The 57,671-nt window shown below is 44.9% G+C and carries 55 protein-coding genes (2 of these 55 cut by a window edge); 24 read left to right on the top strand and 31 right to left on the bottom strand.

The annotated features are described in order from the left end of the window. The 7 genes in view from MSG34_RS16915 to MSG34_RS16885 are tightly spaced (at most 15 nt apart) and all read left to right on the top strand, a layout consistent with a single transcriptional unit that may run on beyond the window. Positions 1 to 254 carry the 3' portion of an alpha-D-ribose 1-methylphosphonate 5-phosphate C-P-lyase PhnJ gene (locus MSG34_RS16915; protein WP_050621791.1) on the top strand. 667 nt of this gene lie to the left of the window's left edge, so the window shows 254 of its 921 coding nt (coding positions 668-921); the start codon falls outside the window, past its left edge; its stop codon occupies positions 252 to 254. Continuing rightward, positions 251 to 1,078: a phosphonate C-P lyase system protein PhnK gene (gene phnK, locus MSG34_RS16910; protein WP_248338677.1), complete on the top strand. Its 828-nt coding sequence runs from the start codon at positions 251 to 253 to the stop codon at positions 1,076 to 1,078. Before MSG34_RS16915 ends, phnK begins: the two co-directional genes overlap by 4 nt. Positions 1,079 to 1,088: 10 nt before the next feature. Next, positions 1,089 to 1,814: a phosphonate C-P lyase system protein PhnL gene (gene phnL, locus MSG34_RS16905; RefSeq protein WP_248338675.1), complete on the top strand. Its 726-nt coding sequence runs from the start codon at positions 1,089 to 1,091 to the stop codon at positions 1,812 to 1,814. Between the two features lie 15 nt (positions 1,815 to 1,829). Beyond that, entirely contained in the window at positions 1,830 to 2,963 is a 1,134-nt protein-coding gene (gene phnM, locus MSG34_RS16900; RefSeq protein ID WP_061038548.1) for an alpha-D-ribose 1-methylphosphonate 5-triphosphate diphosphatase, read from the top strand. Positions 2,964 to 2,966: 3 nt separating this feature from the next. Further along, complete coding sequence (gene phnN / locus MSG34_RS16895) at positions 2,967 to 3,623, top strand: ribose 1,5-bisphosphokinase (RefSeq protein WP_248338673.1); 657 nt, start codon at positions 2,967 to 2,969, stop codon at positions 3,621 to 3,623. After that, positions 3,620 to 4,381 (top strand): phosphonate metabolism protein PhnP, encoded by a 762-nt coding sequence (phnP, locus tag MSG34_RS16890; RefSeq protein ID WP_248338671.1) that lies wholly within the window; start codon positions 3,620 to 3,622, stop codon positions 4,379 to 4,381. The genes phnN and phnP overlap by 4 nt, the downstream gene beginning before the upstream one ends. After that, a complete protein-coding gene (locus MSG34_RS16885) occupies positions 4,378 to 5,019 on the top strand; it encodes a DapH/DapD/GlmU-related protein (RefSeq protein WP_050649756.1) in 642 nt (213 codons plus the stop codon). Before phnP ends, MSG34_RS16885 begins: the two co-directional genes overlap by 4 nt. Positions 5,020 to 5,102: 83 nt before the next feature. Here the strand turns inward: MSG34_RS16885 and MSG34_RS16880 are convergent, their stop codons facing one another. Continuing rightward, entirely contained in the window at positions 5,103 to 6,437 is a 1,335-nt protein-coding gene (locus MSG34_RS16880) for an MATE family efflux transporter (RefSeq protein WP_061038534.1), read from the bottom strand. 322 nt (positions 6,438 to 6,759) lie between these two features. On the opposite strand from MSG34_RS16880, the gene MSG34_RS16875 reads away from it, so the two are divergent. Beyond that, positions 6,760 to 7,875 carry a hypothetical protein gene (locus MSG34_RS16875; protein WP_248338669.1) on the top strand — a complete coding sequence of 372 codons (1,116 nt, stop codon included), beginning with the start codon at positions 6,760 to 6,762 and terminating at the stop codon, positions 7,873 to 7,875. A 70-nt stretch (positions 7,876 to 7,945) separates the two neighbouring features. On the opposite strand, the gene MSG34_RS16870 is transcribed toward MSG34_RS16875, so the two are convergent. After that, on the bottom strand, positions 7,946 to 8,923 hold the full coding sequence (locus MSG34_RS16870) for an AraC family transcriptional regulator (RefSeq protein WP_248338668.1): 978 nt from the start codon (positions 8,921 to 8,923) through the stop codon (positions 7,946 to 7,948). Positions 8,924 to 9,015: 92 nt separating this feature from the next. Between MSG34_RS16870 and MSG34_RS16865 the strand changes: the two genes are divergently transcribed. Next, on the top strand, positions 9,016 to 10,371 hold the full coding sequence (locus MSG34_RS16865) for a serine hydrolase domain-containing protein (RefSeq protein WP_248338666.1): 1,356 nt from the start codon (positions 9,016 to 9,018) through the stop codon (positions 10,369 to 10,371). A 116-nt stretch (positions 10,372 to 10,487) separates the two neighbouring features. Here MSG34_RS16865 and ppsA read toward each other — a convergent pair whose 3' ends face one another. Continuing rightward, on the bottom strand, positions 10,488 to 12,860 hold the full coding sequence (gene ppsA, locus MSG34_RS16860; RefSeq protein WP_248338664.1) for a phosphoenolpyruvate synthase: 2,373 nt from the start codon (positions 12,858 to 12,860) through the stop codon (positions 10,488 to 10,490). Positions 12,861 to 13,038: 178 nt separating this feature from the next. On the opposite strand from ppsA, the gene MSG34_RS16855 reads away from it, so the two are divergent. After that, positions 13,039 to 13,872 (top strand): pyruvate, water dikinase regulatory protein, encoded by an 834-nt coding sequence (locus tag MSG34_RS16855; protein WP_017060559.1) that lies wholly within the window; start codon positions 13,039 to 13,041, stop codon positions 13,870 to 13,872. A gap of 160 nt (positions 13,873 to 14,032) precedes the next feature. On the opposite strand, the gene grxB is transcribed toward MSG34_RS16855, so the two are convergent. The 3 genes from grxB to MSG34_RS16840 all read right to left on the bottom strand — a co-directional run bounded on the left by grxB (position 14,033) and on the right by MSG34_RS16840 (position 16,316). Further along, on the bottom strand, positions 14,033 to 14,665 hold the full coding sequence (gene grxB / locus MSG34_RS16850; protein ID WP_248338662.1) for a glutaredoxin 2: 633 nt from the start codon (positions 14,663 to 14,665) through the stop codon (positions 14,033 to 14,035). A gap of 347 nt (positions 14,666 to 15,012) precedes the next feature. After that, positions 15,013 to 15,171, bottom strand: coding sequence for a hypothetical protein (locus tag MSG34_RS16845; RefSeq protein WP_004733064.1), 159 nt, complete (start codon positions 15,169 to 15,171; stop codon positions 15,013 to 15,015). Between the two features lie 164 nt (positions 15,172 to 15,335). Continuing rightward, on the bottom strand, positions 15,336 to 16,316 hold the full coding sequence (locus MSG34_RS16840) for a Gfo/Idh/MocA family oxidoreductase (protein WP_048609035.1): 981 nt from the start codon (positions 16,314 to 16,316) through the stop codon (positions 15,336 to 15,338). 219 nt (positions 16,317 to 16,535) lie between these two features. Here MSG34_RS16840 and MSG34_RS16835 point away from each other — a divergent pair, with 219 nt between their 5' ends. After that, entirely contained in the window at positions 16,536 to 17,018 is a 483-nt protein-coding gene (locus tag MSG34_RS16835; RefSeq protein WP_017064907.1) for a GNAT family N-acetyltransferase, read from the top strand. A 2-nt stretch (positions 17,019 to 17,020) separates the two neighbouring features. Continuing rightward, the gene (locus MSG34_RS16830; RefSeq protein ID WP_248338660.1) at positions 17,021 to 17,794 is read left to right on the top strand and encodes a L,D-transpeptidase family protein; all 774 of its coding nucleotides are present in this window, start codon (positions 17,021 to 17,023) and stop codon (positions 17,792 to 17,794) included. A gap of 105 nt (positions 17,795 to 17,899) precedes the next feature. Here the strand turns inward: MSG34_RS16830 and MSG34_RS16825 are convergent, their stop codons facing one another. From MSG34_RS16825 to MSG34_RS16795, 7 genes are all read right to left on the bottom strand, one after another. Then, complete coding sequence (locus MSG34_RS16825; RefSeq protein ID WP_248338658.1) at positions 17,900 to 18,637, bottom strand: sulfite exporter TauE/SafE family protein; 738 nt, start codon at positions 18,635 to 18,637, stop codon at positions 17,900 to 17,902. Positions 18,638 to 18,797: 160 nt separating this feature from the next. Next, positions 18,798 to 19,517: a glycerophosphodiester phosphodiesterase family protein gene (locus tag MSG34_RS16820; protein ID WP_248338656.1), complete on the bottom strand. Its 720-nt coding sequence runs from the start codon at positions 19,515 to 19,517 to the stop codon at positions 18,798 to 18,800. A gap of 56 nt (positions 19,518 to 19,573) precedes the next feature. Next, on the bottom strand, positions 19,574 to 20,872 hold the full coding sequence (gene ugpC / locus MSG34_RS16815) for a sn-glycerol-3-phosphate ABC transporter ATP-binding protein UgpC (protein ID WP_248338654.1): 1,299 nt from the start codon (positions 20,870 to 20,872) through the stop codon (positions 19,574 to 19,576). Beyond that, positions 20,862 to 21,704: a sn-glycerol-3-phosphate ABC transporter permease UgpE gene (gene ugpE / locus MSG34_RS16810; protein WP_248338652.1), complete on the bottom strand. Its 843-nt coding sequence runs from the start codon at positions 21,702 to 21,704 to the stop codon at positions 20,862 to 20,864. Before ugpE ends, ugpC begins: the two co-directional genes overlap by 11 nt. Positions 21,705 to 21,742: 38 nt before the next feature. Then, positions 21,743 to 22,624, bottom strand: coding sequence for an ABC transporter permease subunit (locus MSG34_RS16805; RefSeq protein ID WP_086967552.1), 882 nt, complete (start codon positions 22,622 to 22,624; stop codon positions 21,743 to 21,745). A gap of 242 nt (positions 22,625 to 22,866) precedes the next feature. Continuing rightward, positions 22,867 to 24,159, bottom strand: coding sequence for an extracellular solute-binding protein (locus tag MSG34_RS16800; RefSeq protein WP_048612845.1), 1,293 nt, complete (start codon positions 24,157 to 24,159; stop codon positions 22,867 to 22,869). Between the two features lie 305 nt (positions 24,160 to 24,464). Then, positions 24,465 to 25,067, bottom strand: a complete 603-nt coding sequence (locus tag MSG34_RS16795; RefSeq protein WP_050621773.1) for a 2OG-Fe(II) oxygenase — start codon at positions 25,065 to 25,067, stop codon at positions 24,465 to 24,467. 387 nt (positions 25,068 to 25,454) lie between these two features. Between MSG34_RS16795 and MSG34_RS16790 the strand changes: the two genes are divergently transcribed. After that, entirely contained in the window at positions 25,455 to 26,243 is a 789-nt protein-coding gene (locus tag MSG34_RS16790) for an MBL fold metallo-hydrolase (RefSeq protein ID WP_059019078.1), read from the top strand. Between the two features lie 130 nt (positions 26,244 to 26,373). Here the strand turns inward: MSG34_RS16790 and MSG34_RS16785 are convergent, their stop codons facing one another. Both MSG34_RS16785 and rimK read right to left on the bottom strand, forming a co-directional pair. Continuing rightward, positions 26,374 to 26,802, bottom strand: a complete 429-nt coding sequence (locus MSG34_RS16785) for a RimK/LysX family protein (RefSeq protein ID WP_248338650.1) — start codon at positions 26,800 to 26,802, stop codon at positions 26,374 to 26,376. A 32-nt stretch (positions 26,803 to 26,834) separates the two neighbouring features. Further along, positions 26,835 to 27,740: a 30S ribosomal protein S6--L-glutamate ligase gene (rimK, locus tag MSG34_RS16780; RefSeq protein WP_019824669.1), complete on the bottom strand. Its 906-nt coding sequence runs from the start codon at positions 27,738 to 27,740 to the stop codon at positions 26,835 to 26,837. A gap of 602 nt (positions 27,741 to 28,342) precedes the next feature. Here rimK and MSG34_RS16775 point away from each other — a divergent pair. Then, positions 28,343 to 30,127 (top strand): SgrR family transcriptional regulator, encoded by a 1,785-nt coding sequence (locus MSG34_RS16775; protein ID WP_248338648.1) that lies wholly within the window; start codon positions 28,343 to 28,345, stop codon positions 30,125 to 30,127. Positions 30,128 to 30,314: 187 nt separating this feature from the next. Further along, positions 30,315 to 31,376: an MBL fold metallo-hydrolase gene (locus tag MSG34_RS16770; RefSeq protein ID WP_248338645.1), complete on the top strand. Its 1,062-nt coding sequence runs from the start codon at positions 30,315 to 30,317 to the stop codon at positions 31,374 to 31,376. Between the two features lie 111 nt (positions 31,377 to 31,487). On the opposite strand, the gene MSG34_RS16765 is transcribed toward MSG34_RS16770, so the two are convergent. Next, positions 31,488 to 31,913 (bottom strand): MarR family winged helix-turn-helix transcriptional regulator, encoded by a 426-nt coding sequence (locus tag MSG34_RS16765; RefSeq protein ID WP_017060573.1) that lies wholly within the window; start codon positions 31,911 to 31,913, stop codon positions 31,488 to 31,490. 97 nt (positions 31,914 to 32,010) lie between these two features. Here MSG34_RS16765 and MSG34_RS16760 point away from each other — a divergent pair, with 97 nt between their 5' ends. The 4 genes from MSG34_RS16760 (at position 32,011) to MSG34_RS16745 (ending at position 35,360) form a co-directional block, all read left to right on the top strand. Then, complete coding sequence (locus tag MSG34_RS16760) at positions 32,011 to 32,502, top strand: DUF2798 domain-containing protein (protein ID WP_248338643.1); 492 nt, start codon at positions 32,011 to 32,013, stop codon at positions 32,500 to 32,502. A 33-nt stretch (positions 32,503 to 32,535) separates the two neighbouring features. After that, positions 32,536 to 32,841, top strand: a complete 306-nt coding sequence (locus tag MSG34_RS16755; protein ID WP_017069212.1) for a DUF3861 domain-containing protein — start codon at positions 32,536 to 32,538, stop codon at positions 32,839 to 32,841. A gap of 206 nt (positions 32,842 to 33,047) precedes the next feature. After that, positions 33,048 to 33,812, top strand: a complete 765-nt coding sequence (locus MSG34_RS16750) for a hydratase (protein WP_048612850.1) — start codon at positions 33,048 to 33,050, stop codon at positions 33,810 to 33,812. Between the two features lie 189 nt (positions 33,813 to 34,001). Beyond that, positions 34,002 to 35,360 carry a Na+/H+ antiporter NhaC family protein gene (locus MSG34_RS16745; protein WP_048612851.1) on the top strand — a complete coding sequence of 453 codons (1,359 nt, stop codon included), beginning with the start codon at positions 34,002 to 34,004 and terminating at the stop codon, positions 35,358 to 35,360. Positions 35,361 to 35,503: 143 nt separating this feature from the next. On the opposite strand, the gene MSG34_RS16740 is transcribed toward MSG34_RS16745, so the two are convergent. Further along, a complete protein-coding gene (locus tag MSG34_RS16740) occupies positions 35,504 to 36,064 on the bottom strand; it encodes a cysteine hydrolase family protein (RefSeq protein ID WP_048612852.1) in 561 nt (186 codons plus the stop codon). Positions 36,065 to 36,171: 107 nt separating this feature from the next. Between MSG34_RS16740 and MSG34_RS16735 the strand changes: the two genes are divergently transcribed. Then, on the top strand, positions 36,172 to 37,128 hold the full coding sequence (locus MSG34_RS16735) for a helix-turn-helix domain-containing protein (RefSeq protein ID WP_248338641.1): 957 nt from the start codon (positions 36,172 to 36,174) through the stop codon (positions 37,126 to 37,128). A gap of 64 nt (positions 37,129 to 37,192) precedes the next feature. Here MSG34_RS16735 and MSG34_RS16730 read toward each other — a convergent pair whose 3' ends face one another. From MSG34_RS16730 to MSG34_RS16720, 3 genes are all read right to left on the bottom strand, one after another. Continuing rightward, the gene (locus tag MSG34_RS16730; protein ID WP_248338702.1) at positions 37,193 to 38,353 is read right to left on the bottom strand and encodes a multidrug effflux MFS transporter; all 1,161 of its coding nucleotides are present in this window, start codon (positions 38,351 to 38,353) and stop codon (positions 37,193 to 37,195) included. Between the two features lie 310 nt (positions 38,354 to 38,663). Further along, the gene (locus tag MSG34_RS16725; RefSeq protein ID WP_248338639.1) at positions 38,664 to 39,044 is read right to left on the bottom strand and encodes a hypothetical protein; all 381 of its coding nucleotides are present in this window, start codon (positions 39,042 to 39,044) and stop codon (positions 38,664 to 38,666) included. 155 nt (positions 39,045 to 39,199) lie between these two features. After that, on the bottom strand, positions 39,200 to 40,912 hold the full coding sequence (locus MSG34_RS16720; protein WP_248338637.1) for an RluA family pseudouridine synthase: 1,713 nt from the start codon (positions 40,910 to 40,912) through the stop codon (positions 39,200 to 39,202). A 291-nt stretch (positions 40,913 to 41,203) separates the two neighbouring features. Between MSG34_RS16720 and MSG34_RS16715 the strand changes: the two genes are divergently transcribed. Then, complete coding sequence (locus tag MSG34_RS16715) at positions 41,204 to 41,656, top strand: NUDIX domain-containing protein (protein ID WP_248338636.1); 453 nt, start codon at positions 41,204 to 41,206, stop codon at positions 41,654 to 41,656. A gap of 17 nt (positions 41,657 to 41,673) precedes the next feature. Here the strand turns inward: MSG34_RS16715 and MSG34_RS16710 are convergent, their stop codons facing one another. From MSG34_RS16710 to MSG34_RS16685, 6 genes are all read right to left on the bottom strand, one after another. Next, entirely contained in the window at positions 41,674 to 42,099 is a 426-nt protein-coding gene (locus MSG34_RS16710) for a bifunctional diaminohydroxyphosphoribosylaminopyrimidine deaminase/5-amino-6-(5-phosphoribosylamino)uracil reductase RibD (protein WP_248338635.1), read from the bottom strand. Positions 42,100 to 42,254: 155 nt separating this feature from the next. Next, positions 42,255 to 42,809: a nucleotidyltransferase family protein gene (locus tag MSG34_RS16705; protein ID WP_248338633.1), complete on the bottom strand. Its 555-nt coding sequence runs from the start codon at positions 42,807 to 42,809 to the stop codon at positions 42,255 to 42,257. Beyond that, complete coding sequence (locus tag MSG34_RS16700) at positions 42,809 to 43,096, bottom strand: antibiotic biosynthesis monooxygenase (protein WP_248338631.1); 288 nt, start codon at positions 43,094 to 43,096, stop codon at positions 42,809 to 42,811. The genes MSG34_RS16705 and MSG34_RS16700 overlap by 1 nt, the downstream gene beginning before the upstream one ends. A gap of 935 nt (positions 43,097 to 44,031) precedes the next feature. Next, positions 44,032 to 44,889 carry a hypothetical protein gene (locus MSG34_RS16695; RefSeq protein WP_248338629.1) on the bottom strand — a complete coding sequence of 286 codons (858 nt, stop codon included), beginning with the start codon at positions 44,887 to 44,889 and terminating at the stop codon, positions 44,032 to 44,034. Beyond that, positions 44,889 to 45,743 (bottom strand): ABC transporter ATP-binding protein, encoded by an 855-nt coding sequence (locus tag MSG34_RS16690; RefSeq protein WP_248338626.1) that lies wholly within the window; start codon positions 45,741 to 45,743, stop codon positions 44,889 to 44,891. Before MSG34_RS16690 ends, MSG34_RS16695 begins: the two co-directional genes overlap by 1 nt. Beyond that, positions 45,740 to 46,111, bottom strand: a complete 372-nt coding sequence (locus MSG34_RS16685; protein WP_017060587.1) for a GntR family transcriptional regulator — start codon at positions 46,109 to 46,111, stop codon at positions 45,740 to 45,742. The genes MSG34_RS16690 and MSG34_RS16685 overlap by 4 nt, the downstream gene beginning before the upstream one ends. A gap of 159 nt (positions 46,112 to 46,270) precedes the next feature. Here MSG34_RS16685 and MSG34_RS16680 point away from each other — a divergent pair, with 159 nt between their 5' ends. Further along, positions 46,271 to 48,850 carry an EAL domain-containing protein gene (locus tag MSG34_RS16680; RefSeq protein ID WP_193842129.1) on the top strand — a complete coding sequence of 860 codons (2,580 nt, stop codon included), beginning with the start codon at positions 46,271 to 46,273 and terminating at the stop codon, positions 48,848 to 48,850. 25 nt (positions 48,851 to 48,875) lie between these two features. Here the strand turns inward: MSG34_RS16680 and MSG34_RS16675 are convergent, their stop codons facing one another. The 4 genes from MSG34_RS16675 to MSG34_RS16660 form a co-directional block, all read right to left on the bottom strand. Continuing rightward, a complete protein-coding gene (locus MSG34_RS16675) occupies positions 48,876 to 50,621 on the bottom strand; it encodes an EAL domain-containing protein (protein WP_193842128.1) in 1,746 nt (581 codons plus the stop codon). Between the two features lie 835 nt (positions 50,622 to 51,456). Then, positions 51,457 to 51,936 (bottom strand): type II secretion system protein, encoded by a 480-nt coding sequence (locus tag MSG34_RS16670; RefSeq protein WP_017060589.1) that lies wholly within the window; start codon positions 51,934 to 51,936, stop codon positions 51,457 to 51,459. Positions 51,937 to 52,186: 250 nt separating this feature from the next. After that, positions 52,187 to 54,142 (bottom strand): EAL domain-containing protein, encoded by a 1,956-nt coding sequence (locus tag MSG34_RS16665; RefSeq protein WP_193842127.1) that lies wholly within the window; start codon positions 54,140 to 54,142, stop codon positions 52,187 to 52,189. Positions 54,143 to 54,326: 184 nt separating this feature from the next. After that, on the bottom strand, positions 54,327 to 54,884 hold the full coding sequence (locus MSG34_RS16660; RefSeq protein ID WP_193842126.1) for a hypothetical protein: 558 nt from the start codon (positions 54,882 to 54,884) through the stop codon (positions 54,327 to 54,329). Positions 54,885 to 55,416: 532 nt separating this feature from the next. On the opposite strand from MSG34_RS16660, the gene MSG34_RS16655 reads away from it, so the two are divergent. Together MSG34_RS16655 and MSG34_RS16650 are read left to right on the top strand one after the other, a co-directional pair. Then, positions 55,417 to 56,106 carry a response regulator transcription factor gene (locus MSG34_RS16655; RefSeq protein WP_048617038.1) on the top strand — a complete coding sequence of 230 codons (690 nt, stop codon included), beginning with the start codon at positions 55,417 to 55,419 and terminating at the stop codon, positions 56,104 to 56,106. Continuing rightward, positions 56,099 to 57,448: a HAMP domain-containing sensor histidine kinase gene (locus MSG34_RS16650; RefSeq protein ID WP_248338624.1), complete on the top strand. Its 1,350-nt coding sequence runs from the start codon at positions 56,099 to 56,101 to the stop codon at positions 57,446 to 57,448. Before MSG34_RS16655 ends, MSG34_RS16650 begins: the two co-directional genes overlap by 8 nt. Before the next feature lie 159 nt (positions 57,449 to 57,607). Here the strand turns inward: MSG34_RS16650 and MSG34_RS16645 are convergent, their stop codons facing one another. Further along, positions 57,608 to 57,671 carry the 3' portion of a GNAT family protein gene (locus tag MSG34_RS16645; RefSeq protein ID WP_193842124.1) on the bottom strand. The gene runs 473 nt beyond the window's last position, so only the last 64 of its 537 coding nucleotides appear in the window; its start codon lies off the right edge, out of view — the gene reads right to left on this strand; it ends in the stop codon at positions 57,608 to 57,610.

The following is a 57,671-nucleotide window of genomic DNA, read 5'->3' as shown; positions in this document are numbered from 1 at the left end:
ACAATATGGCCGCATTGCAATTGTTTGGCGCGGGTCGTGAAAAGCGTATTTACGCCGTTCCTCCTTACACCAAGGTTCAAAGTCTAGATTTTGAAGATCACCCATTTGAGATTCAACAATGGGACGAGCCATGTGCGATTTGTGGTTCGACGGATACTTTCCTTGATGAAGTCGTTATGGATGACCAAGGCTCACATATGTTCGTGTGTTCAGACACGGATTACTGTCGCGAACAACAGGAGAACAACGCATGAACGCTGTGACTAACATGAAACACGAATGGAACCAGTCAGAGCAGCCTCTGTTGTCTGTCTCTAATCTCACTAAGCTTTATGCGCCGGGTAAGGGCTTTCAGAACGTATCTTTTGACCTTTTCCCTGGAGAAGTGTTGGGCATTGTGGGTGAGTCGGGCTCGGGTAAAAGTACCTTATTGAAGTCGCTTTCTGGCCGTCAAACCCCAGACAGCGGTGAAGTGATTTACTTGCGTGGTGACGCAGATAAGCAAATCTCACAACTGGAAGATTTATACCAAATGGCAGAAAGCCAACGTCGTCACTTGCTGCGCACAGAGTGGGGCGTAGTGCATCAACATCCAATGGATGGCTTGCGAGGTCGAGTATCGGCGGGCGGCAACATTGGTGAGCGCCTAATGGCAGTGGGCGAATGTAACTATGGCGAAATTCGTGAGAAATCCGCGAAATGGCTCGGTGATGTTGAGATCCCAACGGATCGAATGGACGACATGCCGACGACTTTCTCTGGCGGCATGCAGCAGCGATTACAGATTGCTCGCAACCTTGTGACTCATCCGAAGTTGATCTTTATGGATGAGCCAACTGGCGGTTTGGATGTGTCGGTACAGGCTAAGTTGCTCGATCTTCTTCGCCGTTTGGTCACAGAGCTTGAACTGGCCGTGGTGATCGTAACCCACGATCTTGCTGTGGCTCGCTTGCTTGCCCATCGACTCATGGTGATGCGCCGCAGTGAAGTAGTAGAAAGCGGCCTTACTGATCAAGTGCTTGATGATCCTCAACATCCATACACACAACTGCTAGTTTCTTCTGTATTGCAGAATTAAGGACGATGACATGAATACCAAATTAACCGTAAACAACGTCAGCAAAACCTTTGTGCTGCACAATCAAAATGGTGTTGAACTGCCAGTTCTCACTGGCGCGAACTTCTCAGTAGACAGTGGTGAATGTGTGGTTCTGCACGGTCACTCAGGTTCTGGTAAATCAACTCTGTTACGTGCGCTTTATGCCAACTACCTAGTGGACTCTGGCTCAATTAACGTTGTACACCAAGGCAGTACGCTCGACCTTGCGAAGGCAACCCCAAGAGAAATCATCAACGTGCGCAAGCACACCATAGGTTGGGTGAGTCAGTTCTTACGTGTGATTCCACGTATCAGTGCACTGGAAGTGGTGATGCAACCTATGTTGGAAATGGGTGGCTGCGCGCAAGAAGCACAAGAGAGAGCTAAGTTACTGCTGACTCGCTTAAACGTACCTGAGCATTTGTGGCACTTAGCGCCTGCCACCTTTTCTGGTGGTGAACAGCAGCGTGTAAACATCGCACGTGGTTTTATTGTTGATTATCCAATCCTACTGCTTGATGAGCCAACGGCTTCGCTTGATGCAACCAACAGTGCGGTGGTCGTGAGTTTGATTGAAGAAGCCAAAGCGAGCGGCGCTGCAATCATCGGCATCTTCCATGACGAAGCAACACGAGATTTGGTCGCTGACCGCCTGTATGACGTGAAGCTGCAAAAAGACATTTCACCAAAACAACTCACCATAGCGTGTGCGTAAAGGGAGCTGACGCAAATGATTATTACCAACGTAAATCTGGTGCTTGAAAATGAAGTAGTGCGTGGCTCGGTTGAGTTGCGAGACGGCGTGATCGCCAACATGTCTGACTCGACAAGCCAGCTTCCGGGTGCCTTTGATGGTGAGAATGGCTTCTTGATGCCGGGTTTAATTGAGCTGCATACCGACAATCTAGAGAAGTACTTCACGCCAAGACCAAAGGTAAACTGGCCACCGCTTTCGGCAATGAGCGCGCATGATACTCAGCTGATTGGATCGGGCATCACCACGGTGCTTGATGCGGTTGCTTTAGGTGACTACCGAGATGGCAATCGCCAAGAGAATCTCGACCAGTTTATTAATACCGTAGCCGAGAGCCAGAAACGTGGTTTAACCCGTGCCGAGCACCGTATTCACTTGCGTTGTGAAGTGCCGCACTCGACCACCGTTGGTTTGTTTGAGCGTTACGTGAATATGCCAGAAGTACAGTTAGTATCTTTGATGGATCACGCACCGGGTCAGCGTCAATTTGTGAACATTGATAAGTACCGTACTTACTATCAGGGCAAGTACAACATGACGGATGCTGAAATGGCGGCCTACGAAAAAGACCAGGTTGCTCAATCACAGCGTTGGTCGAAACAGAACCGTGATGAGATCACCCGTCAGTGTCGTGATTTGAACATTCCAACCGCAAGCCATGACGATGCAACTAGCGCGCATGTGACGGAATCTAAAGAGTTGGGCATGGTTATCGCAGAGTTTCCAACCACAGTTGAAGCGGCAAAGCGTTCTCACGAATTGGGCTTGAAGGTAATGATGGGTGCGCCAAACGTAATTCGTGGCGGTTCGCACTCGGGTAACGTCGCAGCGCATGAACTGGCATCATTGGGCGTGTTGGATATTTTGTCTTCTGATTACTACCCAGTGAGCTTGTTAGACGCGGTATTTACGCTAGTGAATGATGAGCGCAATAACCTCGATGTAGCACAGGCGGTGCAATTGGCGACATTGAACCCAGCACAAGCTCTTGGCTTAACGGACCGTGGTGTCATCGCAGAAGGTAAGCGTGCTGACTTGGTGCTAGCGCATCGTTTGGATGATCACCAGCTGGTATCTCGTGTGTGGCGTGAAGGCAAGAAGGTATTCTAATCCATGTCTAAAGGTTACTCATTTGATGTGAATGGGGTGGTGAACGCTGCCCCTAAAGCTGACAAACCGGGTCAGCTTTATTACGTAATTGGCCCTTCTGGTGCGGGGAAAGATTCAATTATCTCAGCGCTAAGAGAGCAGTTTGTTAAAGACTTGGTGGTCGCTCATCGCTACATCACACGTGCGGCCGATGCTGGTGGCGAAAACCACGTAGAGCTCAGTGATGATGAATTCTTCATTCGCTATTCACGCAATATGTTCGCGATGAGTTGGCAAGCGCACGGCATGAGTTATGGCATTGGCCAAGAAGTGTATCAGTGGATGGATGCCGGCTTGAGTGTCGTGGTTAATGGCTCACGTGCGTATTTGGATGCGGCAAGAGAGTTGTTTGGCGAACGATTAGTCCCCGTTGTGGTGAGCGTTAACCCCGAGGTGTTAGAAGCACGCTTGCGAGCTCGAGGACGAGAGAGTGAAGCGCAGATAGCCCTTCGCTTACAACGTGCGGCAGACTATTGTATCGATTCAGCATCAGGCTCATCGGCTCTCAATAATACGCTGTGTATTGATAATAGCGGTACCCTTGAACAAAGCATTGCGCAGTTTGCCCGTTTAAAAGAACAAGCTGAAAGGCTCGCAGAACCCATAGGTGGTGTCGCATGAAGCTAACCATGTTAGGTACAGCCAACAGTGCGATGGTACCGGTTTATGGGTGTGATTGTTCGGTGTGTAGTGCTGCCCGCGAAGACTCAAATTTGAGGCGTGAAAAGTCATCGGCTTACCTTGAACATAATGGTAAGTTTTTACTACTGGATGCCAATGCTCCTGATCTTATGTGCCGTTTTCCTGCGGGCTCGATAAACAAGATCTTATTGACTCATTACCACATGGATCATGTCCATAGTTTGTTTGATCTTCGCTGGGGCGCTGGCGATAAGATCTCGGTGATTTCACCGGATGACCCGCTTGGCTGCGACGATCTTTATAAACACCCAGGTATCTTGGACTTTTCCCTGCGAGCACAAGCATTTAAATCATTTGATTGGCAGGGAATCACCATCACGCCTGTGCCACTCAATCACTCTAAACTTTGTCTTGGTTATTGCTTTGAATTTGATGGCAAGCGCTTCGCTTATTTAACCGACACGGTAGGGCTGCCAAAACAAACTGAGCGTTGGTTGAAGGAGTTTCCCGTTGATTGGTTAATTACCGATTGTAATTACCCGCCAATTGAAGACCCTCAAGCTAGCCTAAACCACAACGACTTCCACCATATTTTAGACATCGATGAAACCTGTCGCCCCACAAATCTGGGCTTGATTCACGTCAGCCACCACATGCTTGGCTGGGCTGAGCAACATCCACAAGCCTTTTCAGAGCGACTGCGCATTCTCAACGATGGCGAGGAGATAACCCTATGAGCCAACCACTTTCCCCTACCTTAAACAGTGAACCTAGCGTTGCTGAAAGTAGTAAACTGCACAATGTTGAACTAGGGCGTTGGACTGAAATAGCTGACCGTTGCGTGCTAAATAACGTACAAGTCGGAGACTACAGTTATATCCAAAACGACTGTAATTTGATGTTTACCGAGATTGGTAAATTCACGTCCATCGCTGCGGCGGTTCGCTTAAACCCGAGCAATCATCCGTGGTGGCGTCCAACGTTGCATCATTTCACTTATCGCCCTGGCAAGTATCAGCTAGGTGAAGATCCTACTTCCTTGGACGATGAGGTGTTCTCGTGGCGTGAGGAAGACAAAGTGCACGTTGGACACGATGTGTGGATTGGTCACGGCGTGATTGTTCTTCCGGGTATTACGATTGGCAATGGTTCTATCGTTGGCGCGGGTAGCGTGGTGACCAAGGACGTACCGCCATACTCGATTGTGGTTGGTAACCCTGCCAAAGTGCTGCGCCCTCGGTTTGACGACCCTAGTTATGCCGAGCGCTTAGAAAGCCTTGAATGGTGGCATTGGGATGATGAAAAACTCGCTGAGGCTTTGCCACTTTTCCAAAAAGACTGCGGCGAATTTTTGAGTCACTTTGAGCAAGTTTAAACTCGATATCCTTTAAATCTTAAAACGAAAAAGCAGCCTAAGTGGCTGCTTTTTCGTTCGTAACGCTCTAGCTGTTCAATTAGCTATTTGGCTAGCTTAGCTTCGACTTGCCCAAGTGCTCGCTGGTACATAAACCATGCACAAGTGCCGGCAAGTACATTACCTACCATGGCACCCCAGAATAGGCCTTCAATGCCAGCAAGCTGCGAACCAACCCATAAACAAGGTAAGAAGAAAGCAAACAGGCGCAGTGCTGATATCGTCAAGGCAGTATAAGACTTGCCAAGCGCATTAGAGATAGAAACCATCAGCATACAGATGCCCAAAGGCCCTAAACTGATAGGAACGATAAGTAAGTGGTAGTTCAAAATGGTCGAGACTTCGTCTTCGCTGGTCATGAGATTTGCCAACCCGCCAGAGAACACCCAAGTTACTAGTGCGATCACCAATTGGAACCCTAATACGAACATCACGGCAATCTTGACGAGCTTGCGTATGTTTTCTAGGTTCTTTTCTCCCAACATTCGGCCAATCATAGGTGGCATCGACATAGTAAGAGCAAGCACTGCAACAATCGAAAAGAATTCAAAACGTGAACCTAGCGCCCAAGCCGCAACGGCTGCAGTACCGTAGCCAGCAAGCAGTTTGGTGGCGAGCATCGAAGATACTGGTGGCAGCAGTTGACTGATCATCGCAGGCCCCATGATGTTTCCTATAGAACGAATACTCTTGCCGATATCAAGATCGTGCCAGTCGAATGTCATCCAATGCTTCTTAGTCACCTTAGGAGCAACGATAAAAATACCGGCACCGAACGCTAAGATGGTCGCAATCGCGGCTCCGTTGATACCCATGTCGAGCGTGAAGATGAAAATCGGGTCCAATATCAAGTTGATGATACTGGTGGCGATCATCATCGAACCGGGCAGCATGGTATTACCATTGGCACGACACACACTGTAGAAAAAGTAGAGCAGTGCGCCTGTCCAAGAGCTTACAAGCCAATATATCCAGTAAGAATCAATGATCGGCAATACCGTCGGTGGCGCATCCAGGAGTTGTAAAATAGGACTACGAAGTAGGTAGATGATGACGGAGAACAGCGCAACACTCACACTGCCCATCGCAACCACTAACCCACCGAGCTGTTTGGCGTAGCGTGTCTCGTTGGCGCCAATCGCTCTCGCGATCACAGCTGTTGTCGCAATCCCTAGCCCGACCTGAATGCCGATAATGATCATCTGAATTGGTAGCGTGAAACCTTGAACCGCGAGCGGCAGCACGCCTAGCTGGCCAATAAAAGCACTGTCTACAAGCTGGAAGCTCATCAGGGAGAGCACCCCAAACAGCATTGGCCATGTCATTGTATAGAGTTGTCGGCCAAGAGAAGGCGAGGGAGTTGCGGTCGTAGAATTCATAACACTCTTATCAGTCTTGAAGGTAGGTTTGTCGTAGTGACAATCCACTCAATGAAGAATTGCGTAAAGGATAACGTAACGTCAGCTCGATACCAATAAATGTTACCCGATCTAAACATATTACCTATGCGTGTTTTCAGTAGGTTCGGTGCATTCTGCACTGTGACTTTATGGAAGCACCTCTCAAACCTTATTTATTTTATAGACTTATCGAAGTTGGCTAATGTAATTATCAAACCCATAAACTAATATCGTTGGAGAGAAAAGGAATTGCGAGTCAGCAAGCACATTTTTAAATGCATATTGGAGAGGGAGCCAAAATATGCCAGGGACAGAAGAAATTCAGATCAGCCAAGAACAAGTGAGAAAGAATAAAGCCAAGGTTCTGGCGAAGATAAACCAGCAAGGGATTATGTCTCAGGGTTTTCGTTTGGTTAATGTCAAAGATTACCAACAGAAGTTACAAGCTCTAAAACAGAAAGTCGAAAACTTCGATTACATGAATGACGCCAATAAGCAGCAAGATCAGGTCATTCTCGACATCATGACTCAGAAAGAGAAAATTCATAATTACTTGGATGAATCATCGAGTCAGAAGTTAGGGAGCGGTAACCTAGATTTTGGTTCTCGAAATCAGGTCGCGAATGCCACGCTCAAGAAAAAGCAGCTGTTCATGATGTTTATGGAAACGGTTGAGGCGCAAGAAGCGCTCAGAGAGTTTGCTGTTAAAGTCGCTTCAGTATGTAACGGCACACTCAAACAGCCTCCGGGTGCTTATCTAGGCGTAAAAGATTTCCACGGCGCGCTGGATAAAATTACCAATCGAAAACGTCACTACGATATTGGCGATCTCAAAGATGCCGCTCGTATGACCATCGTATTCGAGAATATGGACGATATGATCGTAGCCAAGGCGATGATCATTTTGACCAAAGAGTTTATTGAGCTAAAACACCACCAGTCTGCGATGAAAGATCGCTACGGTACAAGCCAAGGCGACAATGCAAAATTCAACTGCGGAGCAACAGACGCCGGTTACAAAGACATTAAGTTCTTCTTAAAAATGGCCAACGGACATATCGGTGAATTGCAGCTCAATACCAAGAATATGATGGTGGCGAAAAAGAACGGTCACATCATCTATGACATCCTTCGAGATGGAGGCAATCTTGATAAGGCATTCACCATTACCAATACTGAGGTGCTTGCCAAGATAAGTCGTAATATGAGTGAAAAATGGTTCAACTTTATGAACACTCGAGTACCTAAAGCGAGAGATGATTTGATGGCTGTACAGCAGTTGGTTGATCGCTTGAGAGCGAACCTTGGAAGGGGGCAGAACTCACTTCAAGTCAGCTTAGAAGAGATAGCGATATTGTCTCGTGTCAGCCTCTATATCTATGAGCAAGGTGATAACGCCAGAGCTTTATTAGAGTAGTCAACTGGTATTGAGAGCTACTATGAGTCCGGTTACTTGACCGGACTTTTGGGTTTTTGAGCCTCGGTTTTTAATAATCTCTTTTATTGCTTCGATAGCTCGGTGCAGTGATTCCAACCCAACCTTTGAATGCGCGATTGAAATTACTTAAGTCGCTGTAACCCACTTGCCAACTGATGTCTTGAACAGAAAGGTCTGTCTGTTCGAGTAGCTGTTTTGCTTTGGCTTCTCGAACCTGTTCTTTGGCTTCTTTAAAGAGAATGTTTTTGCTCTTTAGGTTTCTCTGCAGCGTTCGTTTTGTCATACCGAGCATGGTCGCAAACCACTCAATATTGAACCAAGGTAGAGTCGCATAGGTGTCTATTAATATCTCGACGGCGTGATGCCAATCTTGGGTACTATTTCGTTCTGAAATGGCCCTATAATCATCGGGCAGCGGAATCGAGAACGCACCGTATTGCTGTTCAAACTGAATATCAGAATCAAAGAAATGCTTAGGTAATTTACGTGCGCTGTTGTGCTTAGAGACCAACTTGGCGTGTGATGGTTGCCAGCGACTGTCAATGAACTTACGACAGAGGCTAATCACGGTCAGGGCGCGAAACCATTCGGCTTGTTCAAAACCTGAGGTCGATGGGTGATAGCAACTTCGATGACACAGCCACCACAATCCATCGCTTTTTTCCGTCCATATGGTGACGTGATTACTTAAGGTCGATATTTCAGTAATCAAGCAACGTACCGCTTGCTCTAGTGACGTGCATTGTTCAATTTTTCGGTTTAGCTCAGGTGACAATTGTTCTAGAGAGGCTTTACGTCCAACCTCAATCCCTATCGAATAGCCAAACTTACGCTCAAGGCCATGAATGAAGCGAATTACGTCTTGTGTAGGAAGCCATTGATTGGATTGTGTCAGCTCAATAGGTAGACCGCACGCAACGGCGACGGTGCGCCAATCCAGTCTATGTTTGTCACAATACTGAATATATGGAGCAATGTTACTGGTCGAAGTGAGCAGTATGCTGGTGGTGTTCGATGATGCTTTCATTGTTTTGTGCCTACCATTAAATGTCACCAAGTGACCTAATTAAGTGTAGCGCATCTCCCTATACTTCTCCTAACCCAAACAGGAGAACAATTATGAAACTTAAACATATTGCCGTTCTAGTATCGTTAGCGACCGCATCATCATTTGCTCTTGCAGCAAACCCAGTTGAAGAAGCTCTAAAAGTTGAAGGTGCTCAAGTTACCTTGACCGTGAAAGAGGCGAGCACAGCATTTACCCCAAGTTTTACTGACTCAGCTCGTGAGTTATTCAATAACTTTCATTGGCAGATGGGCGGCGACCACAGCGTTTACTACAACATGCACATGAGTGAGTTTCTACCAACGGCACTGGCGGCTCCAAACGAAGAGTACAAGCCTTTAGTCAAAAATATCGACCCACGACTCGCTGCACTCAAAGTTAATACTGAAAGCAAAGGTCAGTTGACAATGGATGAGTACTTGGCGGATGAACAGTTCCGTACCCAAGGCTTTATGTTGATTCACAAAGGGGAGATCGTTTACGAAGCTTACCCAGGTATGAAGCCGACAGATACGCACGTTTGGGCATCTACAGCAAAAACGACGGTTGGCACAGTGATCGCAATGTTAGTGGAAGAGGGCAAAGTCGACCCTGAAAAAGAGATCGCTGAGTATGTTTCTGAATTGAAAGGAACGAACTGGGATGGCATCACAGTACACCAAGTTCTGAACATGTCGACCGCGCTAGATAATGAAGAGACATTAGAGTCTATCTTGAACCCAGACTCTGATGTGGTGCGTTTCTTTGCTGCATCGTTCAACTCACCTCGTGCAAAAACGGGTGAAATGGAAACTTGGATGGAAGTGGCTCAAGGTGCACAGAAACTGGAAGGTGAAAAAGCCGGTGACCATTTCCGTTACGCATCTATCAACACCATGGTGCTGACTAAGTTAGTTGAAAACGTTGAAAACAAAACTTGGACTCAAGTATTCGAAGATCGTGTTTGGTCAAAAGTGCACGCACGTCAACCAATGCAATTCAACTTGACGCCAGATGGCATGGCGATCGCGGTTGGCTTGGTTTCATCAACGGTAGAAGACATGGCTCGCTGGGGAACACTATTTACACCTAGCTGGAAAGCGGTGGCCGATGAGCCAGTGGTTTCACAAGCTGTGATTGATCGTATCCGCAACGGCGGTGATCCAAAAGCATTCGTAGGTACTAGCAAAGAGAGCAGTTCCCTGCACGCATACAACGAAAAAGCAGACTACAACGCATACCAATTTGATTTCATTTTCAATGACGGTGCAATGTCGAAAAGTGGCAACCTAGGCCAATTTATTTACATCGATCCTGCACGTGACTTTGTGGGTGTGATGTTCTCAACCAACCCATACCACTCAGGTTTTGGTGAGAACAAAGGCCCAGCACTAATGCGTTCAGCAGCTAAACTACTTGCTGACAAGTAATGTCTGTGGCTGAGCAAGCTAGAAACTAGAAACAACAGCCAATAAAGAAAAAGCCAGTCGCAATGACTGGCTTTGTTGATTTTACTTTTCGGTGTTTCTATTTGGGTGGCTAAGCGTTATTTATTCGCTACGTTACCTAGCTTCAACCACGTGTCGATAACCGTATCTGGGTTTAGTGAAACTGAGCTGATGCCTTGCTCCATTAACCACTCTGCTAGGTCGTCATGGTCAGATGGGCCTTGGCCACAAATACCCACGTACTTACCCGCTTTGGTTGCTGCATCGATCGCCATTTTCAGCATTGCTTTCACGGCTGGGTTACGCTCATCGAAGAGGTGTGCAACGTCACCTGAATCTCGGTCGAGGCCAAGTGTCAGTTGTGTCATGTCGTTTGAACCAATAGAGAAGCCATCGAAGTACTTCAAGAACTCATCAGCCAAGATTGCATTCGATGGTAGCTCACACATCATGATGACTTTCAGACCTTGGTCGCCACGGCGTAGGTCGAACTTAGCCAGAATGTCGATAACCGATGCCGCTTCACTTGGTGTACGAACGAATGGAATCATAATTTCAACGTTCTTAAGACCCATCTCATTACGAACACGTTTGATTGCTTGAGTTTCTAGCTCGAAACAGTCTTCGAATACTGGCGAGATGTAACGAGATGCGCCACGGAAGCCCAGCATTGGGTTCTCTTCATGTGGTTCAAACGTTTTGCCACCTACAAGGTTGCTGTATTCGTTCGACTTAAAGTCAGACATACGTACGATCACACGCTTAGGCCAGAATGCAGAAGCGATAGTCGCGATGCCTTCTGTTAATTTGCTTACGTAGAAATCGATAGGATCTTTGTAGCCGCGAATACGTTCGTTGATTTCCGCTTTTAGCTCATCCGTTTGCGCATCGAAGTTAAGCAGCGCTTTAGGGTGAATACCGATCATCTTGTTGATGATGAATTCAAGACGAGCAAGGCCAACACCTTCGTTTGGAATCTGCGCGAAGTCGAAGGCGCGATCTGGGTTACCCACGTTCATCATGACTTTGGTTGGCAGCATTGGTAGCTCATCAACCTCAGAACGTTTGATTTCAAAGTCGAGTTCGCCGTTGTAAACGTAGCCTGTTTCGCCTTCTGAACATGACACTGTCACGGTATCGCCATCCTTTAGGCTGCTTGTTGCTGTACCACAACCAACAATTGCTGGGATACCAAGCTCACGAGCGATGATTGCAGCGTGGCAAGTACGGCCGCCACGGTTAGTGACAATCGCAGACGCTTTTTTCATAACAGGTTCCCAATCTGGGTCTGTCATGTCTGTTACCAATACGTCGCCTTCTTGAACCAGTGACATTTGGTCTAGTGAATCAACCAAGCGAACTGGGCCAGAACCGATGCGTTGACCGATAGCACGACCTTCAACCAAGACGTCCGCCTTGTTATTTAACTCGTAACGCTCGATAACGTTTTGGTCGCTTTGAGAACATACGGTTTCTGGGCGAGCCTGAACGATGTAAAGCTTGCCGTCGATGCCATCTTTCGCCCACTCAATGTCCATTGGACGTTGGTAGTGCTTCTCGATGATCATCGCTTGTTTTGCTAACTCTTTGATCTCTTCATCGTTGAGTGAGAACTCGTTACGCTCTTGAGTGTCAGTGTCGATAATATCAACTTGCTTACCGATCTCTTGATTGGTCGAGTAGATCATCTTGATCAACTTAGAACCAAACGTCTTTTTAACGATTGGGTAGTGACCCGCTTCTAACATTGGCTTGTGAACGTAGAACTCGTCTGGGTTCACAGCACCTTGTACAACCATTTCACCCAAGCCCCAAGAAGAGGTGATGAATACCACTTGGTCGAAGCCAGACTCAGTATCAAGCGTGAACATCACACCTGAAGAGGCTTTGTCTGAACGAACCATGCGTTGGATACCCGCAGACAGTGAAATACCACGGTGGTCAAAGCCTTGGTGTACACGGTAAGAGATAGCGCGATCGTTAAAGAGTGAAGCGTAAACGTGCTTAGTTGCTTCGAGTACAGCATCTATGCCTTTCACGTTAAGGAAGGTTTCTTGCTGGCCTGCGAAAGAAGCATCTGGAAGATCTTCTGCGGTTGCCGATGAACGAACCGCTACAGACAATTCTTCGTTGTCTTCAATTAGCTCACGGTAGTTCTCACGGATATCTTGCTCTAGTGATTCTGGGAAGGGTGCATCTAGAACCCATTGTCGAATCGTTGCACCTGTCTTACGCAGTGCGTCAACGTCTTCAACATCAAGTTCATCAAGTAGTTGGTGAATGCGCTCATCAAGACCTTTGTAATCAAGAAAGTCGTTAAACGCATAAGAGGTGGTAGCAAAACCATTAGGTACAGAAACACCAGCATTGGACAGGTTAGAAACCATCTCGCCCAGTGAAGCGTTCTTACCGCCGACTTTGTCGACATCTTCCATGGATAGGCCATTGAACCATAGGGTATTATTTTGCATTTATTTCTCCAGAAACATAGCAAGCATTGTAGGGAATTAAAGGCAAACGATTACGTATCAGTTTAAAAAAATGTAAATTATTTTCTAAAGCTGTGGGGGACGTAATAGTCAGCAGGGTTTCGTTATATATATTATGGTTCCCATCCTACTCAAAATAATTTTAAACATTAAATAAAAAATGCAAATTGATATCCAAAGTCGTGATGTATTCTATGTTTCTGATGGAACGGCCATAACATGTGAGACTTTAGGGCATGTTGTTCTAGGTCAATTCCCTTTCAAAGCCAATGAAAAAACCTTTCCGTTTGTGGAAAGTGAGGACAAACTTTCTGATTTATTAAAAGAGATTGAAATTTCGTATCGTGATACCGGATTAGAACCGCTAGTGTTCTTTTCGATTGTGATACCTGATATCAAAACCAAATTGCTAGAAGCGCCCGCGCACTGTTATGACGTGTTAGAGAGCATCGTGCAGAAAGTACAGGATGACATTCAGATGGCGCCTGTTCCTAAGTTGCAGCGTTCACGCAGTGTAAACAAGGATTCGGTGAAGTATTTCGACCGTATTGCTGCGATTGAGTACACGCTCGCGCATGATGATGGCATCACGCTAAAAGGGCTGGAAGAAGCCGATATCATCTTGTTGGGTGTTTCTCGAAGTGGCAAAACACCAACAAGTTTGTATATGGCGATGCAGTTTGGCTTACGCGTAGCAAACTACCCATTTATCCACGATGACTTGGCACGCTTAAAGCTGTTGCCAGAGTTTGAGATCTACCGACATAAGCTGTTTGGTTTGACCATTGATGCAGAAAGGCTCACTGAAATTCGTGAGAACCGTTTAGCAGGCAGCGAATACGCCAGTGACTCACAATGTTTGTATGAATTGCAAACGGTAGAGGCGATGTTCCGTCGAGAAGCGATACCTTACATCAACACCTCTTCACTATCGGTTGAAGAAATTTCGACACGAATCTTGGAGCGAACAGGTTTGAGAAGGCGTCTGCTGTAAGACAAAGCCTTAGAGAAATAGAATGGCCAGATAAAAGAAAATCGAAGCTCGCAGTTTACACCTGAGAGCTTCGATTTTTTGTTTGTGCTCGTTGTAGTCGCTTGCGAATCAGAGCTTGTTTTCTTAATCAAAGTTTGCTTTCTTAATCAGAGATAGCTTTCTAGCGAAGTAAAGACAGCTTTAGCGTTTCGCTTTTCTTTTCTAACCAGCGTTCAAGTGCTGGTGGCCAGCTGATGCTTGGTTCTACGCAAAAGCCACGAAGCATCGAGAAATACACCGCTTGATCGATTAGAGGTAGTGATGACTCACCATTCTCTAGATCCAGTAATAGCTCGGCATCTTTCAGTAATGGGTTAATCAGTTGAACGAACTGAGGCGTCTTTTCTAACAGCTCTTCAAAGTTAAAACCTTCGGTCTCTTTACTGGCACGCCAAGCTTCTTTAGCTCCAGCAGAGCGATATTCAGCCAAGTCGAGGTTCCACCAACGTGGGCGTCCAATCTGTTGAGTAAGAGGGAATGCGCGAGTTTGGAACGCCGTCACTTGCTCTGATGGCACACGCTGTTCATCGCTTGATTTCAAGTCCAGGAAGTACGCGATGATATCTAGGCTCTCAGCCATGATAGAACCGTCGTCTTTTTGTAAGATGGGTACCATCTTTTTACCGATCAGATCGATAAGGGTTTGGGCATCATCATAATCGACAGAAACAAGCTCAATGTTCAAGCCTAGCGATTGAGCAATGTAGGAGACTCTTGCACAGAAAGGGCAGTGGTCGTAAATGTAAAGCTTCATAGCTTCCCTCGTTCGGGTCTTTCTTAGTATAAGATGATGCTAATGTACCAGAAACTTTCGCAGACAATAAGCCTTTGTTAACAAGAACTATTCACTGCGATTAAGTGCTCGGGGATATCAAGAGAACGATGGGAATAAGTACTGAATGTAGAAAGTCGTTGCCTAATTCTATTGTCAGTTGACTGCGGTTTTATTGTAACGAGTAAGCGAATGAGAAAGCTGGTGGGTAAATGACGGGCATAAAAAAGGCTCTGGCTGCTCACTCTAATGCAGAAGAGTGAAGTCAGCCAAAGCCTCAATTTTGTTACCTTTAGTAGAGTGACTACTAAAAGGGCAGAGTGGTTAAACTATGCTTTTTTAAGATCTTGCGCTGGGTAAGTAAGCGTCATTGCGCCTTCTACCGTTGTAACGTGAACGTAGCCGCCACCAGCACTTAGGCCAGTTACTACCATTTCACCTAGTTCAACACCTTTTGTTGCTACAACGCGATCATCAACTGAAAACACTTTACACACCTTCAATAAATTAAATAAATACGATAGATATCGAACGCGGATTTAAACAGATGGCACCCCAATCAACTAATCCAGTTATTTGTCGTAAAGATTAAATTTAGTTATGTATAAATCAGTATGTCTTAAAAATCAGTTTGTTAACTTACGCTGTGACGTTATTTATCCGCTGGATAAACGACACCAACTTGTTGGCGCATCTCTGTAATTAACTTAGCAACCGTTAAAGCGCGCAGTTGGGCCTGCGCTTGTGTTGCGTTGTCGCCAGCAATGCAGCTAGCAAAGGCCTGCGCTTCGTAACTCATGGAGTTTTCGCTTTGTGCTTGAGTAAGGTTTTCTACCGTGCCATCGCGGTAGCGGATCTTAACGTCAGTACATTCAGCGATGTGATCGATGATGATCGCCCCTAATTCACCTTGGATCTCGCTTGGCGCATAAGAGTCGCTGACTTTAGAGTGAGCAAGCGTTACGTCAAACTCAGGATACTGGAAGATCGCACAGCCATGCGCATCGACACCTGAATCAAGTAGCTTTGCAGAAGCCTGTGCATTTTCAGGTTTGCCAAATAGCGCGACCGTCGCGGCAACACAGTAAAAGCCAATATCGACCAATGAGCCGTTAGAAAAAGCTGGGTTGAAGGTGTTTGGGTTCTCGCCGTTTAGGTACTTTTGGTAGCGCGATGAATACTGGCAGTAGTTGATGTGTGCCTTATGTACCTTGCCAATCTTTTCTAACCCAAGTTGAACTTGCTTAAAGTTCGGTAGGAATTGAGATTTATACGCCTCAAACAGCACCACACCGTTTTTCTCTGCGACTTCGAACATGCGTGTTGCTTCATCAATATTTGATGCAACCGGCTTTTCACAGATAACATGCTTTCCGTGTTCCATCATGAAGATAGATTGCTCGCAATGCAGTGAGTTCGGTGAAGCGATGTACACGGCTTCTACAGTGCTGTCATTGGCCAATGCGTCTAGAGAGTCATACGTTGTTTCAACGTCAAATTCTTGGGCGAACTGTGCTGCGCTCCCTAGATTTCGAGAGTAAACCGCAGCAAGTTGCATCGATTGAGATTCGTGAGCAGCTTGAACAAACTTTTGTGTAATCCAATTGGTTCCAATTACAGCGAACTTAATCATATAGGTATCCAGTCGTTAGTCGTCGTTAGTATATTGATTCTGCAGAGATAGTAGCACTCAACGGCTGGCAATGTGCCTGAGATTTACGGAACAATTTCCCTAAACATAGTGCCTAATATTAATGATCAGCCTTCACAGAGCGTCTGAGTTGACCAGTGTAACGGTGCACAACTAAGCCATTTTTGCTAAGGTGTTATTGAATTCAAACAAGGTGATGATATGCAAATCCGGACGGCCAAGGTAACTGATATTAACGCGATCTTAGCGCTCTCTGAGCAGATAAACCGTCAACATCATCTTGGTGCACCTATGGTATTTGCGCCAGCGTCACAAGGCTTGGCCGACAGTGAAGAGTATTGGTTAGGTTTGATGCTTGACCCACTTGGCGCTTTCTTGGTTGCAGTAGACGACAAGCAAGTCGTTGGCTTTTTAGCGGGTAAGGTAACGCAGAACAAAGGCGTCAGTTTTATTCAGCCACACAAGGTGGCAAGGGTGAATACGATTGTGGTGAACGATCAGGTTCAGAGCAAAGGTGCTGGTCGAGCGTTAATGAAGTCGTTTAATCAATGGGCGCAGGCGAGAGGGGCGATAGAACTTAGGTTAGAGGTGATGGAGTTTAATCAACAAGCTCAGGGTTTCTATGAGTCGTTAGGAATGGAAACTCAGTCACGAACCATGTCCATGCGTTTTGAGGAGATCTAAAGGTGCGTCTGCTTTTGCCTTTATCACTGTGTTTACTGTTGATGGCTTCGAACGCGAATGCTGAGCAGGTCGTGGTCGAGAAAATAGTCTCTGACGCAACCGCTATCGAAACCATCGTATTCGAGTCTGCCCCGGCTCATTCTCAACGTGTCTCAACGTCTTCATCTAACTCAACCTCTTCCACCAGCTCAAACTCAGAGCATGTGATTATTGTGGATGATGTTCTTAACAGTCGCTCTGATGAAAAGGTGGCTCAGCTTTCTCAAGGCTCATCGAAGCGCCCGCCTGAAAGTTCCTCTCGACAGTTTTACAACGTACCGGATAGCGCTTCTGAGATAGATTCGCTGGCGCAAGTGGTTACTTTAGTTAAAGTCGATAAATCGAAACGTAGGATGTATCTGCTAAAAGGTGAAGAGGTGATTCAGGAGTTTCGTATTGCGCTAGGCAAACAACCGAAAGGGCATAAACGCTTTGAAGGGGACAACCGAACGCCTGAAGGGGAGTACCAGCTCGATTATGTGATGGAAGAGTCGGACTTTTATCGCTCAGTACATATTAATTATCCGCAACCTTCGGATATGCAATGGGCAGAGCAAAATGATGTGGTTCCTGGAGGGAACATCAAAATTCACGGCATCAAAAACGGCGAGCGTCGTTCGCCGAGCTTTATTCAAAGCTTTGATTGGACGGATGGCTGTATCGCGTTAACCAATCAAGATATGGATGAGTTTCTCCAGCTTGTAAAAATGGGTACCCCTATCCATATTGAATGGTAGTCATTGGTACCCAGTTTTCTTAAGCACTTTCTGCAGTCAATTAGCGCAATCAATTAGCGAAACCAATTCGTAAAAGCAACGTCCAAAATTAACCGCTAAAGCCAGTTACAGTAAGACTCGACCTGCACTGAATATTGCAATCACAATCAGCAATGCAATGGTGACTGGCTTAAACTTCGCTCCACCAAATCTCTCGAACAGTTTAGAACCCACATAACCGCCAAGCATGCTGCTTGGTAGAAGCGCGAGAGTCAGCCAAACGACATCACGGTCGACTAACCCAGCGATAGATGCCGAAATAAATGCAGTGGAATCCGCCAAGACAAAGAAGGCTATCAAGCCAGCTCTGGCAATGTGCGGAGCAACTGGGCTTGCCAATGCATGAGTGCCAATTGGAGGCCCTGACATCGAAGCCGCGCCGTTCATTACACCCGCAAGGCTGCCTAGAATATAGGGAGCAAATCTAGGTTCGCTTTTGTACTGGAAACCTTTGTATATCATAAGTGCAGACGCAAAAATGAAGGCACTGATGATCAAGATGATCGTGTCTTGGCTAACGGATTTAAGCAGAAGTAAGCCGACTGGTGTGAAGGCAAAACAAGGGATAAATACCTTTAAAACCCAGCACCAGTTAACATGCTTTCGAACTTTAGGCAGTAATTGAACATTGCCTAATAGGTCGATCAACATGAAGACAGGAACCAGTTCGATAACAGGCACGAATAACGCACTTAATGGCAATGCCACTAAGGTGAAACCGAAACCTGAGAAGCCACGAACAATAGCGGCGAAAATGAAGATTGCACCCAAAATTGGGAAGGTTGGACTAAAAATGAGATCCATAAATTAAGTAACCAATGAAGCTGTCTGTATAGAGCGAGCTAATGAAACCAAGTGAGTAGCGGAATGTACTCCTACTCACTTGTGTTTGCTACCTAATTTTAAGGTTTCCCGAGAGTTAATTTTAAAGTCTCTCGGGGTTATTTTTGTAGTATTTGCCTGGTCAATTTGTAGGGATAAATTGATTCGGAAAATCAGTGAATACGGCATCTACTTTTGAGATGAATTTGAAGTGAGACGGATCGTTTACTGTGTAGCACCAAGTTTGAATGTTTGCTTCACTGAGTGTATCAAGATCGCTCTGATTCACATGCTCGTAGTTCATGTGACAGCTGAACGCTTTAACCTCGTCAATCAACATCAAGTCGGCTTGAGTCAGTTGCTCTGTGATAACACCTACGCGGTATCTCGGCAGGTGACGAGCCATTTCAGAAACGACTTGATGGCTGAAACTTGAAAGCAGCACTCTGTCGGTGTCTAAATTTGAACGAATCAACTCGGTATGCAGCAAATCAACGACATGAGGCGCTTGATGTCGACTGTCGACTTTGATCTCTAAATTCACGCTGAGATCATGCTGCTCAACAAGCGCGAGCAACTCTTCCAACGTCAATATTCTTTCACCAGCGAACTGCTCAGACTTCCAACTGCCAAAATCGAGCTGACGCAGTTCTGCAAGGGTATGTTCGTCGACACGACCCTTGCCATCGCTGCAGCGCTCAAGGGTGTGGTCGTGACAAACCACAAGTTGATCATCCTGAGTTGGCTGAATATCTACTTCAATCCATTTCAAGCCGAGTTTAGCGGCTTGTTCAATGCTTGCTTTGGTATTTTCTGGGTGAGTACCTGCTACACCCCGATGACCTACGATGATAGACGACATAATTAATCCTTCTTAAAGACGCACCGTAAAAACGCATTAAATATCAGTGTACTCGATTAAGCGAGAGCCGTCGTTATGCTTGTCGCCTCTTCGCGTGACTCTTGTGAAGTAAAGTTATTCGGCTGAATACGCTTCCCACGACTGTCAAAAATATGCAGGTTGGATTTATCAATGCTTAGTCCGAGCGGCAGTACTTGGCATAGTGTCGTTTCTGGCGTGACGGCGATAAAGGGTTGGTCGTTCACAAGGCCATGAACCAATTGATTCGGCCCCAATGGCTCAACCACACTGATACGCAGTTCGAGAGGCAAGGTGTTCATCTTTAATTCGGAACAAACCTCAGAGTGTTCAGGGCGAATGCCAAGCGTGATAGTCGCGTCCTTAACGTGCGCGTACTCTGGCAGGTACATTTGTTGATCACCGATTTCAAGATAGCCATCATCGAGCGTGGCAGTTAGGAAGTTCATCGCGGGGCTACCAATGAAGCTTGCCACAAAGGTGCTGGCAGGCTGGTGGTAGACTTCTCTTGGTGTGCCGACTTGTTCTACCTGACCTTTGTTGAGAACCACAATTCTATCTGCCAGTGTCATGGCTTCAACTTGGTCATGAGTCACGTAAACACTGGTTACGCCTAGCTCGCGTTGTAGCTTTTTGATTTCTAATCTCATGTGAGCGCGTAATGAGGCATCTAGGTTAGACAAAGGCTCATCAAACAAGAACAGTTGAGGGTCGCGTACAATCGCTCGCCCCATGGCAACACGCTGGCGCTGACCACCCGAAAGCTTGGCTGGCTTGCGGTCTAGGTATTCTTCGATCTTTAGTGTCTTGGCGACTTTCTCAATCTTCTCTTCAATTACGTGTTGGCTGACACCTCGGTTCTTTAAACCATAAGCGAGGTTTTTGTACACCGTCATGTGAGGGTAGAGTGCGTAATTTTGAAAGACCATTGCGATATCACGTTGAGCTGGCTTTTCGTTATCAACACGGCGGCCACCCAAGTGAATCTCACCGCCAGAGATGCTTTCCAACCCCGCAATTGAACGTAGGATAGAAGACTTGCCGCAGCCCGATGGGCCAACCAATACAAGAAATTCACCCTTTTCGATCTCAAGCGAGACATCTTTCACTGCACGATGACCGTTCTCATAAGTCTTTACCAAGTTTTTGATGCCTAACATGGTAGGTGCTTTGTGCGTATGGTTGTGAGTGGCTTGGGTGTGCCCTAACGTTTGTTTTAACTTTGGCATTGGGGTGTCCTCTGATTTTTGCGGAGAAGCCGGGTGAGACATCTTGTACTCAGCGAGTGATTGAATGCGGTTATCGTTCATTTGAGTTGTGTCGTTATTATTTTTCACTTTCTACTAGCCCTTTTACAAACCAACGCTGAAATACAACCACCACTAAAACGGGTGGCAACATAGCTAAAATCACCATGGCAAAAACATAGTCGTAGCGCGGTAAACTGGTTTCATTGATGTTGTTGAGTACTTGTTTGATGCCCATCACGATGGTGTTGTAGCCTTCGTCCGTGGTCATCATGATTGGCCACAGATATTGGTTCCAACCCACCACAAACATGATGATGAAGATTGCGGCAATCATGGTTTTAGACAGTGGCAATAAGATGTCGACAAAGAATCGAAACGGACCTGCGTTATCTAACTGTGCGGCTTCTAACAATTCATCGGGGATGGTTTTAAAGAACTGCCTAAAAAAGAACGTCGCGGTGGCTGAGGCGATCAAAGGCAGAATTAAACCTGTGTAGCTATTAAGAAGCCCAAGCCCAGAGACAACTTCATAGGAAGGGATAATGCGCACTTCTAATGGCAGCAAAAGCGTCACGAAGATCAACCAGAACCAAGCTGTAGCATAAGGCAACCTGAAGTAGACCAAAGCATACGCAGCCATCATCGAAATGATGATCTTACCGATCGCAAAACCTAGCCCCATAATCATTGAGTTGGCGATCATTTTGCTGGCGGTGACTTCGCCACTGAAGCCCATGCTTTTGTTCCAAGCTTCGCTATAAATGGCCGTAAAGTTATCGCCTGGAAGCCATTGCAGGCCTTCGCTGACAATGGTGTTTGGGTTATGCGTCGAGCTGGCGAAGATTAGCCAAATAGGGACCAACATGAACAGCATCCCAGTAATTAAAATTAGGTGGTCAGAGACCTTATTACTTTTCATAAATAACTCCTGCCGCGTTAAAACCTAGCTGTCGTGGGCTAGTAATGAACACGTTTTTCTACAACGCGAAACTGGATAAATGTAAGAGTGAGCACCAGTAGCAACAACACAACTGACTGCGCAGAGCTGCCGCCTAAATCTGCGCCAACAAACCCGTCTCGATACACCTTGTACACCAACGACGTTGTGCTGCCACCCGGGCCGCCATTGGTCATGGTGTCGATCACGCCAAAGGTTTCGAAGAACGAGTAGGTGAGGTTGATGACCAGAAGAAAGAAGCCTGTAGGTGCGAGTAGCGGGAAAGTAATGGTCCAGAAACGTTTTGAGTCGCTGACGCAATCGAGCATCGCCGCTTCTTTTACGGCGTAAGAGATCGATTGAAGCCCAGCCAGAAAGTAGATGAAATTCACCGAAACCTGTTTCCACACTGAAACCAGAATCAGAGCAAACGTGGCATCCAAAGGGTCGGTTTGGAAGCTAAAATCCCAGCCTATAACCGCAAATATCTCGGTAAACACGCCAATGTGTGGGTTAAACAAGAAAGCACCGATGACGCCTGCAATCGCAGGAGCAACCGCGTAAACCCAAGTGAGAGTGACCTTGTAAGCCCCTTGTCCGTGAATGATGTTGTCGGCTTTTACGGCGAGCAGCAGCGCTAAGGCAAGCGATAAGAAAGAGACCACGATTGCGAACATCAAGGTGAAACCAATTGAGTTCAGATACTCGCTCGATTCGAATAGCATCTGATAGTTTTCGAACCACACGAAGATGGAAGAGGTGCCCCAAGGGTCTTCTAGCATGAAGGACAGGTAAACTGCCTTTGCAGCTGGGTAGATAAAGAAAACCGCAATGATGAGTATCTGAGGCGCCAAAAATAGGTAAGGCAGCGGAGAGTGAAAGAATTGCTGACGTCGTTCCACAGGGTAATCCCCAAAAATTAGTGACTGTTATCACTGTTAGTTACGGTGAGCACTAGCGCTATAGCAAAGGAATGCATCCAGTTGAGTTGTAGTTTTTGGAGCAAGAAATGGCGCTAGTGAAGAATCTCCTCACACCTTGCCATTACGTTTTTAATGACGCAGTGACAAGTGGTGAGGAGCAATGAACGGCTTTGGTTTGTTAAGCCTTTAGCTCGGTAATCTGCTTTGGTTAAAAAGCAGAATTAGTTCATCGTACGAGCGAAGCGTTTCAGCAGTTTGCTGCTCTCATCTTCGACTTTATCTAGGCTGTTCTCGACGCTAGAGCGGTCGGCGAAGATATTGTCGAACTCACGATGCATCACTTCACGAATTTGAGGGTAGTAACCTAAGCGGTAGCCTTTAGTCCATTCGCCTGATTTTAGGCTTAGCTGCTTAACGCCCACTTCTGCGTCTGGTTGTTCGTTGTAGTAGCCAGACTCTTTCGCTAGCTCATAGGCAGCCGTTGTTACAGGTACATAGCCAGTGGTTTTGTGCCAGTAGACCTGAGTTTCAGGCTTAGTCAGGTAATCAAAGAACGCTGCGACACCTTTGTCTTGTTGTTGGTCATGGCCATTGAGTGCAAACAGAGCTGCGCCGCCAATGAAGGTTAAGCCCGCATCCGGATTAACCGATTTCCAGTATGGAAGGTATGTGGTACCTAGTTCGAAAGGTACGCGGTTACGTAAGCCACCGAATGAGCCTGAAGAACCCATCCACATCGCTACTTCTTGGCGCTCGAAAGGGGTTTGGTTTGCATCCCAGTCGCTGCCGTAATACTTGTAGTAACCTAGATCTGACCACTCTTTCATCTTGCTTACGTGCATCATCATGTCTTTGGTGTTGAACATGATCTTAGTGGACAAGCCATCGTAGCCGTTGTTTTGGTCCGCGACCGGTAGATTGTGGCGAGACTTAAAGTTCTCGAACATGATCCACGGTGTCAGAGATTGAGAAAACGCGATGTGTCCTTCTGCCTTCAGCTTCTTAGCAACCACTTCTAGTTCTTCATAAGTTTTAGGCGCGTCTGCGCCCACTTCCGCGAGAAGATCTTTGTTGTAGTAAAGAACCGGTGTTGAACTGTTGAAAGGCATACCAACCATCTTGCCTTGGTTGTCGGCATAGAAGTTACGAACGCCAGCTAAGTAGTCGTTTGAATTAAAGTTGTAGCCCGACTCAACCAGAATATCCTGTACCGGTTTCGCGACGCCTTTCGCGTTCATGATGGTTGCTGCGCCTGCATCGAAGACTTGCAGAATATTGGGTGCTTCACCTGCTCGGTATGCCGCGATACCCGCTGTTAAGGTCTCTGTGTATGAACCTTTGTAGATTGGCGTGATCTGGTAATCATCTTGTGACGCATTAAAGTCGGTCGCAATTTTGTTTACTGTTTCTCCAAGCTGGCCGCCCATTGCGTGCCACCAAGTGACTTGAGTCGTTGCGAACGCTGGCATTGCCGCTGTCGCAGAAAGAACGCCTGCCAAAATTAGCTTATTCATCTTCGTTTCCTTTTGGATGAAATCGATGTCGAGGTATTGGATTAGAGTGTTAACGAGACGGTAGGGGTGTCGTTTGAAGCTATCTTGAACAGGGCGTATTTCACTTACGTGGCTAAACCGTTTCACTGATATGAAAGATTCATTTCGATTTCATTTAAGAGAAAAGTTATTGATGATTTGGATATTTACTACGTGTGGTTTTTGAGAGGTTTGTTGTTGAATGCTTGCTTAATATTTGTTCAATAAAAAAGCCTCTCGAAGGAGAGGCTTTGAATAAGCTAGAGCTTGTAACAATCGGCTTTGTTTTAGTGTGCGATATCGAGTTGGTTGTCTTTCACGCCGTTAATGCGGAACCAACCTGCAATACTGAATCGCTCTGTGTTGGTCGGCAGTACCTCGTGTGGGAACTGTTCAGACAAGAACACAAATAAGCGGCCTGACTTTGGTGGAATGGTCGCGATGTGGTTGTCTTTTAGGTCGTAAACCACAAGCTCACCTGCGTCGTCTTCTGTCCACTCGTCGTTCATGTAGAACACGGTAGTCAGACGGCGGTTCTCATTGCCCTTGAAACAGTCTAAGTGCTTCTGGTAGAAGTCGCCTTTCTCGTATTTAGCAAAGTGCGCTTCGTATTCGAACAGACCCAAAAAGAACGCTTGGTTTGCCGCTAAACGAATTTGTTCCATCTTGTCTAGAAACAGAGATGCTGGCTGACCCATATCGCGGCGCACCCATTGAATCTTGTCGCTACGGATGGTCGACTCTCGCGTTACTTCATCGTTACGGCCAATCCTAGCCTTTTTCCAGTTCTCTGGAATGCAATCCCTCAATGCCACCACTTCTTCTTGAGTTAAGAAGTCATCCCAAACGAAATAACCTTGGGTAGAAAGAGCATCGATTAATTGGTTCATGTATAGCACTCAGACAATAAATTAGAGGCGCATATATAGTCCTAATAACTTAGGTCAACAAATCACATGTTTTGTCGTTACGACAAATGGTGTTAGCAGTTAGAATCGCAAGGCCTATAGAGCAAGGTTTACGGCAATGCAGGCATTCGATAATGCTGAAAAATATCGGATGAAATGGATGGCTATCTTTGGAATCTGTTCCCGTTGCATTGAGTTGAATTGGATTTGAGTAACATTGAATTTGAGTGATTTAGTGGATTCCAATAGAAATCTTGATTCGAGTTCTCGATCCGTTTTTAGATTGTTGTTTTTAACAAAATGATCACAATTTAAGTCGAATTTGCTATTGTGTAGGTCTGACCAGTTGTTTTATCACAAGGAGCGGTTTTGCAACTCCATACCATCAAAGGCTATATCCAAGACATGTATCTCGTAGAGTATCCCGATAGGTTGCTGTTACTTGATGGTGCGTGCCGTGCGGATATACCCCATCTTAGGGCTTTCATTGAAGATGAGCTTGGCCGTGAATTCGGCGACCTGCACACTGTGGTTGTTACACACATGCACCCCGATCATGCAGGGGCAGCACATACGCTCAGAAAGCTCACTAATTGTCATTTGGTGGCAGCAAACCGAGATAAGGATTGGTATCACGGTATTGATGGCATTTTAATGCATCTGACCGACTTAGCGCTTGCTAGGTGGATGGCGAACCGTTTGGGAAAACCGAAAGCGAACTTGTGGTATTCAAGGAAATTAAAGCCTGATTACAAGCTTTCAGATGGGGATAGCATTCCGGGATTTGATGATTGGTTGGTTCTTGAAACCCCGGGCCATACCGACCGTGATCTCTCGGTTTATTGCCCATCACATAGCATGGCTTATGTGGCAGACTTAATGGTCGAGGTTAAGAAGAAGCTGATTCCGCCATTTCCTATCTTTCATCCTAATAAGTATCGAGCGTCTGTATCGCGTATTTATGACATGCAGCTTGATACCTTGCTGGTGGCACATGGTGGGCAAGTCGATTTCAGTCAGAAGGCTTTTGAACATCTGTTGATGAGTGCCCCAAGAAGGCCTGTTACACATTGGCGGGTAACCAAAATCAAAACCAAGAAATTACTGTTATCGATTTGGCGATTTGGTTTTCAATCTCATGGCAAATCGAAGAAATAGATCAGAAGTCTGAATGCAAAGCCGTGTATTTAGAGCTGAAAGTAGAAATAGAAAAATAGATAGCAATAAGGCCAGTCATGAGACTGGCCTTATTTAGTTATAACCTGTGGAGCGGTTACGATGACTCGGATTAGTGAGTCAGCAGGAATTCACCCGCTGGATCAACAATCACTTTGTCACTCATGCCTTGACGACCAAGCAGCATCATATAAGTCATATCTTGACGGTTGCTTAGCGTGAGATCGATAGGCCATTCCTGACCGCCGATTTTAAGCATGGTTTCAATCACACAACGGTGTTCAACTTCGCCGTTCGATGATTTGATTCTTTTACTTGTTTTCAGCTTCGCTTTGCAGCGTACTGTCTCTTCTAGGTGGTAAACGTCTGGGTGAAGATCGAATTCAACGAAGTTCTCACCGTCTGTTTTTACACATAGTAGATTGTCTACGTGTAGAGAAGAGGTTTTAGCCCCTGTATCAACACGTGTATGTAGTCCAGTTATCCCTAACTCTGGTAAGCAAAGTGCTTCTGTATTCCCTATGATCATTTTATTGTTCATGTCATTTCCAATCATGAGTTAACGGCGTTAAATCAGCCTTTGCCACGAGTACGGTTAGCGTTTGGTTTTGCATTTTTTTCGATGAATTCGAAAATCATGTCTGCTACATCTTTACCTGTCGCTTTCTCAATACCTTCTAGGCCAGGAGAAGAGTTAACTTCCATTACAACAGGACCATTCTTAGATTGTAGAATATCAACACCACATAGGTTTAAACCCATGATTTTCGCAGCATTGATTGCTGTAGCGCGCTCTTCTTTGGTTAGTTTAACCAGTTGAGCTGTACCGCCACGGTGCAGGTTAGAGCGGAATTCACCCTCACCAGCTTGACGCTTCATCGCTGCAATTACTTTGTTGCCAACAACAAAACAACGGATGTCTGCGCCATTTGCTTCTTCAATGAACTCTTGAACCAAGATGTTCGCTTTTAGGCCCATGAATGCTTCGATAACGCTTTCTGCTGCTTTGTTTGTTTCAGCTAGAACCACACCGATACCTTGAGTACCTTCAAGAAGCTTGATAACCAGTGGCGCGCCACCTACGTTTTTGATCAAGTCTTGAATCTTATCTGGGCGGCTAGCGAAACCTGTTTTTGGTAAGCCAATGCCTTTGCGAGACAACAGTTGTAGTGAGCGCAGTTTGTCGCGAGAACGACTGATTGCAACTGACTCATTGATACAAAAAGTGCCCATCATTTCGAATTGGCGAACAACCGCAGTTCCGTAAAAGGTAATGGAAGCGCCAATACGTGGAATAACAGCATCGTATTGAGGTAGCTCTTCACCCATGTAGCGAATCTTCGGATTGTTACTCGCGATATCTATATCACAGTGCAGCGTGTCGATAACATCGACCTGGTGACCACGTGCTTCTCCAGCCGCTTTTAAGCGAGAAGTAGAGTATAGATTTTCGTTGCGAGAAAGAATTGCGATACGCATGGCGTTTCCTTAGTTAATACCTGATTGGTAACTGCAAATAAATTAGTTGTTAGCTGAGCTTTCAGTTTTTCTGAGGCTCCTTGCTTGCTTCGGGGCGAACCTTAAGGCTTTTTGTTTAACTAAGAAAACGAATTAAATTTGTCGAGTCGACAACAGAAATTTATCGAATGCGCGAGCGATTGGTACAACTGGGTTGAGAGGGGATTTGGAATGGAAAAGCGAGTTGAGACCTAACTCATATTGGGGGTAGGAGCATATTAGGTTGTACTCAACTCGCGTTAACTCGGTGCTTAAAAGTGTACTAATAACGCCAGTTACATAGCTCTATAAGTGTTCGTAGTGCTTCTCTTTCGAGCTTGCTACAGGTGCTTTTTTGCTTATTAAGATAGTATTTTCTCATGATGATTACTTCTCTTGTATTAGGCTTTGGTGGGAACTCAAAGTTCCTTGCTGACCCATTAATTATGGTCATTTAACAGGAAGTAATAAACAGACGGTTTTTTGGTAAGTTGTTCCTGTTTTTGTCTTTTATCGTCACTTAAAGGCAAATGTGTTTTATAATCGGCTTTATGAGGAAGGGTTGTTTCTAAAAGGTTCATTATTTGTCTGATCTAAACATGATGCGTTACTACACTCGGCTGGATTCGTTCGAGCCAAACATCTCACATTCGGTGACTTTGACTGAGGTGGCAGACAAGCTGTTTACCAGTTTGCGCCATGCACGAACCTTACTCGGCAAGATGCATCAAGCTGAATGGGTGGTGTGGGAGCCAAAAGTCGGCAGGAATCAACGTTCTAACCTGACATTGCGCTTTAGCAATCAACAACTGACTCAACATGTTGCCAGCAAGCTGATAGAGCAGGGTAAGTACGAAAAAGCGCTCTCTATTTTGGATGATGACCGCGCAGTGTTTGGCTCTCTTCTCCAAGAAACATCCGGTGCGACGATGCGCGAAGGGTTACTGCACGTCCAATTAACCTACAAACGTAAGTTCGAAGATCTGTTCCCGCACCATATTCATCGTAGTAGTGAACGATTTTTGATCAGGCAAGTGTTCAGTTGTTTAGTGACTTGTAATGGCAAAGGCGAGTTGAAGCCTGAACTGGCGCATCATTGGCAATATGATGCTGAAAAGCTCGTTTGGACTTTCTATCTACGCCCGGGACTTACTTTCCATGACGGACAGCCTGTGGATGCTAAGCAATTAGTTTCGATGTTTTCTGCGTTGCAAGCCTTACCTTTCTATCAAACAGAGCTTGCCCATGTCGCTTCAGTTTACAGTGAGCAGCCATTGAGGATCAGCTTTCAACTCACCAAAGCAGATACCGGCTTTGCTGGTTTACTTGCTGGCGTTAAATATTCGATTCAACCCGCAGCGCAAGTCACCCGTGAACCGTCGCCATTAAGTTCTGTGTCCCATGCTGTTATTGGTACAGGTCCATTTAAAGTGGTTGAGACCAACAATGAACGAATCAAACTCGCCGCATTTGAACACTATTATGGTTGCCGCTCGTTAACCGATGAGGTGACCATCTGGCAGTTTGAGGAATCAATGACGGGCACTGCTCGTTTCGATGATAGCCAAATGCACGTATCGCCATATGAAGATTCTTCTTGCTTCCATCAGTTAGGGAAAAGCGATGCGGAACTTGTTTCAGCAGACACAGACGGCCTTCGTAGCCGAGTCGAGGATGGGTGTTTGTTTATCCTATTCAATCAGAACTCAGCGGCTAGTCCACTAAATAATGAACAGCGCAAATACCTTTCAGAACTGACCAACCCACAAGCGATTTTGTCTCAGCTGGAACACAACAAGGGTTTGTTTAGTGTCTCTTTAGCTCAAAATATACTGCCAAGTTGGCAGAAGTTGTATCGAACGCCTTCGAAAGAGACACAACTGCCGAAAAAGATGAGTATTGCGGTTTATGATTATTACGCGTTGTATCGATGTGCGATTTGCGTATCCGACATACTCAAACGGTATGGCGTGGAAGTTGAGGTGAACACCTACAGTTTTCGAGAGTTGGCGCAGCTCTCTCAGAGTGGCGAGTTAAAGGAGGACTTGGTGTTGTGTAACCTCAACCTCGATGACAATGCCCCGTCTTCGCTGTTCTCATGGATGATGAACGATCCTGTTTTGCACTCTGCTTTAGGAGAGATGAACAGCGATTGGCTCAAGCAGCGCTTGGATAGTCATAAAGCATCGGTTGAACTGCCTAATTACTTGGCAGAGCTAGAACCCATCGCGTCTACTCTGATCTCAGATTATTGGTTAGTGCCCATGTTCCATCACTTACAGACCGTTCGTTTCCAAGGGATTCTGAAAAACGTTGCCATCACCAACTGGGGATGGCCAGATTTCAAGAATGTATGGTCTGCTGATTAACCTTTCTTACTAGCTAAATAACTAAGCTAACTCGTTGCCAAAGTTGGTTTTTCCAAAATCGATTTTGGCACGCTTACGTCTAGATAAATTAGAAGTTACACTCGCTGGTTTACTTTTTGGTTTTGATATGTAAACTAGTCGGTGTAGTTTATGTGTTGGGCCTATCTCAACCGATGAAGAGATACCAATGAAAAAATATCTATTACCGATTTTAGGAGTACTTGCCGTGGTCGCTATCGTAAGCACAGGTTCACAATCAAACGACAATCGAGATAAGCTTCCAAAGAAGTTTGTTAACAGTGAGTTGGAATACAAATCGGGTATGTCTGATATTTTTTCAATCTTGAAAGCATACGTGACTGTGGAAAGAAACGAGCCAGTGCCGCGCGCTGTATTGCCTTTGATTCCAATGACAGCTGAGCAATTGATCGAAGAACAAGACGACGTTGCTTACCGCTTAGGTCACTCAAGCGTGATGATGAAGCTGGGTGGTAAGTTAGTGATGACTGACCCTGTGTTCAGTGATCGTGCATCACCGGTGCAATGGATGGGACCAAAGCGTTTTCATCCGACACCAATCACACTGAAAGACCTACCCGATATTGATGTGGTGGTGATCAGCCACGATCACTACGACCATTTAGACAAAGGTGCCGTTAAGGTGCTCGCCGACAAAGTGGGGACGTTCTTAGTGCCATTAAGAGTGGGTGCGCTGTTGGAAAAGTGGGGCGTGGATAAAGAGAAGATCATCGAATTGAACTGGTGGGAATCAGCAACAGCCTCAGACATTGAGTTCACTTTGACGCCGACACAGCATTTCTCTGGCCGTGGCTTGCTTGATCGTGACCAAACACTGTGGGGTAGCTGGGTTATTAATGCTTCAGACAAGAAAGTCTTCTTTAGCGGTGACTCTGGTTACTTCAGCGGCTTTAAAGAGATTGGTGAGCGCTATGGACCGTTTGATTTAACCATGGTTGAAACGGGCGCGTATAACTCACTTTGGTCGGATATTCATATGTTCCCAGAGCAGAGTGTTCAGGCGCACATTGATCTGCAAGGTAAGGTGATGATGCCAATCCACAACAGTACCTTCGACCTTTCTATGCATGATTGGCAAGATCCAATGGAACAAGCTCTGGCGATTAGCAAAGAGCGAGATGTGCAAATGGTAAGCCCGGTGATGGGTGAACGTTTGGTGATTTCAGAGCCGGTACCTGTTCAGGCATGGTGGAAACTGGCATCGAATTAGAGTTGTCATCCAAATAGACATAGCTAAACCACTAAGCTGTACAACCCAACTTATACACAAAACGCCACCGATCTTACGATTCGGTGGCGTTTTTTTGTTTTATTTTTAAGATCAGCTTTCTAAGTTCTGCGCCATTTTCTTCGCAATTTTTCTGAATTGTTCCAACTCATCTTCGGCCATGCCTTTGGTCATTCTCTTCAGCATGTCTCGATCGATATCCGAGACCTTACTCATGATCTCTTGACCCTTATCAGTCAGAACCAATAACTGGCTGCGCTTGTCTTCCGGGTTCGGAGACTTTTTCACAAGTTCCTGATTGATCAAGGCATTAATAAGCCGAGTGACCTGTGCTTTATCACGATCTAGGAAGTGTGCGATATCGATAGCGGTACATGGAGACTTCTTAGTAATGATCTTCATGACACGAATGTTCATAGGTGCGATCTCTGAGTCTAAGCTCTCAATCTGTTCGCTCATTTGACGTTTCAAAGAGTGCACTAGACGAAAGATTGATTCTAGCGATGTGTTATCAGACATAAACGATCCTTAGAAATATAGTTGACATTATCAACCACTGTATTTATAGTTGACATTATCAACTTAATTGTTCGTAAATTCAAGACAGGAAATAGATATGACGATTCAAGCAACTCTAACGCCAACTCTTCCTGAGCAAAAAGGCACACCGGTTTTATACAAAATTTTGGCCATGATGAGCTTAATGCTGACGATTGGCGGCAGTTTAACGGCCGTGATGACCTACATGAATGTCGGATTCGGCGAGGCATTTATTGGCAACTGGCTTTCTTCGTTAGCCCTTGTTGTCGTGATCATGATGCCAATGGGCGCGGTGATGATGGCTTTAGTTACCAAAGCCGTTGCTAGAGTGTTCACAACTTATGGCGAGAAAGCTCGCAACCTGATCGTAGGACTGATCATGGCATTCATTATGGAGTCCATGATGGCATTTGTAACAGCGGCAAATAATATTGGATTTTCGGATACATCGGCGTTTACCAGTGGATGGTTTAATGGATTTATTGCCGCGCTTCCTATTGGCCTTACGATCATGGTCGTAATGTCGATGACGGTTAAACCTAAGCTAGAACGATTCATGAAGAGCTAGCCAAAACATTTCACAGCATTGTAGGAGATCCACATGAAAGCATTTACAGGCAAACACAATAACTACCGCATCACTATTGAAGAAGTGAGCGTTAAAGAAGACCGCGAACTTCAAACCATGCAGTTTGAAATTGAAGACAGAGAAAACATGTTCGCGATTGTTGAGAAGATCAAACAAGACAGCGGCTTAGATGAGCAATCAGCAGCACGACTGGGTGTGAGTATCCGTTTACTCGGTCCATTGATGATGCAAGATAGAAAGCATCCTCTGTTTGTTAATTTTATGCCTCACTTCAGAGACTTCATGCAAAACCTTAAGAAGACCTTGAAAGGGCAGTAAAGCCTAATCATCAGTAACACATCGAAAAGCCAGTAACGAACTTACTGGCTTTTGTTGTCTTTAAATCAAAATAATTTCAGTTGTTTGCGTCTAGAATGTGGGAAAATTGATGGCTGAATTTCCGGTGTAGCACCGTTGTTGAATTGTCTATTCAAGCTTTAAGAAATCCGATATTATACTGGTCATAAAACTAAAGGTGATATTATATGACAAATGTATTTAAACAAGCAGCTGAAGAACTGTTGAGTCGTCGCGTTGCTGGCACCAAAGCACCAAGATTGGACGAACAGTACCGTCCGAATAACTTGGAAGATGCGCTAAAGATCCAATCTTCAATGATCGATTTGAAAAGCGATAAAGTCGGCGGTTGGAAGTGCTTACTTCCTCTGGCTGAAGACAAGTTTGTTGTTGCGCCAATCTTCTCGGGCAGCGTTCAACAAGGCGAAGTTTGTGAACTGTTTGCAGACAACGACGTAGTGCGTGTTGAGCCTGAAATTGCATTTACGCTTGCTAAGAGTCTGCCTGCAAGCCAAGAAGGCTACAGCGAAGAGCAAATCAACGAAGCGATTGGTTCTTGTCACATGGCACTTGAGTTAATGCAATCTCGTTTTGCGGATGACAGCGGCGCTGAGTTCTATGAAAAGCTGGCCGATGGCCTAGTAAACCAAGGTCTATTTATTGGCCCTGAGATTGATCGCGAAAAAGCGTTCACTTCTGCAGAGATCAGTATTGAAGTGACTCAAGGCGAGCAAGTTCAAGCATTCGACGGTAAGCACCCGAATACACTGCCGCCAAGCCCAATTTACTGGTTGATTAACTACATGACGCGTCGTGGTGTTGATTTCCAAGCGGGTGAAGCTATTATCACGGGCTCTTACTGCGGTATCGTGGAAATGGAATTCGATAAGCCAACGACCTTCCACTACGAAGGCATTGGTGAATACCAAGTGACGTTCAAGCAGAAACGCTAATTTCTAGCGGCGCACTATCTGTTATCGAAAGGCTGTTTACTGATGAGTAAATAGCCTTTTTTATTACGTGATGCTCAATAGGGTTCTTATTACTTTGCATTAAATTAGGCGTTTAGACGTCTAGACGTTGACAAGTTCTAAGTGTGACATTAGTCTGCTCACCTTCCTGTTCTATTGTGTTGTCGTTCCATGTCCAATTCAAAAAATTCTAACGCGGTAATTGCACCTTCTGCAGTTGCGCTTATCCCTCTGATTGTCTTTCTTGCGCTGTTTATTGGCGTGGGTACATACTTGTCGCTACAAGGCGTCGATTTTGCTTTCTATCAGCTTCCAGCTCCGATTGCGGCTCTGCCTGCCGTGATGTTAGCGTTGCTATTGAGCAAAGATAAATTGAACCGTGCGATCGAGCAGTTCTTAGGTGGCGTGGGTCACAAAGACATTATTGCAATGTGTATGATCTACCTATTAGCGGGTGCTTTTGCTGCTGTGGCTAAAGCTTCTGGTGGCGTGGACGCGACGGTAAACCTTGGTCTATCGGCTATCCCAACGAGCATGATCCTACCGGGCATCTTCCTTATTTCGGCGTTCATTGCGACCGCAATGGGCACATCTATGGGTACTATCGCTGCGGTTGCTCCTGTTGCACTAGGCATTGCTGATTCAGCTGGCATGAGCATTCCTCTAACCGCTGGCGTGGTGCTAAGTGGCGCTATGTTTGGTGACAACCTTTCTATCATCTCAGACACCACGATTGCTGCGACACGTTCGCAAGGCTGTGAGATGAGAGACAAGTTTAAAGAGAACATCCGTATTGCACTGCCTGCTGCACTTATCGCGATTGTTATCTTTGCTTTCAACAGCACAGCGACTCAGGTACCTGAAACTGGCCCAATTGAATGGCTGAAAGTCCTTCCGTACATCACTATCCTAATCCTTGCAGTATCGGGCATGAATGTATTCGTTGTGTTGACGATTGGTATCTTGCTAGCGGGTGGTGTAAGTCTAGGTTCTGTTGAGAACTACGGCTTGACGGATTACGCTCAAGACATCTACGCAGGCTTTGGCAACATGCAAGAGATCTTCTTACTGTCGATGCTGATTGGTGGTTTGAGTGAGCTGATGCGTCGCCAAGGTGGATTAGCGTTTCTGACTAACTTAGTGAGTGGTTTGATTCGTGCATTTGGTTCTTCTCACTCTAAGCAAGCAAATGGCCGCGCAAGTGAGCTAGGTATTGCTGGCTTGGTATCAATGGTGAACCTATGTACGGCAAACAACACCGTAGCAATCATTGTTTCTGGTAGTGTTGCTCGCCAATTAGCTGAAGAGAACGATGTATCTCCACGTCGCTCTGCAAGCTTATTGGATATTTTCTCGTGTGTGATTCAAGGCGTATTGCCTTACGGTGCTCAGGTGTTGCTATTGGGCTCTGTGTTTAACCTATCGCCTCTAGAGATCGTGTCTAACTCTTACTACTGTTTCGCGCTTGCTATCGTGGCTGTGGTCGCTGTGTTTATTAAACACCCAGCACGTCAAGTGGCTCAAGCTTAGTAACAATTGACCAAACTGAGTGATCACTGGCTCTGACAAGAAGGCTCCAAAAGGGGCCTTTTTTGCGCCTGAAAGAATTGTTTGGAAGCTGACTCTGATTTGAAAATAGACAAAACCGCCCATGTGGACGGTTTTGAGCCTTACTAAAGTTGGCTTTCAAGCTCGCTAGCGGTCGCGACATTGCCGTAACCAAAGCTCAGTGCGGCCATAAATGCCGCATGGACCTGCGCAGCGGGAACCTTAACACCGTTGAACTCCATGTCTAAGGTTGTGCAAGCATCATGCGCTACGTGGCATTCGTAGCCTAAATCGGTAGCTGCACGAGTCACAGCATCGATACACATGTGGCTCATTGCGCCGACAATGATCAGTTTCTCAATGCTTTGATCTTTTAGCACCTTGTTCAGTTCCGTATCTCTAAAGCTATTGATTTGATGCTTTACGACAACAGGTTCACCCTCTAGCGGAGTCACGCTGTTGTGGATTTGAGCGCCGTCTGAATCCGGCAAGAAGAAGGGTGCTTCGTTGGTCGGAAATTCATGGCGTACATGAACCACAGGAAGTTGCTTGTCTCTGAAAGCCTTTAATAATTGTGCACCTTTTTCGGCTGCCTTTTCTGTTTCAGACAGTGCCCACTTTGCACCCTCGTATGAAGGGAAATAATCATTTTGAAAGTCGATAAGTAGTAATGCAGTGTTCTTCATAGTCTATACCTTTGTATTTGGTGTATTTGGTGTATTTGGTGTATTGCGGTGTAGGGATATTATGAATACTCTGTAGTTTTTATCGCACGTCAAAAATGACAGACTCTATGGCAATAGTGACAAAATCAGTTGTGGTCGAAATCATCGACTATCCAGGCTCTTTGCAAAGTGCCGTGTTCGGAGTGAAAGAGTTTCTTCAGTTGGCGAATAGCATTGAGTCTTCCAATGAGCAGGTTCAGTTTCATGTTGAAATTAAGCCTCACGACGACTTGTCTATGTCGACCAACGGATCACTTGAGAACTCAAAGGCCGACATTATTCTAGTGCCGCCAAACTTAGATGGTAGATACTACCTAGAACCAGATGAAGGGCTATTGGACTACCTTGTGCAGTCTCATCAACGTGGGGCGATCCTGTGTTCTGCTTGCGCAGGTGTGTTTATTTTGGCGGGAACGGGTTTGTTGCAAGGACGAACCGTGACAACGCATTGGCAAGCTCAGCAACAATTTTCGGAGCACTATGCTGACGTCGATGTTGATGTCGACAAAATATTGATCGATGACGCTGACATTATTACTGCGGGTGGTTTGATGTCGTGGATGGATCTAGCTTTGTTTATCCTGACTAAATATACGACGCCGACCAATACTCGTAATCTCGGTAAATACCTAGTGCTTGATACGGGCTTACGAGAGCAGCGCTACTATCAGAGTTTTGTGCCGAATTATGCTCACGGCAATGACAAGATTGTATCGGTGCAGCGTTTTATTCAGAAGCATCATCATCTCCCTTTGTCGCTCGATAAATTGGCAGAAGAAGCCTTCATGACTCGAAGAACCTTTATCCGACAATTTACTAAAGCGACCAGCTACACGCCGATCAATTATATCCAACACGTACGTATTCAAAGTGCGTGCGAGTTATTGGAAAGCTCACACAAACCGGTAGAGCAGATCAGCTACCTAGTTGGCTATGAGGACGTAAACAGCTTCCGAAAAGTCTTCATGAAAATCATTGGCTTAACACCATCAAGGTTTCGCTCTAGATTTCTATCAGAGGAATGATTTTTATTAGTCACCATTCCTCTGGCTTATCGACTGGTACTGTCAGCGACTATCGTGGAAGGGCCTAATTCAGCTTCGTCGTCACGAACTCTTTGTTTCTGACCATTAGCCACATCAGGCCGCCAAGCGTACCGATGGATAATTGAATAAAGCCTAGGTTTTCAATCAGTGACTCTGGGCGTATTGAAACTAATACCATGCCAAGCGAGCCACAAATCATGCTGAAGAACTGTATCAGTGCGACGGCAGAACCTGTGTCATGATCTTGTTGATTCAACATTAAGTTGGTGCCCGGTACTCGCATGATGATCGCCATCAGTGTTGCTGGTGCAGCGATGAACATAAAGAACCAAGGGGACAGGCCACCAATGGTAAGGGTGAAGATTCCGGCAAGCGCTAATAAAGCAAAACATCCTGAGATGACCTTTTGAACCGGCATTCGGTAGGACAACTTCATGTAAATTGTTGGACCAAATGAGGCGCATAATGCATTGAATGCGAACGCGTAGCTAAACTGCTGTTCGGTCAATCCAAAGTGATCGATGTAGATATAAGAACCCGCCGCAAGAAAGCCCATCAACGCCATCGGTATGATAGAGAAAATGACCAGTAGCTTGAGGAACGAGCGGTTTTTCATGACCACGCCCATTCTTCCCCATGAACGGAACATGGAACCTTGGTATTTGGTTTCGAGTGTTTCTCGGTAGCAACAAGCTAATACTGACGCAAATGCACCAAAAATGGCGAGGGTGACGAACATCATTCGCCAAGACGCAATTTTCAGTAGAAAGGCACCAAATACAGGCGCAACCATTGGTGCGATTATCACCAGTGACATGATAGTCGCCATGATCTTTTCACGTTCTCGCCCATCATAAAGATCTTTTACGATGGCGGTAGCGATAACGGTGATAGCACTGCCAGCAAAGGCTTGGAATACACGAGCGCCAATTAACTGTTCGATGCTATTGGTCATCGCACACAATATGCTCGCGACCATATAACCCGCTAATCCAATCAATAGGATCGGCTTACGACCAAATTTTTCGCTGAGCGGCCCCCAGAACAAAAGACCGATGGCGTAAGTAACGAAGTAGCTGCTCAGGGTTAAGTTGACCATGGATCGGTCAGTATTAAACACCTCGACCATCTGCGGGAGTGCAGGTAAGTAAAGGTCGATGGTCAATGGAGGGAAAGCACTTATTATGACGAGAAAAAATAGCATACCGGTCTTTCCCAGTACTGGTTGTGGTCTCTTCAAGGTGGCTCTCCGTTGTCCAAAATAGGTTTTTAATTGGTGTGATATTGCTATACAGAAGGCTAAGGCACGTCAGACAAGAAGGATAGAGTCGTTCAAGAATATGGTGAAAGTATCGATGAACTTATCTCTATGAGTTCGAATCTATGAAGTCGGTCTGCGCACTGAATTGTATTACAAAACATTATTGCTTTTATAGCTAACGAGTTCAATCAGTTAGTAGCAGTGTAGCTTGTAATCGCCAGCGACACATTGTAATGATTATCGACTTGGCTTGTTATCTTTTCTTTGGGCGTTTTTCGACTAAACCGTTACGCTCTAAACCACGTCGAACGCTGCTGCATAGTTTACCAAAGCGGCGCAGTTCTTCGAAGTTAGGGCCTTGGCCAATGGAAATACTGTGCTCCCAATACATTAACTCACTGTCGACCATCTCTAGCAGTTTCTTAGAGCAACCCGAGCAGTTTCCTTTTGGCCCACAGATAAACGTCTCCGACTCGTAAAGTGGGAGTTCGTTTTTAACTTCTGCAATTAAGTTAAGCATTGCCGAGTTTAAGTCTGGCTTTTTGGATGTAAGTGGCTTCAAGCTCGGTGCTTGAGTCGCAATTAATGGGGAAGTCAGTTTGTTAGGTTGTAAATTCAAAGCAGCTGATGACATATCAAAGGCCTCAAGGAGAGAAGAAGGTGGGCATGCTACTCTTCACGACAAAGTGAATCTTGATGTAGTGCAATAAGCGTGGAGATATACCCAAAAGAGGTAGGAGCCACAAGTGGTTGTGACTCCTTATCAAAGCTCGGTACTAATGAGAGGTTTTAGAATTCAGCGTCGAACTGGAATTCCATCCACTCTTTGGTCACAGGGTGGTGCAGCGCAAGTCTTTCTGCGTGTAAGTGCAATCGGTCGGCTTTATTGCCATATAGGCCATCACCGACGATAGGCATGTTAAGGCCTTCTTCGTGTGAACAGTGAACACGCAACTGGTGTGTACGCCCTGTTTTAGGGTGCAGGTAAACCTTAGTGGTTTGCTCGTTTCGCTCAATCACTTCCCATTTGGTTTCTGCAGGCTTGCCGTGTTCGAAGCAGACAATCTGGCGAGGGCGGTCATACAAATCACCACGCAATGGCAGTCGAACATAGCCTTCATCTTCTGCTAGAACGCCTTCAATCATTGCCACGTATCGCTTCTCGACTTCACGAGTAATGAACTGCTTCTGCAAGCTCTTGTTCGCACGTCGTGTGAGAGCGAAGATTAGAATGCCAGAGGTCGCCATGTCTAAGCGATGAATAACAAATGGGCCTTCAACATCGGGATGCATTTCTTGAACGCGTGTGTAGGCGGAATCTTTGATGGTTTTACCCGGCACGGATAGAAAACCTGCTGGCTTGTGCACTACCACGATGTGCTCATCTTGGAACAGAATATCCAGCTCTTTGCCTTCTGCTGGGTTCTCTAGCAATGGGTTTGGGTCGACTTCAAGGCCTTTCATCATATGACCTAAAATCGGCACACATTTGCTCTGACAAGAAGCGTAGTATTTCTTGTGCTTACGGATTTCAGATTTTGGTGAACGACCCCACCAAAATTCAGCCAATGCCAATGGCGTGTAACCATTTAAGTACGCGTATTGCAGCAATTTAGGCGCAGCGCATTCACCAGAGCCTGCTGGTGGTATCTTGTTTGGCGTGTTTTCAAAGATCTGGTTAAGGTCTTCAACGTTTCCTTCTGCATTTTGGAAAGCGTATTGTGAAAACAACTTGTGTTGAAGCTGATGAGAAATATGTGCTCTTTGCTCTTTTAGCTCAGCCAGTTGAGAGGTGAACACATCAACTTTAGCCTGCAACACTTGCAGGGTTTGTTCCCAGTTGAGTTTTAGGTACTTCTGCTGGTTCTTGTCGGCAACACTGGCCTTGTTTAGCTCGTTATTTAGCTGTTCGAAAGCTTGCTCATCAAGGTTTTCTTTACCTTGTTCACGTTGTTCTTTACGCGTTTTTCGGCCTTCAATAATCAATAGGCGTTGAGCTTCAATCTCTTGCTCCGCTTGCGCTTTTTGCTGCGCAAGTTGCTCGAACAATTCAAGGTATTCAGTATTTGCTTGCAGCGCTTTAAACTCAGCGTTTACAGCCATCATATCGGCCGTATCTTGATGGAAAAAGCTGTCGCTGCTGAGCATGTCGAACACGGGCGGTACAAAGTGAGGTAATAGGTTTTGGTCGGCGATCTTTCCAGAGAAAGCAGAGAAGTAACCCAATTCACCTTCAGGGCTTTTCACCAGTAACACACCAAACATTTTGCCGCGACCAGCGTCAGAATCCAGTCCGAAGTCATGCTGCCAGTCGGTTTGAGTTTCTAGATACTGTTGAAGCTGATGAGAAGCGATTTCACACAATGGGTGCGGTTCGTAGTAGAACGGGAATGTGAAACGCTCAGGCAACGAATATGACTCGATCGGCTGTTGAAAACGAGTGAAGCAATGCTCAGGTGTGTGGCTGTTTTCTGAGTCGTGCGTTGGTTTTGATGAGTGCATAGTCGTATTAATACTTATATCGTGGTGATAAATGGTTGTGAGTCTACTGTGTATGTTTAGAGACGTTAAACACAGTACAAGGCGGCGATTCTACTCTTTATCGAAAAGCGCCTCAAATAAGAAATGGCTCTATTACTGGATAGCTAAGCGAGACGGTTAATACTGAACCCATGAGCTATAGCTTGAACGCCATTAATTGATGAGTAACTTCTCGTTTTTAATCATAGAAGACAATTTAACAAACCAAGGGTGGTAGCCTTGCCAACCTCTTATGAAAACTAAGGTAACGTTATGATTCCACTCAATACTTCGATTGTCTCCGGTGTCGCTATTTCAGAGATCGACGGACAAATGAAAATGCTACTAATGAAGCGTGTGAAGGGCGAGTTTTGGTGCCATGTCGCAGGCTCGATTGAAGCAGGTGAAACAGGCTGGCAGGCTATCGTGCGCGAGTTTGAAGAAGAGACCCAAATTAAGGTGGAAGCTTTGTATAACGCGCAGTTTCTGGAGCAGTTTTACGAGGCGCACGTGAATGTGATTCAGCTAATCCCTGTGTTTGCGGCACTATGCCCACCCAACCAAGCGATTGAACTGAATGACGAGCATACTGAGTACCGTTGGTGCAATTTAGAGGAAGCGAAAGCACTTGCGCCGTTCCCCAACCAACATGCCGTCTACGATCATATTTGGTCGTATTTTGTCGATAAGCCAGTCAACCCGCTTTACCGAGTGAAATTGACCTAATACTGGCTGGTTAAGATCTAGGACTTACCAAGGTAAGGGCTTAAAAAGGCGCTCACTTGCGCTTGGCATAACCCCACATCAACCTTCACGCCGTGCGATTCAAGGATCGCAACACCACGACCATTATTACGAGGGTCTGGGTCTAGCATCGCCACGACTACGTGTTTTACACCTGCTTTAACCAATGTATTGGCGCAAGCGGGTGTTCTGCCGACAAATGAACATGGCTCTAAAGTTACATAAGCGGTAACCCCTTCCATTTCGTCGTCATAGCTATTCAGTGCTTCAACCTCGGCGTGGTTACCGCCGACCTTCTGTGTATACCCAACAGATACCACCTTATCGTCTTTCACCAAAACACACCCTACTGGCGGGTTTGGTTGGCAATCAGGTAAGGCTTGGCGCGAAGCTTCGAGTGCTTGCAGCATGTATTGTTGGTTCATGGTCGTTACTCAGTATGACGAGAGAGCGTAGCAGCTAGTCGCCACGCGTGGTTGGTGAGTTGGTTAATTACTAACTTAATAAGCTAATAAGTGGGGCATGTTCGATCTGATTGGGTTTTTAGTCAATGGTTTTAGCGTTTGAATTCGACAGCTGGTTAATTGTGACTCATCGCTAACTTGGGCCACTGGGTTAGCCAACCTTTGGATTGCACTCTTTGATCAAAGATATCTCGGCTACGCTTTGGATTGGGTGTGATTTGCAAATCAAACAAACTCTCTAAGCCAAAGGCAGAAATACACTCGATGTTTCCATGGAGGCTTTGTTTTACGGCGACGGCGGTTTCTTTCTCTGGCCAATAACTCATCGCATCCAATGAGCCTTGGTAAGGTTCATCCCCATTTCTGGTGTGCATGCAGGCTTGATTGCGAACTTGCCAATTCAGTTCGGGTAACCGTTGTTTAAGCAGAGCCTCGTATTTAAGATCCGATTCGTAAGAGGTATCCATGGGATCAAAGTAGATCACATCAATATCATTGAGTGGGGTCGGGGAGGCATAACCATGCAGGTGATCCCAAACGAGGTTTCTCACAAAGCCCGCAGCGACGTAACACTGCGGTAAATTCAACTGAGCGACACGGTCTAAAACCTTCATTCGTAAGGGATCTTGTTTGATCAACGTGGCGATGCGCTTGGCTAGCGGATGTATCATTATGATGTCGGAACATCAGTGACTTGGTAATGACGTGTCACGTTCTGGGAGATTTCACCCCATTCAGACACTTTTACTCGCTGTTGGTGGATTTCGAATGCTTCTCGGCTAGTGAATTCTTCATACACTTCAAAGCGATTAGGTTGAAGCGTGCTTTGACTGACTCGAAAGACGATACAACCAGGTTCTTCTAGTGTCAGTTCTTTGTGCACAGCTAAGGCTTGTGTGACGGCTTCTAGATCGTTGTCTGGCACTAGAATATGCCCTTGCAGAATTACTTTACTCATAATTACGTCCATTTAATTACGCCTATTTAATTTTGTCCATTACGGCTTTTTTCTATCAAAAGCTCTATCCGTTACAAACATAATCCCATTTTGATGTTGTGACGTATAGGCTAATGTGGCGATTATTTGCTCACACTGAATGTATTTATAGTTACACCGTAACTTTAAGGGCGATGTAATCAATAAATGATAAGACACTGGAACTAAATCCGCGTTGGTCCGGTCTATTAAATTAGTATCATTGAACTGTATTGATACTGAAATGAATTTGTCATCTGAGAGAACTAACCTTAATTTTGAACAGCGGCTCATAGGATTGAATTGAGCCATAGTTGATATCTAGGTCATACTTTGATGTAAATGGTACTCAAAACTCTATATATTTTGTGATTTGTATCATTGATCTGGGCATCAAACACCGTTAGATTCGAATGGTTGGCAATAAAAATAGCTCATGAAGAGCAGTTAAAGAAAAGGAAATATCCCTTATGAAAAAAATGAGAAGAGCACAGCTTCATCGCGTTCGTATCCAATACTGGAAAGACACGTCTAAAGAAGCATCAAAGAAATAAGCTTTAAATCGTAAAGCTTTAAAAGCTGAAAAGCTTAATCAAATGTAAAACGCAACAAACTGATTTCATTAGCACTCTCAAGGACCTTCATCTGGTCGGCGACTAACGAAATCATCCCCAAAGAGCTGGCAGGCATGAACAACAATGCAATTTAATGTCAGCTCATTAATACCCCCTCTAAGTTTATCTTGGTTTGTTAAACCCGTTACCCCAAACTAAAGCCTGTTCCTTGTTCCTTGGTTTCGTATCCCTGTATTCGTTAAAGTTCTGATAATAAAAAAGCTCCCGATTTCTCAGAAGCTTTGATTTAGATTTTGGTACCTGATGTGACTGCCCGATAAAGGCCCGTGCTTAGGATAGACTCTAGCGTTGGAACAGCGTCTTTAAGCTCACATCGTCCGTTCTATTTAGTTTTAGGCTCAGCAGATAACCGCCAACGCCAATCAGTACGTAAAGACTTAACGATAAAATCGGCGCTTCAGCAATCGCGCTGAATGGGTTGCTTGCTGTCAGTACCTTCATTGGCAGTGATGCGATGAGAGATAGGAAATCGTTGATGCCATAGAAGCCAAATACCGCGACAGAGAGGAACTTAATCGCATAGCTTGAGATAAAAATGACAAGCAATGGAGAGTTCACCAACTGCGAAATCGCTAGGGTCACGGTTGCCAGTGGTAGTAAAACCAGTGCAACTAACAACATTCTCCCAAAGAACACGAGCCAGTTGCTCAGCACGTACAGTAGGGATTGCTGCTCAACTAGTAGCGCCAGTTGCTGCTCGCTAGAGACGTTCAATATCCAGAATAGGAAATCGGCGAACAGCACGAGCAACGCACAGATTGCGGGAATAACCACTAAACCGAAGCCGAGTTTCACACCGTGAGTCATTGCGTTTGATACCGGCATACTTCTCCAAAACATCGAACTACCTTCTTGGCGCTCTTTACGCAGCGTTTTAGGGATGTAAAGCGTCGATAGGATCAGTGAAATAAGACCCGCGCCAAAGTAGATCACTGAATTGAGGTCTTGTGCGAACTCTCTGTGGATGTCGCTCACGTCACCGTTCACTTGCATTTCGAAGAAAAACTCATGCTTCGCTGCGCCATTGAAGAACAGACTAACGAACAGTAAGAAACCACACAACGCGACAAACAGAGGCAATCGAGTGTTAATTTTGTGCTCGATGAGTTCTTTTTCTAGCATGTAAAAACTTGGATGCATTATGCCTTCTCCGTCTGTGTTGCAAGGAATAGATCTGCGAGACCAACGTTATAGATGTTACCCAGTGATTCAACCTGCGCTTTGTATTGGCCTTCTAATAACCACTTAGTGGTGCCTAGGCCGGATTGTGAGGTCAGTGGGTTGAGCTTCTGTATCTCGCTTGAATGGTTGTTTGCGACTTCGATAATGAAATAGTCGTTTTCGATGTCTTCCATGCTCTTTTGCAGCACACAATGGCCTTGTTTTAAAATCAGAACATCCGTTAATAAGTGTTCAATCTCTGAAACCTCATGGCTTGCAATGATCATGGCGCGTTCGCCGTCGTGGAACCACTCAAGTAGATGGCGATAAAAAGTATCGCGGTACAGCAAATCTAGGCCAAGTGTAGGCTCATCTAAGATCAACACTTGAGTGTCAGTCGCGATGATGATCGCAAGGTGAAGTTGTACCTTCATTCCCTTAGAAAGTTGCTTGATAGTCGAAGAGAGCTTGATGTTGGTGCTGCTTAGCGTCTGCTCTGCTTTTTGTGTATTGAAGCTAGGGTGTACACCTTGGGTGTATCGAAGCAGTTGCTTAACGGTCATCCACTCGGGTAACACGTTAACATCTGAGATGTACGACAAGTGCAGCATGAGTTCTGCATGCTGGTGGATAGGGTGGTAGCCGTTAACTTCAATTTCACCTTGATAGTTGTGTCCACCAAGCAGTGATTTGATTAGTGTCGATTTCCCTGCGCCATTATGGCCCAGCAGTCCAAGCACTTGCCCCGGTTTTAACTCAAAGCTGATGTTCTCGACACCCACTTGATTTGAATAGGTTTTGGTTACGTTTTTCACGGAAAGTAAAGTACTCATGACTTGTCCTTTATATGTTGTGCTAGTTGTTTCACGAGTTCTTCGACACTCATATCAATGATGCTTAGCGTCTCAGCGATAGCTGGGATCTGTGTGTTGATGAATGATTGGTGTGCAGACTCTTTCAATTTTTGAAGTGCCCCTTCGGCCACATACATGCCTTGGCCGCGTTTTTTTTCTACCAAGCCTTCATCCACCAGTAACTGGTAGCTTTTCATGACAGTAAGGTGGTTGATCTTGAGATCGGCGGCAACCGCACGCACAGAGGGCAGTGCTTGTAGCTCTAGCCAAACACCCTGAAGAATTTGGTCACTGATCTTGGCGGCAAGCTGCCTAAAGATCGGCTGGTCGTCTTTCCATTCGGTCATAATTAAAACTGCATGGTGATATACATGTGTATAACACTAACCTTTTTTACAAGATAGACAAGCTTTTTCTATAAATTATCTGAATGTTAACTTTTATGGTTGGATGTTCAGTAAAATAATGAGATTATATGGAATCCTGTTCTGTAGTGTTGAGTTTGTATGTTGCACATTAATGATAAAAAGTTGGTCTGGTTTACTAAATATTTGCCGATCACCATCATCATCTTTTCTGCAATCGTCTTGAATGTGGCGATGTTTACGAGCGTAGACCAGAAGGTCAAGGCATTGGTAGATCTCATCAGAACAGACTACATCTCCGCCCAAAAGAACTCTATTGAGACGCAAGTTCTTCAAGTGTCGCAACAGATAAAGCACACTCAACGTCTTGTCGAAATCGAGGTGAAAAAGCGTATTACCCGTCGGTTAGATAGAGCCTATACCGCCGCACAGAATATCTACTCCTCGAATCAACACCTGCCGGAAGAAGAGCTTAAGTTACTCATTCTTAACGAGATCAGAAAGCTGAGCTACGCGGACAAAAAAGACTACATTTACGCCTACGATATGCAAGGCACAGTGCTGGTTCATCCTCGCGATCCTGAGTTAGAAAATACCAATCAACTTGAAACGACTGATAGTCGTGGTGTGGCGGTCATCAAACAACAAATAGCGCTTCTTAAACAGAATAATGGGGCTTATTCCCGCTATTTTGTGCCTCGCCCTGGCTTTGATGGGCAAGATTTTGAAAAGCCACACATCGACAATACGCACTTCGAAAAACTCAGCTACATTCGTCGGTTCGAACCCTTTGATTGGTATTTCGGTACTGGCATTTCTCTCGATGATGTTAAACGAGTCAGTTACCAAAGAATTCTTGAGATATTGTCGAAGGTAACGGTCGGTGATAATGGATACTTGTTCGTTTTTGAACAGAATGGTGACAGCCTACTTCATGCACACCAAATTCATACCGGGCAAGATCTTAATGTTTACGACGACCTTGGAAACAACTTCAAGCAAGACGTGTTAGCGCAAGCTGAGTCGGGTGGGTTTGTTGACTACATCACCGTTGATAAACAGGGTTTCATTGGTCCTAAGAGTAGCTACGTAAAAAAGGTCGGAGATTGGGATTGGATAGTGGGTACAGGCGTGTACTTGAACAATATTAATGCTTCCATTGAACACAGAAAAAACCAGCTACTCTTGGACTCACGTAATGAGTTTGGACTGATTCTTATATTAAGTGTGCTGGCGACCTTACTCTGTATTTTTATCAGTGCTCTGGTTAGTCGAAGGATATCGCTGCGCTTTGATCAAATGGAGCAGAGGATTTCTGACGACTTCAATCGAATCCAAAATAGCCGCCGCCGTCTACAACATATGGCAAGACATGACTCTCTGACCGCGCTCCCTAATCGCTCTGAGCTTGAACTGCAAGTAAGTCGAGCTATCGCTCATTCGAAATTGGAAGGCAAATTGGTGGCGTTGGTGTTCGTTGACTTAGATAACTTTAAACGCATCAATGACCAATATGGCCATGCGAGTGGAGATGAACTCCTTAAACAGATAGGTTTGCGATTTGAGCGAATTTTAGGGGCTAACGATATTGTTTCACGTTTCGGAGGCGATGAGTTTGTCTTCTGCCTACCGGGTATTCACGACCTTGTGGAAGCGGAGCAGAAAGTCCAACAAATCCAAGATGTCTTCAAACCCTTATTTAATATTCATGGTGCTTCGGTCTCGACACAGTGCTCGGCCGGCGTGTCGATGTACCCCTATGATGGAACAGAGGTAGAGGAACTGCTAACCAAAGCCGATATTGTGTTGTACAAGGCCAAGGAGCTGAATAAAGGCGATGCGATCTTCTATGATGATGTGATCAATCAGAAAGTGAAGTACGGATTTTCAGTCGAAGAACAGCTTAAAACGGCATTAGAGAAGGGTGAGTTCAGCGTGCTTTACCAACCTCAAGTGGATTCCCATACCGAGCAGCTAAAAGGCGTTGAGGCACTGTGTCGTTGGCATAATAGCTTGCTTGGCTTTGTGTCTCCGTTGGATTTTATTCCCGCAGCAGAGCGAATCGGCAAGATTCATGAGATTGGTGAGTTTGTATTAAGGAAAGCGTGTGAAGATACCTTACGTTTGATGTCAAACGGTCCTGAGGCGGTCTGTGTTTCCGTGAACGTGTCACCTAAACAAGTGTTTGAGTTAGGGTTCGACGATAAAGTCATCCGCCTCATTGAAGAAGTCGGCATCGACCCTTGCCGAGTTACGCTAGAACTGACCGAAAACATCCTCATCAAAGACCTGCATATTGTCGAGCCAATATTGAAAAGGCTAAGAGAATATGGATTTGGCATCTCGCTTGATGACTTTGGTACAGGCTTTTCATCACTGAATTACCTAAATACTTTGCCGATCACCGAGATAAAGATAGACCGCTCTTTCATTGGCAAGCTGAATTCCAGCCAACACAGTGAAACCTTGGTGAAAGCCATTATTGATATTGGTGCATCGTGCCAGATGAAGGTCGTGGCTGAAGGGGTTGAAACCCCAGAACAGATGGCGAAGCTACAGCAATACCATTGTGATTTACTACAAGGTTATTACTTTGATAAGCCGCTTTCTGCCCAAGGGTTGATTGACGCCTACTTTCCTGTAGAGCCTGAAGCTTGTGTGAGAGCGACCATTAGCCCTGCACGACACACACTAGACTCAGCAGAACCCGTTGTTGCTTGAACCTCAGGAAATGATATTGGCTAGGCTATGCGTCGGTTGTACTTTGAGGCCTGCTATACAGGTAACCTTGATGTAAGTTGTAGCCCAACTGACACAAGATATATTGCTGCCTACGCGTCTCGACACCTTCATAAATCATTGTGATATTTGATAGGCGTCCAATCTCCGAGATATTAAGTAATACACCCTGATGGTGTTCTCCTGACTCGATATCCTTAACAAAGCAGCGATCCAGTTTTAGATAGGTAGGAGAGATGACATTGATGATTTCGATGTTGTTATTACCCGTGCCAAAGTCATCTAGAGCGATGGTGATACCAAGCTTTTTGATATCCTTAATGTTATCGATAACCTCACATCCATAGCCAATGTTCGAATATTCAGTGATCTCGACAACAAATTCATTCGCTTCCATCGCGGCTAGATGCTCTCTGAGCCTTGCGAAGTTTGACCCTACCAAAGCACTTGGGCACACGTTGACACCATAGATCTCATGGCTGTTATTTAACTTCGCTTTTCTTACTGTCTCGATGAGTAAGATAGTATGAAAGGTGAGTAAATTGGTGCGTCTCATGGTGTTGATAAAGCTTAAAACGCCAACGTTACGCACACGAGATAACAACTCGTAATAGAGAACGCTGTTGTCTTCTGTGTTGATGATCGGCTCTTCTTCAAAGGAGATGTGTTTCCAACGAAACAGGTAGATCACAAAGCCCAGAATATAGGAGCGATAAAGCAGGGTGGCGAGTATCAGAGAAAGTGCAATCCACAGCGCAACTATATCGTCACTGTAGAAGGTGATGGTCGCACCGGTTGGCAGGGATGTTTGATAGATAGATTTACTCTCTTCGCCAAGGTTTAGGATGTAGTAACCATTTTTTTTGATGGAGATAGAATCGACTAACAGAGGCAATAGTGAGTTCTTGTATCGAGCTTCGATAGAGCGTTTAGATATTCGAACAATCATCTCGATGTCATGCTCGGTATCTATGAAGCGCGAATAGGCAAAATCAGCGCTATCGTAGAAGTCGTCTACCTGATCGAGCTCTATCATCTTAGAGCGTGTTTTAGAGATATAACAGGAGCCATAAGGTGTGGTCATGACGACAGAATCAAGGTTGAGCGAGTGCCTTAGCGAGTGTACTGCCCCGTGGCTATCGCAACCGTAGTCCATGACTTCCGCTGCAATATGTTTGGTGTTCTCACTGTATTCATTCGCAATCTTCGTCGTATAAAGGATTTGGAAAAAGTAGACAACGAATAGGAAAAAGGAAGAGATGGTGAACACGGCTATCAGAGCCTTGATCAGCTCTCGATGATACGTGTTGAACATCAGTTTCAACATCTCGAACTGGCTGGGCTTGAACTGGTTGATGTCGTACTTAGGTGCGATACGATTGGTTGAGCTTTTATCGAGATCGATAAAGTAACCTACCTTATAAAGGTTAGAGATAAGTTCGCTATTATTATCTACCTTCGCTTTTTTGCATAAGCTTCGATATTTCTTTCTTATAGAAGCAATAATGTTTTTTAACGCGTATAAGCTAAACTCTTCGTCAAAGTGTAATTTAAAAGATTCTTCAACATCTCGTGCAGATTGAGGGTTTGATATTGACGAGTGTTCAATAAGGTATTTGAAAACAAAACTCTCTTTACTATTAAGAGTTTCCTCTGATATCTTATTACTGTTTCTTTTTATGTATATTTTTTCTTCATTGTAGATTAGTTGCAAGCTCTCATTATTGTTATTTATATTGAAAGAACAGTGCATAGCTCAACTCCTAAGCGATAGTTATTATATTTGTGTGATGGATATGTGATGGCTGGGATTTTCATTCAACACAAGAGTTCGATCTAAATAATATAACCAAAATGTCACCATTTTCTCTCAAGATGTTGATACTAATCGCAGAATTTGGGCTTTAATGAAAGGTTATGGAGATGTTCACCCAAAAGTTGAATTTATAAATGAAAGCCAATGATTTACAAGGGGTAAAGGGGATTTATCCATTTGTTTTGGTATTTATCCATTTCACAGCTTCTACGCGGTAGGTTTAGCGACTGAATTTAGAGGTTTCTAATGTAGCTTCTGGTGGTATTCATTCAGCTTATCGATGTGTCAGATTTATCAGAATTTTTCAGGATAAAATTAAATTATGTCAATTTATGTGATATTAATATAATTTAATTTTCTTGTTGGTTTGGTAATTGAATTAAATTGGTCAATGATAGAATTAATTATATTTGTTGAATAATTGACTTTAACTTATTCTGTCACATATTTTAAATGATGAAGATTTAAGTTGGGATATTTAAAATAGGGAAAGGATGATGTTTATCATGAGTCGTTGATTAAAGGATTTTAATGGGACTATTATTGACATATATGTCAAATACGTACCCATGTAAATATTCATCGGCTAGTGATGAAAATAAGATATGAATGAGGTTGGTGTTATACCATGAGCACTGCCTAAAAGTGTAAGCAGTAACAAGTTAGATCAATTAGTGTTATTTTTGAGCAAATGTTAGCGTAACCATATGATATTCAAAGATCTGTTGCGGTGGCTTTGTGTTAACTATGAAAGCGTGCAATCGTTGAGTATTTAACATGCACCATCAAGCACCACGATTTGTGGTTCTTTTTCTGGCTGGTAAAGCACCTGACAAAAGTCTCCTTCTGGCGAATAGGTGTAGTTTTCGGTGTCGAAAGAGATGGCGGCTACTCTTTCTGCATTGCTGCCAGAGTCTACTTCTTTGTTGATGACATGAAGCTCTGTTGCGTCGATATTGAGCAGTCTTCTTAGCGAATCAACATAGGCGATTGGATAGCCGTGGCAGACGTAGTAGGTCTCAATCTCCGTCTTTTCAACATAGTTGCACTCATCCTCAACGCCAGCAATTGCTGACTTCGCGTAGATCATATCGATACCCGTGCGAAGGTTACCAGCCACATCGTGTATTTTACTCGCACGAGCACTTCCTTGAACGTCTAAGAACTTGACCATAGCTGTCGCCGAAACGATCGCTAAAATTAATACAGAGATGATGAGTTCTAAGAGGGTGAAGCCGTTTTGTCTGTTCATGGTTACCGATTATTTGATCTGCTAAAGGGACGGAATGAGGGTAATCTAAATACTAAAGTCATTACAGTTAGTGGGTATAATGGTTTGGTGTTTTATTGTGTGAATTTCTAAGTAATTTTCTTTATAAACAACAGCTTAATTATTTCCTCTTGTTGTTAAACGCTATGTAAGCATACGTAAGCGTACACACCGACAGCAGCCGATTGTTTACGAAACATTAAAACGACTTAATTTATTGATAAATAAGTCTTTAATTGTAGGGTTGTCGACCACTCAAAAACTGACTTTCGACTTCATTTGAGGGAATTGGCTTACTAAATAAAAAACCCTGAAGATACTCGTATCCACAATCGATTAAGAACGCTTTTTGCGTTTCGGTTTCGACACCTTCAGCAACCACTTTCAACCCCAATTTTTCACAGATAGCATGGGTGGCTTGGACAATCGCTTTGCTCCCTTTGTGTGAACCGTGGACGAAGCTTTTATCGAGTTTCACGGTGCTAATCGGTAAGTCATGCAACATCGACAGTGACGAGTAGCCTGTGCCAAAGTCATCAAGATGAAGCTCTACGCCCAATTTAGAAATATCACTTAACGCTTGTCTGACTTCACCATGTTTGAAGATCATGGAAGATTCGGTGATTTCAAGGGCGATGCTTTGAGGTTGGATATTGTAGAAGTTCAACATTGCTAATAGCTGCTCGGCAAAGGTGGCGTGCATCTGAATACTCGAAATATTGATACTCATCATCAACTCACTATCAAACTCACGTTGCCATATAGATAGCTGTTTGAGTGCAGAGTTAAGAACCCATTTGCCGAGCGGTACAATCTGTCCTGTCTCCTCCGCTAAGCTAATAAACTCATCAGGGCCTATGTTACCTAGTTCTTTGTCTGACCATCGAAGCAAGGCTTCAAACCCTTTCACCTTGTCGCTGTTGGTGTTCATGATCGGTTGGTAGTGAAGGTTGAGATCGTCGTTTTCGATGGCACGTGCCAGTCGATGGCGGATCTCTACTTTGCGATGCAGGGTTTGTGCTAAGTCTGGGGTAAACGTTTGGAAGCGGTTTCGACCATTCGCTTTTGCAAGATGCATCGCCATACCCGCTTGTTTTAGCAATGTTTCTTGGTCAACCGCATTATCAGGGAAATGTGCGGTACCTATGCTACAACCGACAGACAAACTGCCGATTCCTCTGATATGGAAACTTCGGTTTAAGGCATCAATGATGCGAGAGCAGAGTAGTGGGATATTTTGATTTCGGCAGGTGTGGGCAATAACAATGAATTCGTCGCCACCAAATCGCCCGATCATGCATTTCTCATCAACCAACTGTTTAAGGCGTTCACCAACCTGTTTGAGTAGTTGGTCTCCGACAGTGTGCCCATAAGTGTCATTAACTAATTTGAAGCCATCAAGGTCGACAAACATCAATTCGAACGGTGAGCGATAGGCAATGCTGGTTTCTAGAAGGTTGGTGATCCCACGGCGATTATAAAGCTCCGTTAAACAGTCGTGTTCTGCGTTGTATCTGGCTTTTATCAGTTTCTCTTTTTGCTTTGTTGTACAGGTTAGGTTTAACAACAGTTCGCTTTTATCAAAGAGCCACTTTCCTTGCACATCAAAATGGTGTGTCTTGCCATCTATTTCGCAGCTGACTTCTTCTAATATCTCTCGGCCTTTACGCACGGTAAACAGCCATTGTGCTGCTGTCTCTTCACTTGAAACGAAGTCGGATAGGGTGCTAAACGGTGAGCCGTAGTTGTGAAAAAATGCGGAGTTAGCACTCACTACGCTTCCCGACTTATTAAACAGAAGGGAGAGGTTTGCACCATCAGAGCAAGCGAGATCGTGCCTTAAACTGCCTTCTTCAGCGACGACTTGTACCAACATACCCGTTCGACCGTCGTGCAGTGGGATCCCAGAAAACAGACACAATGCACGCTTCGAAATGTAGTTGGGAGTGAAGTTCCACCATGTCTTGATGCTTTCGTTGCGTAGAAATTGCCTTTGGTACTCTTCCAATGTCGCTTCGATTGCTTTTGACATCTCGACACTAAAGTCGCGTGATGTCAGCTCAAATAGAGATTCAGACTCCCACAGAGGCAGGGCGCTGCTGTTTGCCCAAGTTATTCTCTTATTATCAATGTCATATATCCAAATTGGACACTGGAGATGCTCGAAAGGTTGATAACTGGTCATCATATTGAACTCGGTGAACTGATATTTTTGTCGAACAGCGACCACCGAAATCGTGTGTTCGGTCGTCGCGTATCAAATTGAATTCTGGCCTTTAATCGCTGTTAAGAAGCTGTTTTAAAGAACAGGAAAGAGCTTAAGAACAATAAAGAACTTAAGCACAGCAAAGTGCCACAGAAGAAACAGCGTGTTAAAGGTTCAGTGAGCGGATGATTTTGTTCACTTTACCTTCAGGGGTAATTTCGACGACATAGCCTTTCTTATCATCAAAAATCTCTCCGTCGATGAAGTGCCAACCATTTGGTTGTTGGATGATCTCTTTAGGAAAGTTCTCATCAAACATAGAGTGGTTTGGATAGACCGTTTCGATAGCTTCAAATAATAGCTGTGCTTCATCTTGATTGGTCACCACGAAGTCTTCTTTCAGGCACATCGTCAATTCAGGTAGAGGTTGAGTGGTGAAGGGTTCTGTCATCGAGCCCAATACACCGTTATGTGCGTAAAAGCGGTATGAGCCAGAACTGCTCTCGCTTCCGTCTGGTGACTTAATGTAAGGTGTTGCACTGTAGAACTCACAGTTGAAGACCATCTTTTGAATAATGCTGCTTTGTGGCGTGACCTGAATGTCTATCCAAGAACTGACTTGCGCTTGAATTTGGTTCACCATTTCTTGTTTATTGGTGTCTGCCATGACTGGTGTTGAAACTAAAGCGGTGGCGGTCAGTAACAGTGAAAGCGTTTTATTCATCTTAAAATGGGCCCTGTGGAAGTGATTATTGCGTAATATTGAATCTATTCATTAATGGAGTGAATGTTACTTTAAGAAGGTATTGCTTAACAGGACCTATCTCTCGGTGAAAAATGGAAAGCTCTGAACTTGGGTCTAGGTAATCGATTACCTTTACTTACAAGTCTATTTGTTTGAATTTTTAATCTAGTAAAGTTGAAATTTACAGTGCTATTAACTGTTATGTTATTGGTGTATGGGTGGTTGGTTTGATTGGGTTTTGTAAACACCTCAAATGTAAGTGCGCGTAAGAAAATAAAGCAAATGTAAGCGGGTGGTAGGCGATGAAAACACAGCAAATAATGTGTACTAAAGGAGGTAACCTTGATAAACCAAGGCGCACCGGTTGTTGCTTCTCTATTTTGTAAACGTGTATGTACAAAAGTGATTACTATGTTTTGCGTACGGTAAATGTAGGGCTCTGATTCCAATATTGATGATCTATGACCAGTATATATACTGCCCTCGCTTTTAATAAATACTGGTGATAGGAATGTCGAAAACCAAAGTGCTCATTGTTGAAGATGACCAAGAGATAGCTCGTTTAACGACGCTTTACCTCGAAGCCGAAGGTTACAATGTTAGCGTTGTTCATGAAGGGAACTTGGCACTTGAAGCGATTCGCAGTATTGAACCTGATTTAGTGCTGTTGGACTTGATGCTCCCAGGGATGAGCGGCGCGCAGATTTGCCGTCAAGCTCGTGAGTTCTACAATGGAATGATTTTAGTGCTAACGGCCTCTGCTGATGAAATGAGTGAGGTCAGCTTATTTAAGTTTGGCGCGGACGATTACGTTGCCAAGCCGATTCGTGGCCATGCCTTGTTAGCGCGAATTGAAGCGTTATTGCGTCGAGCTGCTCCCGTAACAACTGCGCAAGAAACTACGGCTGAAAAACAGTGCGATATTGTAATCAACAGCTCTGCTCAAAGTGCCACGCTCTATGGCCAAAACCTCAAGCTTACTTCTGCTGAATTTGAAATCTTAAACCTTCTAGTTAATAACATCTGTCAGGTCGTGACTCGAGACCAGTGCTGTCAGCTATTTAGAGGGATAGATTACGCATTTAACGATCGCTCAATTGATATGCGCGTGTCTGGGTTACGCCGAAAGCTGCGCATTCACGCAAAAGACAAACAGTTGATTCGTACGGTTCGCAACAAGGGGTACATGCTGGTTGCGTAAGTTCATTGCTACGAAGCTTCGCTCGGTTTCGATGTTTGCTCGCTTATACCTTGGGATTGTGACTGGGATGTCGGCAACGATATTTTTGTTCTTGAACCTTGGTGAGGGGCACATGCGACGCACCGAGATCGAAACCTTCCTCAATGATGGCATCTACTTTGCGGAGCAGTATGTTCGTCAACACAATCAAGAAAACTCACTCTATAAAGAGCTCGATAGAACAGGCTACCAACAATTTTATATCTTCAATTTACGCCTGTTGGAGAATTGGTCGGGCGAGGCGCCTTGCCAACAATGTGAGTTATACACAACCTTAAACGGTGTGCCGATATATCTAAGTGATGACAACCTTTATTCGGCCGTGTTTCAGCTGCCAAACTCTAAATTTAGTTTTGGCTTCAGTGAGGTAGGGGACTTCTTCTCTCCTGACATTGAATGGTATGAAGACTCAGAACGACACTTTTTGTTAGGGCTGTTATTGGCTGTAATCGTGGCGATTGGAGCAAGTGTTTACTTACCTGTGAGGCGTTTTCAAGAAAGAATAGAGTTGCTCGTCGAGAAGCAGAAGCAGTTTGGTAAGGGCAAGCTTAGTACTCGATCTGACATGGACGACATCCATCCTGTTTCTGATTTAGCCAGCAGTTTTAACTTCATGGCTGAAGAGATTGAGAGCAAAGTAAAACAAAGTCATATCTTCGCTCAAGCTATCCCACACGAAGTACGAACTCCGTTAAGTCGTATTCAACTGGCGACCGATATTCTAAGAAGAGGAGCCCCCGATAATCATCAGGTTCTTTTCGATGACATTGATACCTACATTGAGGATATCAACGAACTCACGTCAGAAATCATCATGCTGTCGAAGTTGAATGTCATGGATAACTCTTTCTTTGAACTCGTTAAAGTGACCTCCGATCTTCGTGAGTATTGCCTAGACCGAATTCGTTACTCGAAACTAGACAATGCCACCTTTGAATCTAAGGTACAGCTAGAGTGCAAGATTAAGTGTGATTGCTCAATGGCACGCTTGGTGTTCGATAACGTGCTAAAGAATGCGGGTAATTACACGAAAGACAAAGTGTGGATGACGTTAGATGAGAACTCAGAAAACTGGCTGGTGGTGATTGAAGACAATGGTTCTGGAATACCGGAGAATAAGCGTGATGAGGTATTCCTTCCGTTCTCTCGATTAGATTCAAGCAGAGCGTCGACCACCGGTGGATTGGGGTTAGGCCTCGCGATTGCTCTATCGGCGGCTAAAAAGCTTTCTTGGGATATCAAAATTGACGACAGCAACTTTGGTGGCGCCAAGTTCAGTATCGTGATTCCTAAAATCGCATAAGCTGTAGCTTTAAGAGCTCTTCAGGCTCGTAAAATAACAAAGCCACGGACTAATACCGTGGCTTTTTCATATTCCGATTTACAAGCGAGTGACTTCTTAGTTACTACTGCTTAGAGCTTAGAGCTTAGAGCTTAGAGCTTAGAGCTTAGAGCTTAGAGCTTAGAGCTTAGAGCGATGAAGGCCATAAATAGCGTGGTCAACGATGCGACCATTCAAGTTCTCG

Source organism: Vibrio sp. 1CM2L (assembly GCF_023161695.1).
Taxonomy (GTDB): domain Bacteria; phylum Pseudomonadota; class Gammaproteobacteria; order Enterobacterales; family Vibrionaceae; genus Vibrio; species Vibrio coralliirubri.
Note: the sequence above shows the minus strand (reverse complement) of the source record. Positions and strands in the feature narration are given on the sequence as shown.

Coding starts and splice junctions, on each gene's coding strand:
- ppsA (WP_248338664.1), bottom strand. CDS start 12,860: ATGCAAAATAATACCCTATGGTTCAATGGCCTATCCATGGAAGATGTC.
- MSG34_RS16725 (WP_248338639.1), bottom strand. CDS start 39,044: ATGTCATCAGCTGCTTTGAATTTACAACCTAACAAACTGACTTCCCCA.
- MSG34_RS16695 (WP_248338629.1), bottom strand. CDS start 44,889: ATGCATCCAAGTTTTTACATGCTAGAAAAAGAACTCATCGAGCACAAA.
- MSG34_RS16730 (WP_248338702.1), bottom strand. CDS start 38,353: ATGCTATTTTTTCTCGTCATAATAAGTGCTTTCCCTCCATTGACCATC.
- MSG34_RS16770 (WP_248338645.1), top strand. CDS start 30,315: ATGAAAAAATATCTATTACCGATTTTAGGAGTACTTGCCGTGGTCGCT.
- MSG34_RS16875 (WP_248338669.1), top strand. CDS start 6,760: ATGCCAGGGACAGAAGAAATTCAGATCAGCCAAGAACAAGTGAGAAAG.
- MSG34_RS16715 (WP_248338636.1), top strand. CDS start 41,204: ATGATTCCACTCAATACTTCGATTGTCTCCGGTGTCGCTATTTCAGAG.
- MSG34_RS16835 (WP_017064907.1), top strand. CDS start 16,536: ATGCAAATCCGGACGGCCAAGGTAACTGATATTAACGCGATCTTAGCG.
- MSG34_RS16735 (WP_248338641.1), top strand. CDS start 36,172: ATGGCAATAGTGACAAAATCAGTTGTGGTCGAAATCATCGACTATCCA.
- MSG34_RS16680 (WP_193842129.1), top strand. CDS start 46,271: ATGTTGCACATTAATGATAAAAAGTTGGTCTGGTTTACTAAATATTTG.
- MSG34_RS16750 (WP_048612850.1), top strand. CDS start 33,048: ATGACAAATGTATTTAAACAAGCAGCTGAAGAACTGTTGAGTCGTCGC.
- MSG34_RS16705 (WP_248338633.1), bottom strand. CDS start 42,809: ATGATACATCCGCTAGCCAAGCGCATCGCCACGTTGATCAAACAAGAT.
- phnL (WP_248338675.1), top strand. CDS start 1,089: ATGAATACCAAATTAACCGTAAACAACGTCAGCAAAACCTTTGTGCTG.
- MSG34_RS16885 (WP_050649756.1), top strand. CDS start 4,378: ATGAGCCAACCACTTTCCCCTACCTTAAACAGTGAACCTAGCGTTGCT.
- MSG34_RS16740 (WP_048612852.1), bottom strand. CDS start 36,064: ATGAAGAACACTGCATTACTACTTATCGACTTTCAAAATGATTATTTC.
- MSG34_RS16870 (WP_248338668.1), bottom strand. CDS start 8,923: ATGAAAGCATCATCGAACACCACCAGCATACTGCTCACTTCGACCAGT.
- MSG34_RS16820 (WP_248338656.1), bottom strand. CDS start 19,517: ATGTCGTCTATCATCGTAGGTCATCGGGGTGTAGCAGGTACTCACCCA.
- grxB (WP_248338662.1), bottom strand. CDS start 14,665: ATGAAGCTTTACATTTACGACCACTGCCCTTTCTGTGCAAGAGTCTCC.
- phnM (WP_061038548.1), top strand. CDS start 1,830: ATGATTATTACCAACGTAAATCTGGTGCTTGAAAATGAAGTAGTGCGT.
- rimK (WP_019824669.1), bottom strand. CDS start 27,740: ATGCGTATCGCAATTCTTTCTCGCAACGAAAATCTATACTCTACTTCT.
- phnK (WP_248338677.1), top strand. CDS start 251: ATGAACGCTGTGACTAACATGAAACACGAATGGAACCAGTCAGAGCAG.
- MSG34_RS16880 (WP_061038534.1), bottom strand. CDS start 6,437: ATGAATTCTACGACCGCAACTCCCTCGCCTTCTCTTGGCCGACAACTC.
- phnP (WP_248338671.1), top strand. CDS start 3,620: ATGAAGCTAACCATGTTAGGTACAGCCAACAGTGCGATGGTACCGGTT.
- MSG34_RS16720 (WP_248338637.1), bottom strand. CDS start 40,912: ATGCACTCATCAAAACCAACGCACGACTCAGAAAACAGCCACACACCT.
- MSG34_RS16710 (WP_248338635.1), bottom strand. CDS start 42,099: ATGAACCAACAATACATGCTGCAAGCACTCGAAGCTTCGCGCCAAGCC.
- MSG34_RS16660 (WP_193842126.1), bottom strand. CDS start 54,884: ATGAATAAAACGCTTTCACTGTTACTGACCGCCACCGCTTTAGTTTCA.
- MSG34_RS16675 (WP_193842128.1), bottom strand. CDS start 50,621: ATGCACTGTTCTTTCAATATAAATAACAATAATGAGAGCTTGCAACTA.
- MSG34_RS16745 (WP_048612851.1), top strand. CDS start 34,002: ATGTCCAATTCAAAAAATTCTAACGCGGTAATTGCACCTTCTGCAGTT.
- MSG34_RS16665 (WP_193842127.1), bottom strand. CDS start 54,142: ATGATGACCAGTTATCAACCTTTCGAGCATCTCCAGTGTCCAATTTGG.
- MSG34_RS16655 (WP_048617038.1), top strand. CDS start 55,417: ATGTCGAAAACCAAAGTGCTCATTGTTGAAGATGACCAAGAGATAGCT.
- MSG34_RS16855 (WP_017060559.1), top strand. CDS start 13,039: ATGCAAATTGATATCCAAAGTCGTGATGTATTCTATGTTTCTGATGGA.
- MSG34_RS16700 (WP_248338631.1), bottom strand. CDS start 43,096: ATGAGTAAAGTAATTCTGCAAGGGCATATTCTAGTGCCAGACAACGAT.
- MSG34_RS16865 (WP_248338666.1), top strand. CDS start 9,016: ATGAAACTTAAACATATTGCCGTTCTAGTATCGTTAGCGACCGCATCA.
- MSG34_RS16795 (WP_050621773.1), bottom strand. CDS start 25,067: ATGAACCAATTAATCGATGCTCTTTCTACCCAAGGTTATTTCGTTTGG.
- ugpE (WP_248338652.1), bottom strand. CDS start 21,704: ATGAAAAGTAATAAGGTCTCTGACCACCTAATTTTAATTACTGGGATG.
- MSG34_RS16825 (WP_248338658.1), bottom strand. CDS start 18,637: ATGGATCTCATTTTTAGTCCAACCTTCCCAATTTTGGGTGCAATCTTC.
- MSG34_RS16785 (WP_248338650.1), bottom strand. CDS start 26,802: ATGAACAATAAAATGATCATAGGGAATACAGAAGCACTTTGCTTACCA.
- MSG34_RS16765 (WP_017060573.1), bottom strand. CDS start 31,913: ATGTCTGATAACACATCGCTAGAATCAATCTTTCGTCTAGTGCACTCT.
- MSG34_RS16800 (WP_048612845.1), bottom strand. CDS start 24,159: ATGAATAAGCTAATTTTGGCAGGCGTTCTTTCTGCGACAGCGGCAATG.
- MSG34_RS16690 (WP_248338626.1), bottom strand. CDS start 45,743: ATGAGTACTTTACTTTCCGTGAAAAACGTAACCAAAACCTATTCAAAT.
- phnN (WP_248338673.1), top strand. CDS start 2,967: ATGTCTAAAGGTTACTCATTTGATGTGAATGGGGTGGTGAACGCTGCC.
- MSG34_RS16840 (WP_048609035.1), bottom strand. CDS start 16,316: ATGATTAAGTTCGCTGTAATTGGAACCAATTGGATTACACAAAAGTTT.
- MSG34_RS16760 (WP_248338643.1), top strand. CDS start 32,011: ATGACGATTCAAGCAACTCTAACGCCAACTCTTCCTGAGCAAAAAGGC.
- MSG34_RS16670 (WP_017060589.1), bottom strand. CDS start 51,936: ATGAACAGACAAAACGGCTTCACCCTCTTAGAACTCATCATCTCTGTA.
- MSG34_RS16685 (WP_017060587.1), bottom strand. CDS start 46,111: ATGACCGAATGGAAAGACGACCAGCCGATCTTTAGGCAGCTTGCCGCC.
- MSG34_RS16755 (WP_017069212.1), top strand. CDS start 32,536: ATGAAAGCATTTACAGGCAAACACAATAACTACCGCATCACTATTGAA.